This is a genomic window from Taklimakanibacter deserti (assembly GCA_003574785.1).
Genome location: QORU01000011.1, coordinates 224,760 through 282,279 on the forward strand (window position 1 = coordinate 224,760; position 57,520 = coordinate 282,279).

Consider the following 57,520-nt stretch of genomic DNA (forward strand, 5'->3'; position numbering starts at 1 on the left):
CGCCGCTCACCGGCACCATCCATGAGAAGGACCCGTTGCCGATCGCCATTCGCGGCGAGGACGACAGCTATGCGCAAGCGATGGTGGCAGCACTCGAGGCGATGAAGCGCGCGCACCGGATCGCCGTGATCAGCCGCAGCATCACCGGGCTGCGCGCCGCTGTGTCGGGCGGATTGGCGGTCTCGGCCATGGTGAGAAGCGCCGTCACCGCCGACATGCGCGAGCTGACGCCTCGCGAGGGCTTTCCACCGTTAGGCAAGTTCAACATCCGTCTCGAGCGCTCGCATCTGAAGAAGAGCCCGATCATCGACCGGCTGGAGGCGCATCTGATCGCGCGGCTCTCCGAAGAGCCTGCTTCTTAAATCACCCGATGCGCGAGAAGACCGGGAAAGTCTCGAGCAGCCAATAGGCGAAGCTCTGATGCAGTCCGGTCAGGAAAGCGAGGCCGGCAAGGACGAGCAGCACGCCCATGGTCTTCTCGACCGTGCCGAGATGCTTGGCGAAGCGCTTGAGGAAGCCGAGGAAGGTGCCGACGCCCAAGGCGGCGAGAAGGAAGGGCACGCCCAATCCCAATGAATAGATGGCGAGCAGGAAAGCGCCCTGCCCGACGCTGTCTTCGGCCGCCGCCACCGCCAGGATGGTGGCGAGGACCGGCCCGATGCAGGGGGTCCAGCCGAAGGCGAAGGCAAGCCCCACCGCATAGGCGCCGATGAGGCCGGCCGGGCGGGTCTCCTGCTGATAGCGCTTCTCGCGATTGAGGAAGGCGAAGCGGAAGAGGCCGAGGAAATGCAGGCCCATGAGGATGATGAAGATGCCGGCGAGCTTCGCCAGCAGCGGCAGGTGCTCGCGGATGAATTGTCCCGCCGCCGATGCCGTGGCGCCGAGGAGCACGAAGACGGTCGTAAAGCCGAGCACGAAAGCGAAGGCGGCGAGGACCGTGCGGTTGCGCGAAACCGTTGCCTTCTCCGTCAGGTCGTCGAGCGTGGCGCCGGTGATGAAGCACAGATAGGGCGGCACCAGCGGCAGGACGCAGGGGCTGAGAAAGCTCAAGAGCCCGCCGAAGAATGCCGTCAAAAGAGTAGCCACCAGGACCTCGCAACCTTGCACCACAAGGGCAGGACGATGCGATTGCTGCTCTCCCCGTATCCTCATGCTGAGGTGGCCGCGACCTTGCTCCGCCGAAGCGAAGCCTCGGCTTCGCGAAGGCGAGAGCGGCCCGGGAGCCTGCAACACACCCTTCGAGGCTCGCTTCGCTCGCACCTCAGGGTGAGGATGGCGGACGAGCCTTGAATCATGCCCGGGCGCAACTTGGCGGTTCAGGCGAGGCGGCACAACTCACGAAAGGCCGCAGGGTTCCTCACTTTAACTTGACAGCCGCTCGATCCTGTTATGTTATAATGTTACATAAAGGAGTGATCCATGCCCGCGACCGCCCGCTTCGTCCTTACCACCGCCTTCGCCGCCCTCTTGAGCACCACGAGCCTTGCCGCCCCGCGCGTGGTGGCCACCATCAAGCCCATTCATTCCATTGCGGCAAATGTGATGGCGGGGGTGGCCGAGCCGCATCTGCTGCTCGATGCCGCGGTGTCCGAGCATACCGCCCAGCTCACCCCGTCCCAGGTCGAGGCCATGCAGAATGCCGATCTCATCGTCGTGGTGGGCGAGAATCTCGAGGCCTTCCTGCATAAGGCCCTGGAAAACCCCGAGATCGCGCAGAAGAAGCTGTTCGAGGCCGGCGAATTGCCGGGCCTCAAGCTGCTGCCGGTGCGCAGCGGCGGCCTGTGGGAAGCACATCATCACGAAGGCGAAGAGGAGCATCATGAGGGCGAGGCGGAAGCAGGTCACGCCGATCACGACCACGAGCATGGCGGCAATGACCCGCATATCTGGATGGACCCCGAGAATGTCAAAGTGATCGCCTTGGCGCTGGCCAAGACGCTGGGCGATCTCGACCAGGAGAACGCCGCCAAATATCAGGCCAATGCCGAGAAATTCGCATCCGACCTCGACAAGCTCTCCGCCGACATGGCGGCTTCCGTGCAGCCGGTGCGCGACAAGCGCTATATCGTCTTCCACGATGCCTATCAGTATTTCGAGACCCGTTTCGGCCTGAGCCCGGCCGGCAGCATCACGGTCAACCCGGAAGTGACGCCCGGCGCCAAGCGCATCAAGGAGATCCATGACCGCATCGCCGAGACGAACGCGGTCTGCGTCTTCGCCGAGCCGCAGTTCGAATCGAAATATATCGAGACCGTCATCGAAGGCACCAAGGCCAAGGCCTCGGTGCTCGACGGCCTCGGCGCCAAGGAACCTGCCGGTACGCAAGCCTATGGCGGCATGATGCACAAATTTGTGACGGCCCTCGTTACCTGCCTCAAAGGGTGAAATAAGCGTAACTTCACTTTTCCGCCGTATTCTCCGATCATTTCTCAGGCTTCGCGCTCAACGGGGATGATCGAGGGATGCGGCGGATTTTCATGAACGCCACGGCACTTGCCGCGACCTTGCTGTTGCCGGCAGGCCCCGCCAATGCCCATCCCCATGTCTGGATCACCATGCGCTCCGACGTCGTGTTCAACGACAAGGCCGAGGTCGCCGGCATCGCGGTCGAATGGACCTTCGATGACGGCTATACGCAGATGGCGCTCGAGGGCCTCGATACCAATGGCGACGGCGTCTACAGCCAGTCCGAGCTCGAGCCCTTGACCCAGGAGAATCTGAAGTCGCTCAAGGACTATAATTATTTTGTCGTGCCGAGGGTCAACGGCAAGATCGTCGCCATCACCGATCCGACGGAATATGGCCAGATCTACAGCAACGGGAAGCTCGAGCTGCATTTCACCGTGCCGCTCGCCGCGCCCGCCGATCCGCGCAAGGCGGAATTCCTCTACAAGATCTATGATCCGGAATTCTTCATCGCCATGGATTATATCCAGGAGGATCCGGTCGGCGTCGTGGGCGACCTGCCGAAAGGCTGCCATCTCGAGGTCAAGCCGGTCGTTTCCGATCAGCAGCTCGACCAGACGCGCCAGATGCTGTCGAGCAAGGGCGCCGACTGGAAGCCGCCGGAGGATGAGGATTTCGGCGGCATGTTCGCGCAACCGGCTTTGGTCATGTGCTCCAAATGAAGCTGATCGCCCGGGCGCTGTGCCTCGTGCTGCTGCTGTGCGTCGCGGGGCTGAGCGTGCCCGGTTCCGTGCTGGCGCAGGAGCAGACCCAGCCCGAGCCCCCCAAGATCGATCAGCGCAAGCTCCTGGTCCAGCCGCGCAAGGCCGACGGCACGCTGAAGACGCCGTCCTTGTGGCAAGAGCCCGTCCTGTGGGTCATGGACAAGCAGCGGAGCTTCTATGGCGCGATGTCGCTGTCGATCAGGCAGATGCGATCGCAATCGCCCTTTGCCGCAGGTCTCACCTTGATGCTGCTGAGCTTCGGCTATGGCATCTTCCATGCCGCGGGGCCGGGGCACGGCAAGGCGGTGATCTCGGCCTGGCTGCTCGCCACCGAGAATGAATTGCGCCGCGGCATTCTCATCGCCTTCATGAGCGCCGTGGTCCAGGCTTTGACCGCCATTGTCATCGTGAGCGCATTGCTTCTCTTCGTGACGGCGGTCGGCACGACGGCGCGCGACGTGGCGGGCTTCCTCGAAAGCGCGAGCTACGCCCTCATCGCGTTGATGGGCGTCTATCTCATCTGGACGGCGCTCAGGCCGCATCGGCGTGCCGCCGCGGCCGCAGCGCCTGCCCGTGATCATTTTCATGGCCATGATCACCACCATCACGATCATGATCACGACCACCATCACGACCATGATCACCACCATCACGATCACCACGGGCACCATCACGCGCATGACGCCAATTGCGCCTGCGGCCACGCCCATGTCCCCGAGGCCCGCCAGGTGAAGGGCGAATGGTCGCTGACCAAGGCGCTGTCCCTGGCCTTCGCCGTCGGCATCAGGCCCTGCTCCGGCGCACTCCTCGTCCTCATCTTCGCCAATACGCTGGGCCTCTATTGGGCGGGCATCACCTCGACCTTCGTGATGGCGCTCGGCACCGCGATCACCGTTTCGGTCATCGCCGCCATCGCGGTCTATTCGAAGAAACTCGCCATCAGCCTGGCGAAGCGCGACGAGACCTGGCTCGGCCGCGCCGCTTTCGCGCTGCGCCTTGGCGGCGGCCTCGTCATCGTCGCCCTGGGCGGCATCCTGTTCTGGGGCTCGCTCTTCTCCACCAACACGATGATGTGAGCCTATGCCGAGCCGTCGGACGCTTCTCCTCGCGACACTCGCGCTTCCCTGGGCGGCCCGCGCTCGCGCGCATTCCTATCAGGCCGGCCAGATCGCCATTGGCCATGTCTGGGTCCTGCCGTCCGAAACCAACGAGACCCAGGCCTTCGCGCCCTTTTCCAATCGCGGCGCGGCAGCGGATGCGCTGGTCGCGGCGCGCTCACCCATTTGCTCGGTGATCGAATTGCGCCAGAACAACCGCTATGACGATCCCGAGCTCAAATCGATCGAGCTCCTGCCGGGAAAGCCGGTCGCGATGCGCAAAGGTGCCCGCCATCTCCGCTTGATCGGCCTCACCAAGGCGCTGAAAGCCGGCGACCGCTTCGAGCTGACGCTCGATTTCCTCAATGCCGGCGAAACGGTCGTCGAAGCGATCGTCGAGGACGGCTCAGGGCATTAAAGATCTCCGGCCAGTGCCATGCCTTCGAACACTGCGCGCCTGCGAGAACGCAGGCCAGATTGTCACTCGACGGTGATTACCCTAGAGTAATGCGCCTCGAAAAAGGGGCAGCAGCGAGCTATTGGAGTCCGCAGTGCCAGCCGAGGGTGTCTCACAGGACGTAATTGCGTCTTTCGGCCCGTTTCGCTTGAGCGCCGGCGAGCGATTGCTGATGAAGGGTGAGGAGCGTGTCGCCATCGGCGGGCGTGCGCTCGATATCCTCATCGCACTTGTGGAAAATGCCGGCGAGGTCCTGACCACGCGAGATCTGATCGAACGTGTTTGGCCGAACGTGTTCGTAGACGAAGCAAGTCTTCGAGTAAATCTCGGCACCCTCCGCAAGGTTTTGGGCGACGGACGAGGCGGGGCCCGGTATATCGCCAACGTTCCGGGGCGTGGCTACTGCTTCGTAGCGCAATTGCAGCGCTCCGCATTCGCAGCTACCGGACCGTCCGCCAGCGCGGCGAACAGATTTCAGAAGCTGCCAGCGCGACTGGAAAGGATGATCGGCCGCAACGAGACCGTCGCTGCTTTGCGATTGATGCTTATGGATCGCCGGTTCGTCAGCGTTGTCGGGCCAGGCGGCATGGGCAAGACGACCGTCGCCTTGGCATTGGCTCATGCTGTGCGCACCGATTTCTCCGACAGGGTCCATTTCCTCGATCTCCACACTTTGCGGGATTCATCGCTCGTCGCCGGCTCGGTGGCCTCGACCCTTGGGCTGATCGGTCAGGTTACGCAGGATCCAGTGGTTGGCTTGATCGCTTTCCTTGCCGATAAGCCGATACTTCTCGTTCTCGATAGTTGCGAACACGTAATTGAGGCGGTCGCCGCGCTCACCGAGCGGCTCTACGCCGAGGCGCCTCTGGTGCATCTCGTCGCGACGAGCCGTGAAGCCCTGCGCGTCGAGGGCGAGAACGTGCATCGGTTGGTGCCACTCGAAGGTCCGGTCGAAGACGCTGGATTGACGGCTGTCCAAGCGCTTGCCTCACCGGCGGTGCAGCTCTTCATGGAGCGTGCCGCCGCCGCGGGGTACAGCGCCGAGCTCAGTGATGCGGACGCGCCCATCCTGGCCGCGATGTGCCGGCGGCTTGACGGGATCGCGCTGGCAATCGAACTCGCCGCCGGGCGTGTAGGTGTGTATGGAATCAAGGGAACCGCCGACCAGCTCAACGATCGTTTCAAGCTTCTCTGGCACGGTCGGCGAAGTGCTCCACCGCGCCATCAAACACTTCAGGCGATGCTCGACTGGAGCTACAACCTGCTGTCACCCTATGAACAGATGATCTTGCGCAGGCTGTCTGTATTCGTGGGCGCCTTCACGCTTGCAGACGCCTTGGCGGTTGCGACGGACGACCAAGCCGACATGCCAAGGGCTGCTGATGCGATCGCGAGCCTGGTTGACAAGTCACTCATGCGGACGTCCGAGTTCGCCGGATCCACTTACCACCGCCTCCTCGACACGACGCGGGAGTATGCCGCGGTCAAGCTGGCGGAAACCGACGAGAAAGAAGTGATGTCGAGGCGCCACGCGCTGCGCTATGCCGAACGCTTCGCGCCCGACACGACAAGAGCGATCGCATTCCGGAGTCACGACGTGTCGGCCTACGAGCCGCATATGGGCAATATCCGGGCTGCGCTTGATTGGAGCTTCTCGGAATCGGGCGACATGCAGACCGGTGTTGGGCTCGCGGCGGGTGCGGCGCCTCTGTTCTTGGGCTTCTCGCTGCTGGGCGAGTGCGAATCGTGGTGCGAACGGGGCCTGTCGGCCTTGCACGAGGTTGATCGTGGAACGACACGCGAGCTGGCCCTTCAGGCGGCATTGGCGCTGTCCTCGATGTTCACGCGCGGCAACAGTGACGGTGTGAGAAGGGCGATCGAGCGGGGCATCGGGCTGGCCGAAGCCCTGCGTGACGGACAGTACAAATTGCACTTGCTGGCTGGATTGAACATCTTCCTAACCCGGGTCGGCGATTTTCGCGGTGCGCTCACTTGCGCCGAGCGGAGCATGCTTGTTGCCGGCGAGCTTGGCGAAGAACCCGGAGTGATCATGGCTGAGTGGATGCTCGGTGTCGCCCATCACCTCTCCGGGAATCAAGCTGCGGCGCTGCAGCACTGCGAGCGTGGGATGGAGCTGGAAGAAGCGTCCGGCGGTGTCCGGGTCGACTTCTTCGGCTATGATCATCGGGTGCGGGCGCTCGTGGCGCTGGCTCGGACAGCGTGGTTGCGCGGCATGCCGGAGAAAGGGCTCAGGATAGCTGACCAGGCCGTCGAGGAGGCAATGCAGCGCGATCATCCGGTCACGCTCTGTATCTCGCTGATCTACACGCTGCCGGTCTATCTCTGGAGCGGTGATTTCGAGCGCTCGGCACGGTGCATCGAGCAGGTCCTGTCCTGCGCGGCGAAATATTCCTTGGCTCCCTATTCCGCTCTCGGCCTTGCGCTGAAGGGCGAGCACATGATCTTGAGTGGAAAGCCGGCGGAGGGCGTTCATCTCCTGCGCAGCACGCTTGAGACACTCAATGCCGAGCGCCACCATATTCTGGCGACAGCTTTCTTCCGGGCGCTGGCCGAAGGCATGATGAAATGTGGCGAGCTCGATGAGGCTGCCGCGATGATCGACCGGGCGCTTGCGCTGGCGGAGCAGGCCGGGGAGACCTATGACCGTCCAGATCTGCTGCGCGTGTCGGCCGAAATTCGCCTGGCGGGTGCAGAGCCGGATGCGAGGGTGGCGGAGGACTCCTTGCTCCAGGCGCTCTTTTGGGCCAGCAAGCAGTCGGCGCTGGCGTGGGAATTGCGGGCGGCCGTTCCGCTGGCCAGGCTGTGGGCAAGGCAAGGACAGGCGGATCGTGCCAAGGATCTCCTTAGCCGGCTCCTTCAGCGGTTCGATGAGGGCTCTACGACGCCGGATACGAGATCGGCAAGCGCTCTCCTCGCCGAGTTGACTGGGACGATGTGAGATGGGTGCCGCACACAGATGCGTGCGGCACCCTCATCTCATATGGATCGGCGCAGCGACTTGAAGCTGGCGCGGATTTCTTCCGAAAGGAATTTCGGCTGCTCCCAGGCGGCAAAGTGGCCGCCCTTGGGAAGCCTGTTGAAGTGGATCAGGTTGGGATAGGCCTGCTCCGCCCAACTCCTCGGCGCCTGGAAGAGGTCATCCGGAAAGGCGCTCGCGGCCACCGGGATCTTCACACCTTTCGGCGTGAAGAAAGCGGCCTTGTTCTCCCAGTAGAGACGGGCCGCGGAAACCCCGGTATTCGTCAGCCAGAACAGCGTGATGTTGTCGAGGACGTCGTCGCGCGAAAGGCCTTCGGGGACGCCATTGAAGGAGCGCGAGATCAGCTCGAGGCTGCGCGCGTCGTGGTCGATCATGAAGGTGGCTAGGCCGACGGGTGAATCCGCCAGCCCGGTCAGGGTTTGCGGGCGCGTGCCCATGAACAGGGCGTAGTAGACGTCCTTGTAGAAGGCCGCCAGTTGCTCGTAGGCATGTTTCTCATCCGCGGAGAGCCCGTCCGGCGCCGGCGCGCCGGCAAAAGCCGCGGCGTTGATCGCCGGCGGCACCACGCAAGGCATGTTGGTGTGGATGGCGAGCAGTCCTTTGGGCGCCTGCACGCCCATTTGGTCGACGACGATGGCGCCCCAGTCGCCGCCTTGCGCAACATAGTTTGTGTAGCCAAGGCGGTTCATCAGCACATTCCACGCGCGCGCGATGCGTTCGGGGCCCCAACCGGTCTCGGTCGGCTTTCCCGAGAAGCCGTAACCTGGCATCGACGGAATCACCACATGGAAGGCGTCGGTGGCGCTGCCGCCATGCGCGGTCGGGTTGGTGAGAGGCTCGATAAGCTTGAGTTGTTCTATGATCGAGCCCGGCCAACCGTGCGTCACGATGAGCGGCAACGCGTTCTCGTGTTTCGAGCGCACGTGAATGAACTGGATGTCGAGGCCATCGATCTCGGTTATGAAATTGGGCCAGGAATTCAGCCGGGCCTCGACCTTGCGCCAGTCGTACTCCGTGGCCCAGTAGCGCGCGAGCTTCTGCACGGTCGCGAGCGGCACGCCCTGTGAAAAATCGGCAACGGTCTCTTTCTCGGGTAACCGGGCGGCAGCGATGCGCCGGCGCAGTTCGTCGAGTTCCTCCTGCGGGATGTTGACGGTGAAGGGACGGACAGAATCACCTCCGGTCGATGCTTCAAGCGCTCCGGGGAGCATGCTGATGGCGCCGGCGGCTGCCGCGACAGCAAGCAGTTCACGACGCGTGGGCGATTGCGATGATGTTGACATGACAACCTCCTGTGTCTCTCGGTTCGATAGCGGCGCAGAAATCACCTGCGCCTCTCAAGCGCCGACAGCTTGCGCGCAATGCCGGTGGAAGCGGAGTAAATGGTTGTAAATTTCTGTAAGGCGAATGACGCTATTGATTGCAGGGAGAGGGGATGCTTCCTGCCGGAAAAAGTCTCGGCTGCCGACAGCGTCAGAGCTCACCGTTGTGTATTCGGGCGGAAGAGACAGCGCCGCGCAAGCCTCTTGCAATCGTGGGCCAAGCCGTGAGATTTGGGAAATATCAGTATGGAACGTGTGTCTGAAGGCTCACCTCTGTGCCGGCGGTCGTGCGAGTAGCGGCAAAGGCATGAGATTTTAGACGCAAGCCGTAGGAAATTCTACAAAGCGGGCGGCAATGAGTGGTCAACGCTGGAAATTCCCTGTTCCGGGAGGTTTCAGCAAGCCAACTCATTGATATCGCTGAGGTGAGAATCTTTTTACGAGAATTCCCTGATATTCGCTGTAAATCCCTGTATCCGGGCCGTAGCCGGCGCCATGAGTCGTAGGGACCAATTCCTCTCCATCGACAATCTGGTCCCAAACATTCACCGCGACAGAACGGAGCAGCGATGCTTACAGATCGCCCGTCACGCATTTCTTCGCCAGCGCCTTGTACTGCTTCTCGCTGAACGGTATCGGATTGCCGCCGGCGGACGGGTCCTTGATCGCCATCTTCGCCACTTCGTCAAGCCGCTTCGCGTCGATGCCGATATCGGCGAGCTTGTGCGGGATGCCGACTTCTTTGCGAAGGCTGAGGATCCATTTGAGGAAGCCGTTGAATCCGCCCTTGATGCCGAGATAGGCGGCGGCGCGCTCGATGTCCTTCTCGATCTTCTTGCGGTTGGCTTTCAACACATAGGGCATGACGATGCCGTTGAGGAGCCCGTGATGGGCGTCATAGAGGCCGCCGAAGGGATGCGACAAGGCATGGATGGCACCCAAGCCCCGCTGGAAGGCGGTGGCGCCCATGGAGGAAGCCACGAGCATATTGCCGCGTGCGTCGAGGTCCTGGCCCTTCTTCACCGCCTTGGCGAGATTGTCCTTGATGAGCGCCATGCCTTCGAGCGCCACACCCTTTGCAAGGGGGTGATAGAAGGGCGCACAATAGGCTTCGAGGCAATGCGCCAGCGCATCCATGCCGGTCGCCGCGGTGAGCTTGGGCGGCAGGCCGGCCGAGAGCTCTGGATCGAGCAGCGCCACTTTCGGCATGATGGCCGGATGGAAGATGATCTTCTTCTCATGCGTCTCGGGATGGGTGACGACACCGGCGCGGCCCACTTCCGAGCCCGTGCCCGCCGTCGTCGGCACGGCGATGATGGGCGCGATCTTCGCCGCATCGGCCCTGGTCCACCAGTCGCCGATATCCTCGAGGTCGAAGACCGAGATCTTCTGGCCGTGCATCAGCGCAATGAGCTTGCCGACATCGAGGCCGGAGCCGCCGCCGAAGGCGATGACGCCGTCATGCTTGCCCGCCCTGAAGGCCTTGTTGCCGGCATGGATATTGCTCTCGACCGGATTGGGCCTGACGTCCGAGAACAGCGCCACGCCGAGGCCCGCCGCCTTGAGGTCGTCGAGGATCGCTTTCACCATCGGCATCCCTGCCAGGCCCGGATCGGTGACGAAGAGCGGCCGCTTGATGCCGTTGGCCGTGCACAATTCGGCGAGCTCCTTGATGCGGCCGTTGCCGAATTTGATCGCGGTCGGGAAATTGATGTTGCGGTTCGGTATGGTCATGGGTCAGCTCGTCTTCGTTCTCAAATGATAGCTCTTGGGGCGCGTCAGGGCTTCATAGCCCACGACGGAAAGGGTGGCGCCGCGGCCCGTATCCTTGACGCCGGTCCAGGTCAAGGCCGGATCGAGATAATCGCAGCGGTTCATGAACACCGTCCCGGTCGCAATCTCGTTGCCGATCTTCTGCGCCGCATCGGCGTCCTCGGTCCACACCGCGGCGGTCAGGCCATAGGGGGAATCGTTCATGAGCTCGATCGCTTCGGCATCGTCGCTCACCTTCATGATGCCGACGACCGGACCAAAGCTTTCCTCCGTCATCACCGACATCTGGTGGTTGACGCCCGTCAGCACTTGCGGCGCCATATAGGCCGAGCCCTTGCGATCGCGCGCGAAGCTCTTGGGGTCGATATGGGCCTTGGCCCCTGCCCTCTGCGCGGAGGCGATCTGCTTGCGCACGAAATCGGCCGCCTCGGGCTTCACCATGGGCCCCAAGGTGGTCGCCTCGTCGAGCGGCGAGCCCAGCACATACTTCTTCGTCAGGTCGACGACGCCGTCGATGAAATCGCCCCACACTTTCTTGTGCACATAGATGCGCTCGATACCGCAGCAGCTCTGGCCCGAATTGAAGAAGGCGCCATCGACGAGATTCTCGATCGCATGCGCCATATTGGCGTCGGGGCGCACATAGGCCGGGTCCTTGCCGCCGAGCTCGAGGCCGACATTGATGAAGCGCCCGGCGGCGGCCTTCTCCATAGCCTTGCCGCCCGAGACCGAGCCCGTGAAGCACACCATGCTCACATGGCCGCCCGAGATGATATCGGCCGTCTGCTCATGCGAGAGCACCAGGTTCTGGAAGACGTCCTTGGGCAATCCTGCCGCCTTGAAGGCCTTGGCGAAGCGCTCGCCGACCAGGATGGTCTGCGCCGCGTGCTTGAGGACCACCGCATTGCCGGCCATCAGCGCCGGGATGATGGAATTCACGGCGGTCAGATAGGGATAGTTCCAGGGGGCGATGGTGAAGACGACGCCCAGCGGCTCGCGCTTGATATAGCGCAGGAAGCCGTCCTTGGGCTCAGGCCGGATATCGGCAAGCGACCTTTCGGCGATCGCGATCATATAGCGGGCGCGCTCCTCGAAGCCTCTGAGCTCGCCCGCGCCATAGCGGATGGGACGTCCCATTTGCCAGGCGAGCTCCGGCACGATCTGGTCCTTCATGGCGAGCATGGCGTCGACCGCCGCCGAGCAGTATTTCGCCCGTTCCGCCAAGGGTGCGCGCTGCCATTTCTCTTGCGCCGCATGGGCGGCGGAGAAGGCTGCGGCAATGTCCTTCTTCTTCGCCACCGCGCGCTCGGCATAGGTCGAGCCGTCGACGGGCGAGATGCACTTGATCTTGTCGGCCAATTCCAGTCCCTCTCAATATTGCTCGAAGCCGCGCTTCACTTCCCAATCGGTGATGCGCCGGTCATATTCGAACTGCTCCCATTTCGCCGTATGCACATAATGGTCGATGACATTGTCGCCGAAGGCGGAGCGCAGGAGTTTCGACTTGTCGAGAAGCTCCGTCGCCTCGCGCAGCGTCTTGGGGATCTCGCGCAATTTCTTCGACGTGTCATAGGCATCGCCGGAGAAGGCGGGCTCGAGCGCCATCTTCTTCTCGATGCCGTCGAGGCCGGCGGCGATCAGCGCCGCAAAAGCGAGATAGGGATTGAGATCGGCGCCGCCGACCCGGCATTCGACCCGGACCGCCTTCGTGTCGGCGCCGCACAGCCGGTAGCCCGCGGTGCGGTTGTCAAAACTCCAGATCGCCCGCGTCGGCGCGAAAGTGCCGGCCATGAAGCGCTTGTAGGAGTTGACATAGGGCGCCAGGAAATAGGTGATCTCGCTCGCATGGGCGAGAAGGCCTGCGAGATAGTGCTTCATCAGGGCCGACATGCCGTGATCCCCCTTGGGGTCATGGAACATCGAGCTCTTGCCGTCCAATGACCACAGGCTCTGATGGATATGGGACGAATTGCCGGCGAGGCCGTAATTCCATTTGGCCATGAAAGTGATGGCCTTGCCGAGCGACCAGGCGATCTCCTTGCACCCGTTTTTGAGGATGACATGCCGGTCGGCCATTTCGAGCGCCTCGGCATATTTGACATTGATCTCTTCCTGGCCCGGGCCCCATTCGCCCTTGGAATTCTCGACCGGGATGCCGGCGCCGGCGATGCCGTTGCGGATCGCCCGCATGACATTCTCTTCCTTGGTCGTCTGCAGGACGTGATAGTCCTCGATGTAATAGCCGGCCGTCTTGAGATTGGCGTAGCTCTTGGCGTGAGCGCTCTCATAGCTCTCGTCGAACAGGAAGAATTCGAGCTCCGAGGCCATATAGGCCTTCATCTTCATCTTGGCGAGCCGCGCCAGCTGGCCTTTCAGGATGGTGCGCGGCGCATGCGGCAGGAGCGTATGGTCGTGATGGTCGAGCACGTCGCACAGCACCAGCGCCGTCTTGTCGAGCCAGGGCGTCGCCCGCATGGTGGCGAGGTCGGGCTTGATGACGAAATCGCCATAGCCCTTCTGCCAGCTCGCCGCCTTGTAACCCGGCACCGGCTCCATATCGATGTCGTCGGCGAGGAGATAGTTGCAGCCGTGCGTCTCCTCATAGGCGCCGTCGACGAAATATTGTGCATGGAAGCGCTTGCCCATGAGGCGTCCCTGCATGTCGGGAAACGCCGCGACGACCGTATCGATTGTGCCCGCGGCAACTTCTTTCTTGAGCTGGGCGAGCGTCAGCATGCCTTGAACCATTTTTGTCCTCTTGATTACGCAAATGAAAAGCGGCGCGAGGCCCTCCCCGCGCCGCCGTCGTCGTCCGTCATGCTTTGGCGCGATGCTCCATCGCGAATTCCTCCTCGGGCGAGAGGATGAGCTTGTGGCGCCCGACAGCGGCGAAATAGATGATCGCCACGATGAACCACACGCCGACCCAGAACACGCCTTTGTAGAAGAGCGGGTCCCAGATCTGGTAGTACAGAGTCACCAGGCCGATGATGATCGTGGCCACAGCGCCCGGGATACCGAGCGGGCTCACATAGGGCCTCTCGATATGGGGCTGGTTCTTCCGGAGCAGGATAAAGGAGATTGCCTGCAGGATGTAGGAGAACATGGCGCCGAATACCGCCATGTTGAGCAGCACCACACCGATGGCCGAGCCGGCATTTTCGCCGAGCGCGAACCAGATCACCAGCATGATCGCCAACCCGACAAGGGCGCCGACGATCATCGCGATATACGGCGTCTTGTAGCTGTCATGCGTGATCGACAGGCCCTTGGGGAAATAGCCCGCCCGCGACAGCGAGTAGACCTGCCGGCCCATCGCGAAGACGATCGTGTGGAAACTCGCAATGAGACCGACAAGCGCAATCAAACCGAGTGCCTTTGCGCCTACGCCGCCGAAGATCGCCCGGAACCCGTCGAGCAAGGGCTCGCCCGACGTGCCGAGCTTATGCGCGCCCACTCCGATGACTGCGGGATTGAGCAGCACGATCATGAAGGCAGAGACGACAAGCGTCAGCATGCCGAGCAATATGCCCTTCGGCATGTCGCGCTTGGGATCGACCGATTCTTCCGCCGCCAGCGGCAATTGCTCGATGGCAAGGAACAGCCACACCGCAAAGGGCAAGGTGGCCAGCACACCGGAGAAACCGAACGGGAAGTAGGGTCCGTTGCCATTGGCGAGTTCGTTCGAAGTCTTTGCTGCCGCCTGAAGTTCGGGCGAAAGCGTGCCGTATTGCGCCGCCGTGAGAGTGACCTCCGTCGCGTCCGCGGCTGCACCGGTCACCAGGGCCGCAATATCCGCCGGCAAGGTCGCAACGGCGCCTTTCAGCGCATCCAGCGGGACTGTGGCGCTCTGGATATCAGGCGCGATATTGAGGGCCCAGCGGCTGAAGTCCATGTTCGGGATGGCGCTGAACCAGAAGAAGACGAGCACCGCCAGCGACAGGAGCGTGACGATGAGGGTCACCCTGAAGGACAAGGCGACGCCGAAGATGTTGAGCGCCAGGAAGACGACATAGGTGATGATCCACCACACCGGCTGCATCGCAGCCGGCGTCTCGAAGATGCCGGTCAGATAGGAGCCGATGAAGAAGGCGATGACGGCGGGCGTCACCACATATTCGACATTCTCGCAGAGGCCGGTGATGAAGCCGCCCCACGGCCCCATGGCGGTGCGGCCGAAAGAATAGGCCGCCCCCGTATGCGGCAGCGCCGGCGACATCTCGGCGATGCAGAAGACGAGGCCGATATACATGATGGCGATGATGATGCCCGCCACCAGCATGCCGCCCCAGCCGCCGGTTGCGAAGCCGAAGTTCCAGCCGGAGAAATGGCCGGAGATGACGGCGCCGACACCCAGCGCCCACAATGACCAGATCCCCGCATAGCGCTGGAGATGCCGCTTCTCGAAATAACTGGCGTCGGCTTTCTTGTAGCTGACGCCACCGCTCTCAGTCTGAGCCATAGTTCCCTCCTGTATATGCGCCGGGCTCACGCCACGGCCCCCACTCCCAACTCGCTCGCAGTGTTCTTATTGGGCGGCGCCCCGAGCGAGGCGCCGCCTTGTTGGATGTTACGCTCCAGCCCGTTCTCCGACGGCCGCCTCGGCCGCGGCGATCTCGGCCCGGCGCCTGGCGATCTCATCACCGATCGGCGGTCCGGCGAAGCGCTTGCCGCGCAGCACGAAGAGCAGTGCCGCCATGACGATCGCCACCACGACCGCCGCCCACAAGCCGAACTGACTCTCGGGATCGCGCCAGAAATAATAGACCGCGAGAACGGTCAGCACCCCGAAGACGGCGCCGACCGGCATCTTGTTCTCCATGGCGAACCAGAAGGCGGTGAGCGCCAGGATCATGAGCACGATCAGATAGCCGACCTTCTCTTGCGGCGGCTGCACGCCGACGAAGATCAGGAGAGCGCAGCCGAGGATGGCGAGGACCGCCACCGGGATCGAGGCGCCCTTGAGGTTGAACGGTCCCTTGTTCGTCCATTCGCCGCCGAGCTCGCCTTTCAGCGCAGCACCGATCGGCATGAGATAGGACAGATAGAGGAACACCGCGCAGCCCGTCGACAGCACCAGGAAGGCGCCGCCATAGAGTGTGGCGATGATCGACAGCACGCCGCCGACCCAGATCGCCGCTCCCGGCGTGCGGTAGACCGGGCTCACCTTCTTCAGCGTTTCCGACATCGGCACGCCGCCGTCACGCGCGAAGGCATAGAGCATGCGCGAGCAGGAGGTGAGGCCGGCCAGCGCACACAGGAAGTTCGACACCACGATGCCGATGATGATCAGCGCCTTGAGCCAGAACCACATGGTCGACGTCTGGATCAGCCAGTTGAACGAGGCCCAGCCCTGTTTCGCCGCCGCGGTCACGCCGTCGGTGACGGTGCCGGTGGCCGTGTCGGTCTGGTCGGGCAGCGCCAGAACCATGGCGCAGACCATGAAATAGCCGAACAGGAACGACCAGAACACCGAGCGCACCATGCCTTTCGGCACTTCGCGCTGGGCGTTGCGCGTCTCTTCCGACGTATGGGCGGAGGCATCGAAGCCGGTGATCGTATAGACGGCGTGCAGAAGGCCGAGCGCTACCACATAGAGGAAGACATTGGCCTGCGGCCACACGCCGCCGCCGGCATCGCCGGTAAAATTGGTGAAGGTGAACAGCCGGCCGAAATCGAGCGACGGGGCGAAGGCAAGCAGCGCCAGCGTCAGCACGACCGCGGTCGCCAGGATGATATAGCCGCTCCAGTCGGTGAGGATGGTCGTCAGCCTCAGGAAATAGTGGTTGAGCGTGGCCTGGACGATCGTCACCACGGTGATGAAGATGGTCTGGATCCACCAGCCGGTCGAGAACTCGCCCGCCGGCACCCAGGATGAGACGTCCATGCCCAGCACCTGCGCCAGAAACAGATCGCGCGTCAGGTTGAACAGGCCGAAATTAACCGACGAGACAACGAACAGGAGGCCGAGCAGGTTGAACCACGCCGCCGCCCAGCCGAAGCCGCGGCCGCCCAGGATCGACGACCAGTGATAGATGCCGCCCGCCGTCGGATAGGACGAGGCGACCTGGCCCATGGCGAAGGCCACCAGAAGCGCGAAGAGCGAGCCCAAGGGCCAGATATAGCCGATCGATCCGCCGCCGCCGGCGCTGAGCGCCGCCGGGAAGGCGGTGATGCCGCCGGCGACGATGCAGATGATGGCAAAGGAGATGGCGAAATTCTGGAACGGGCCCATGCGCCGGGTCAGCTCCTGCGCATAGCCCATGCCATGCAGGACCTTCACGTCCTCTCGGTGATCCGAGTCAGAATAGTCTTTAGGGGTCATTGTTGTTTCCTCCACGATCCTTTGTAGTGTTCCTATGAACTCGATCGCATCCTCACTGTTGTCGGTGGAAAGATCCGCGCCACGGCCTCGGCGAGAATAGCCGCGAGCCGTGCCGTCCACTGCGCCTGCCCCGCTTCATGGCTGATGAGATCGTTGCGGATCTCCAGCATGACGTGATAAAGGCCGCGCGCCCCGCCATGCAGATTGAGCGTATGGCAGACGCCGTCCTCCGGCCCATAGGGCTCGTTGCGCTTCACCACGATGTCCTTCAGCCGACCGGCGAGGCCGAGCACCAGATCGGCAAGGCGGGCATCGCGGTCATGCAGGACGCCGAGGTCGAGATGCCGGCGCTTGCCCTTATAGGTCGGGGTGAAGCTGTGCATGGTGACGAGAAGCGAGGCCGCGCCCTCTGCGGCCCGCTGGTCGAGAAACCGCGACACCGCGTCATGGAAAGGACGATAGATGCCGCGGATGCGGGCGAGGCGCGCCTCGGGCGCCAGGTTCTCGTTGCCCGGGATGCGGGTAGTCTCGCTTACGACCGGCATGGCATCGGGTGATTCGGGCGGCCGGTTGCAGTCATAGGCGAGGCGCGAATAGCGCTGCAGTACGAGCGGCGCGTCGAGCGCTTGCGAAAGACCCCGCGCCACGGCTTCGGCGCCGATGTCCCAGGCGATATGGCGGGTGAGGTCCTCCGGCGGAAGGCCCAAGGATCCCAATGACTTGGGGATGACCTTGCCGGCATGCTCGCAAATCAGCACGACCGGCGACGGCCCGTTCTCATTGACGACGATAACCGGCTCGCCCTCATCGGGGCGAAGCAGCCCTCTCATGGAGATTGAACTCCCCTGTCCCTCTGGAACGATCATTTCAGATTGCCTATACGCTGTCAAATTCGTTACAAGACCTGTGCATGACGCCGAGGGCACAATCCAAATCGCAAACCGTCGCCGAGCGCATAAGGCTCGGATCCACCCGGCTGACGCCGGCCGAGCACAAGCTCGCCAATGCGCTTCTCGCCAACTATCCGGTGGCCGGGCTGTCGAGCATCACCGAATTCGCCAAGGCGGCGAAGGTCTCGACGCCCACCGCCTTGCGGCTCGCCAAGAAACTGGGCTTTGCCGGCTTTCCCTCCTTCCAGGCGGCTTTGCGCGGCGAGGTTTCGGCGCAATTGCAGGACCCGATCGCCCGTCATCAGCGCTGGTCCAAGGATGCGCCTGACGCCCATGTGCTCAACCGTTTCGCCGATGCGGTGATGGAGAATCTGCGCGGCTCCCTCAAGCTCGTCGACCACCGGAGCTTCGATGGCATCGCCGACCTGATCGCCGACCACCATCAGGCCGTGCACATCGTCGGCGGCCGCATCACCATGCCGCTCGCCGAATATTTCCACACCCATCTTCACATGATCAGGCCGCATGTCACGCTGATGCCGGCATCGCCCGCCGCCTGGCCGCAATATCTCCTCAACATGAAGCGCGGCGATGTGCTCATCGCCTTCGATGTCCGCCGCTATGACCAGCGTCTCGCCGAATTCGCAGACCTGGCGCATCGGCGCAAGGTCAGGATCGTGCTGTTCACCGACCAGTGGATGTCGCCCATCGCCGGGATTGCAACCCATGCCTTTCCGTTGCGCATCGATGCGCCGTCGGGCTGGGACTCCAATGTCGCGACCCTGTTCATGATCGAGGCGCTGATCGCCGACATCGTCGATCGCCGCTGGCCCGAAACGGAACAGCGCATCCGCGAGCTCGAGGGCCTGACCAGCGCGGCAGGACGTTTGCGCCGCAATTTATGACGCATTGCGCGCGGCCTTGCTCCGTGCCATCCACTACCCTTGCGCGTCACAAAAACATAACCGGGACACGCCGTCAGGGGAGTTCAAATGGAGTCGTTCGACTTCATCATCATCGGGTCGGGCTCGGCCGGTTCCGCCATGGCCTATCGCCTGTCGGAAGACGGCCGCCACAGCGTGCTCGTACTCGAATATGGCGGCACCGACATCGGTCCCCTGATCCAGATGCCCTCGGCACTCTCCTATCCCATGAACATGTCGACCTATGATTGGGGCTTCGTGGCCGAGCCCGAGCCGGCGCTCGGCGGCCGCCGCCTGGTGACGCCGCGCGGCAAGGTCATCGGCGGCTCGTCCTCGATCAACGGCATGGTCTATGTCAGGGGCCACGCGAAGGATTTCGACACCTGGGAAGAGATGGGCGCCAAGGGCTGGGGCTTTCGCCATGTGCTGCCCTACTACAAGCGGATGGAATCCTCGCATGGCGGCGAGGAAGGCTGGCGCGGCAGCGATGGTCCGCTGCATGTCACGCGCGGGAGCCAGAAGAATCCGCTCTACCGGGCTTTCGTCGAAGCCGGCCGCCAGGCGGGCTATCCCGTCACCGAGGACTACAATGGAAGCCGGCAGGAAGGTTTTGGCGCCATGGAGCGCACCATCTGGCGCGGCCGGCGCTGGTCGGCGGCCAATGCCTATTTGCGCCCTGCGCTCAAGCGCTCCCATGTCAAGCTCACGACCCGCGCTTTCGTGCGCCGCATCCTCCTCGACGGCAAGCGCGCCACCGGCGTCGAATATGAGAGGGGCGGCGAGATCTTGCGGGCCGAAGCGCGCCGCGAGGTCGTCCTGGCGGCGAGCGCCATCAATTCACCCAAGCTTCTGCAGCTTTCCGGCATCGGCGATCCCGACCATCTCAAATCGATCGGTGTGGCACCGCTGCACGACCTGCCGGGCGTGGGTCAGAATCTGCAGGATCATCTCGAAGTCTATTTCCAGATGGAATCGCTCAAACCCGTATCGCTGCTGCCGAGCCTCAATCTCTTCGCCAAGGGCCTCATCGGGCTCGAATGGCTGCTGTTCAAGACCGGTCTCGGCGCCACCAATCACTTCGAAAGCTGCGGCTTCATCCGCTCATCGGCCGGCGTCGAATATCCCGATATCGAATATCACTTCCTGCCCATTGCCATCCGCTATGACGGCAAGGCCGCGGCCTCGGGCCATTCCTTTCAGGTCCATGTCGGGCCGATGCGCTCGAAATCGCGCGGCTTCGTCAAGGCACGCTCGGGCGAGCCGCGCGAGGCCCCGGTCATCAGGTTCAATTACATGTCGCATCCCGACGACTGGATGGAGTTCCGCACCGCAATGCGCTTGACGCGCGAGATCTTCGAGCAGGAAGCGCTCAAGCCTTATAAGGGTCGCGAGATCCAGCCGGGGGCGCATCTCAAGAGCGATGCCGAGCTCGACGGCTTCATCCGCGATCATTGCGAGAGCGCTTTCCATCCTTGCGGCACCTGCCGCATGGGCGAGCCTTCCGACCGCCTGGCGGTGGTCGATCCTTTGTGCCGCGTCATCGGCATCGAGCGCTTGCGTGTCGCCGATTCATCGATCATGCCGCGGATCACCAACGGCAATCTCAACGGGCCGTCGATCCTGATCGGCGAGAAGGCGTCCGACTACATTCTGGGCCGCGATCCGCTGCCGCCTTCCAACCAGGAACCGTGGATCAATCCGGACTGGAGGACGAGCCAAAGGTAAGCTTACCAGCCGCAGCTCCCGCCTTTGTTCTGTTCCTTCAGCCAGGCTTGCAGCGGCGCAAAATAGGCGATGATCGCCTCGCCCGAAATCTCGCGTTGGCCGGTGAACGCCTCGAGCGCATCGGGCCACGGTTTCGAAGCGCCCATTTCCAGCATGGCGTTGAATTTCTTGCCGACGTCCTTGTTGCCGTAGAACGAGCAGCGGTGCAGCGGCCCCGTCCAGCCGCTCTGCTCACACGCGGCCTTGTAGAACTGGAACTGCAGGACGTTGGCCAGGAAATAGCGCAAATAAGGGGTCGTGGCCGGGATATGATATTTGGCGCCCGGGTCGAATGATGCCTCGCTGCGCTCCACCGGCGGCTTGATCCCCTGATATTTCAGGCGCAGTTCATTCCAAGCCGCATTGTAGCCCTCTGGCTTGACCGAGCCGTCGAAGACGCCCCAGCGCCATTTGTCGACCAGGAGGCCGAAGGGCATGAAGGCGATCTTGTCCATGGCCTGGCGCAGCAGCAGGCCGATGTCCTTGTCGGCGCTCGGCACCTTGTCCTTGGGCAAGAGGCCGATCTGGACGAGATATTCAGGCGTGATCGACAGCGCGATGGTGTCGCCGATGGCCTCGTGGAAGCCGTCATTCGCGCCATTCACATGCAGGTACTCCTGCGCCTTGTAGGCGCGTTGATAGAAATTGTGGCCGAGCTCGTGATGGATGGTCACGAAATCCTGCGCGTTGACCTTGATGCACATCTTGATGCGCAGGTCGTCCTGGTTGTCGATGTCCCAGGCCGAGGCATGGCATACGACGTCCCGGTCGTTGGGCTTCAGGAACATCGACCGTTTCCAGAAGCTATCCGGCAGCTTTTCGAAGCCGAGCGAGGTGAAGAATCCCTCCCCGGTTTCGACCATCTTCTTCTCGTCGTATCCAGCCGCTTTCAAAAGCTCGGTGGTGTCGAAGCCAATGTCGCCGGCGCCCACGGGTGCGACGATGTCATAAATGCCGCTCCACTCCTGCGCCCACATATTGCCGAGCAGGTCGGCGCGGATCGGCCCGGTCTTGCCTTGCACCGTGTCACCGTATTTTTCGTTCAGCTTGCCGCGCACATAGCAGTGCAGGTCGTCATAGAGCGGCTTGACGTCTCCCCAGATCTTATCCGTCAGCTTGGCGACATCTTCGGCCGGCATGTCGTATTGCGATCGCCACATCGCGCCGACATCCGGATAGCCGAGCTCCTTGGCGCCTTCATTGGCGATTTCGACCAGCCGCCGATAGCCGGCCCGCATCGGGGCGCCGACATTGTCGTGCCAGCTCGTCCACATCTCCTTCAGCTGTTCGGGATCGCGATTGACCGACATCTGCTCCTCGATGTCGGAGCCGTTGATCGGCTTGCCCTTGAGCGTGCCTTCTCCCTTGCCATAGTCGGACTGCAGTTTGGTCGAGATGGTGCTCAGCTCGTCGGCGGCGCCGGCCGTGGTCGGCGCCGGCAGCACGATGCCGCCGGTCAGAATGGTGAGCTTGCGCTTGATCGCGTCGGAAAGGCCCGGCACCGCGTCGAATTTCGCCGCCTCGATGGCGAGGCGAACCTGAAGCTCGGTCTGGCGAGCGGCGGCTTCGGCCGCCAGCGCATCGGTATCTTCCGTCAGATACGTGCTGTTCACCCACTGAACCCGGTTGACGCGAATCGATTCGGCGGCGAGCGCGGCTTCCGCCTGCTTGATGAACTTCTCCACGTCTTCGACGGCTGGGGACTGCGCAAAAGCCGGTGCGTGCAGCAGCAAGCTCATCACCATCGTGGTCGCGACAAGCGCGCGCTTCATGGACACCTCCTCATGCAGAGCTTTGAGTTGAGAGTAGACCATCATGTCCACCCTGGTTCAACCTCCATGATTGTGTTTGCAAAGTTCCAACGACCGACGGCGCTCGTGATGCGGAATTCCCGCCGATCACTACAGGGTCAGTCGAATTTGATATGCCCCGGCCAGCGGAACTCGGCGAGCGGGTCCGGGCCATCGCTGCCGGCAAGGGACAAGGTCCGGCGCCGCAGCTCCTCGATGACGCTATCACGACCGCGCTCATGGGGCAGGCTGGCGGCCTCCAGCGGTTTGCCGAGGGAAACCTTGATCGTCGATCCGATGAGACGGTAGGTTTCGCGAAAGATGAGCGCCACCCGCAGCGCATAGTGGATGTGGCTCACCACATGGAAGAGGCGCGAATTCTGGCCATGGAGATAGACCGGCACGATCACGAGGTCTTGAACCCGGGTCAGCTTGGCGAGAAAGGGGTGCCAGCTGGCATCGAGCGCCGGACCGGTGCAGGGATGTTGCGAGGTCGACACGCTTCCCGCCGGAAAGATCGCCACGGCATGTCCGCCAATGAGCCAGTCGAGCGTGCGCCGGCGGGTCAGGAGCGATGTCTGCATCGCCTCGGCTGTGCCGCCGAAGTCGACCGGGAGCATATAATCCCTGACCTCGGGCGGCTGGCACAGGAGGCTGTGCGTCATGATCTTGGTGTCGGGCCGGATGCGTGTCGCCAGATGGCCCATGACCAGGCCGTCGACGACGCCGAAAGGGTGGTTGGCGATGAACAGCACCGGTCGGCCGGTGGGGATCCGGGCCCAGGCCGCGTCGTCGGTGTCGAGGGTGATATCCATGAGACGAAGGGCGGCCGAGAAGATATTTTCTCCCGCAACAGGCCTTTGCGCCCAGTCGCGGTAGAGACGCTCGAGCCGCGGCTGGCCGCTCGACCGCTCGATCAGCCGGATCAGCGTGCGGTTGACCCGGCTTTGTTCGGGCCGGGAATAGGAGAAACGCACCGCACCGGCGGTGTGAGCCTTTGGCGCGAGACGCAATTCATCGAGGGCTTCTGCCATCTTGTTCCTTCATCAAACCTTGCTGTGACAGGTTTGTGCGAAAGAGTTGACAGAGCGATGACGGGAAATGATTTAGTCGCGGCGGCGAGGCGCCGCCTTCGGCCAAACGCTCAGGCTCCCCCTAGCCTCACCGAAGTACCGGACACGATCCGGTCTGCCTCCGCTGTATCGAAGCGCAGAAAGTCAGCTTTGCGCTTGCCTTTCGCGCTCCAGATCAGGCTGCCTTCGCGAAACTGATGATCGCACCAGGTGAGGCCCAGATTTGCCGCCTTGAGCTTCAAATGGTGAAATGAATAATAGTGCAGCAGATAATGCAGCGTGGTCTGATCGACATGGTAGGCTGGCTGCTTCATGAGCGAGAGCCGCAAGGCCTCGGCCAGCCGCGCGGCAAACAATCGTGCCGGCTCGGTCATGTTCAGGAAGACGGCACAGGCCAGGATCGTGCGCCAGGGTCTGTATTGGGACTGCCGCCACACGACGCCTACATCATGGTGCTTGAGCGCGTCGAATGCGTCCGTGAGATCGCGCCTGACGCGGCCATCGATGTCGATGACCATCACCGGAACGTGATTCCTCTCGAGCAGATATCTGGCGATCGCAAATCTGCCGGCGGCGAAGAAAACGGTGTGCGGTCTCCCATAGGGGTTCCGCTGGCCCGTCTCGTAGGAAATGCTGAGCTGCTTGCCGATGCGGGCCTCCAGCATCTGTGCGTCCGCGATGCAAAGAGCAGAGGGCTCGAACAGATGCAGGTGAAACCTTGTCGACGGGCTGTGCTCTTTCATGGTGAGCGCGAGCTGGCGCGCAAAACGATAGAAGTAGATCTCATCGCCGCATGCCAGCAGGATCGGGGATGCTTCGTTGCGGTCCGGCAGGGTCCCTTCCACCGCGAAATCGAGTCGGGGACACAACCCCGCCTCGCAGGACAGCCGCACATTTTCCTTGATCGAGCTCAACCGCCAAAGAAATATCGGGTTGTCCCGGCGCTCGCGCCACAAACTCTGCAAGATCATGCAATTCAGCCCTGTGCTTGTCCGCCTGCGTGCATCGCATGACAGGCTTCCAGAAGCTCGACATAGCAATCAAGCCAATGAGATGGCGGAACCCTGCTCATCTCGATCGCCGTGTCATCGAGTCCCGGCTCGAAGACGGTGACGATGCGCTCGCGCGGCAAGCCGGCAAGGCGTGCGACCTCTTCGGCAACGACATCCGTAGCCGCAACCGTCATTGTAGCCGAAGGATAGATGAGCCGCGACAGACCACGCCGGCAGCGCTCGACGATGGCGTTGAGCGGCGTCCACAGTTTGGGATCGCCGGAAGGCAGCTTGGTTGCACGCAACAAAAGCGGCATGCCATGCCCGGCAAGCTGCCAGGCGATCACGGCGGAGAGCAGGACCTGGCTCGAACCGGCAATGACCGCTCCCGGATTTTCGCTGAGCAAGTAGCGCGTAAAGGCAACGGCGCCGAGACAGGCTCTCATCCAGCGCAGCGGCAAGTGGCGATAGAGGAAAGCCTGCAGCCTTCCCCAGTGCGGCGCATTGAGGACGATGAATCTGAGGCCCGGGGACAGTTGATCATTGACCTTGGAGACGCCGTTGACGACGACGAAATCCACTTCATAGCCTCGCGACAGAAGCCCACTGGCAAGCACCACCGAGCGGCGCTGGACGTCGCCGCCCGAAAGCCCGTCCATGAAGATGGCGACATGCCGCTTCCCGCCTTCGGGACGGGGCGGCGTGAAAAGACTGGCAAAGGATGAAACATGGTCGGGGACATGACCAAGGCGCAATGCCTCCACGAAACCGAGCAGAAGGAAAGCCCGCCCCAGGAGATCGGAGGCGCTCTCGATCCATTCGAAATACACGGGCTGCGCGCCGGCGCCGTAATAGACCGTCGCCAGGATGCTTCTGGCCACTTCGGCAAGTTGAAGTCCGAAACAGACAAGGAAAGAGAGCCGTGCCGCGTCGGAGTGACCGGAAACCAGCCGCGAGAGGGCAAGCAGCAATACGGGCATCAGCCAGAGGAAGGAGAGCGGGATGTCGATGGGCCCCGGATCGGCAAAATATTCGATGATGGTCAGGACGAGAAAGAGGCTCGCCATCCCGGTGAGCATCCGGCTTGCGCGTGAGCTCGGCGTGGCGCGAAAGCTGATGAGGAGGCAGGCGAAAGCCAGCGTCAATCCCAGTATGAGGCCCAATATGTCGGCCGGCGATCCGAGTTTTCTCAGCGGCAGGTGCCACCAATATTGGATAGTGGCGACGGTTATGATGGAAAAAAGCAGCACGCCAGCGGTCCAGGCGGTTTGACGGCTTGCGGCCTTTTCCTTTGCCCGATCCATTGTCTGTTGCCTTTCGCGCTTTGATCGCACGCCGTTTCTTGCTGGCCAGGTTAGTCCAGATAAAAGTTAGATAGTGCCCTAGTTCGACGCCATGAAGGCGGTCCAACTTAATTCGCGGTAAGGTGGCTCGAAGGTAAAGCATTCGCTTGGCGCGGCGCGAGAAACCATCGGCGATGCAGCGCGTTCTCTAAGACATGAGAAATTTGGGAGGTTGCCGCGCTGTGCCGGACACATCCCGCTTACCGAGGTTTACGCCGCAGCTCGCAGGCAAGATTGGCAGTTGCTGGCTAGCTGGCGCCTCATCGAAAAGTCGTCCCGCGCTTGACGCCTCGCTTCATGCCGAGACGGTAGTGATCGGTGCCGGCATCGTAGGTCTCACTACGGCACTTCATCTCTGCGAGGCGGGTCGCGATGTCATCGTGCTCGAAGGCTTGCGCATCGGTGGGCAGGTGACGGGCCGATCGACCGCCAAGATCACGACCCAGCATGCGCTGATCTACCGCCATCTCATCGAGCGTTTCGGCCTGGACCGCGCCCAAGGCTATGCCGATGCCAATCAGGCCGGTTTCCGGCGGATAGGGCAGTGGATCGACGATTATAAGATCACTTGCGATCTCGCGACGAAGCCGGCCTATGCCTATGCGATCGACGGCAGAAAGCGCCAGGCTATCGTCGCCGAAGCCGAAGCCGCACATAGGCTGGGGCTTGCGGCCGACGTTCTCGACCACGCACCGCTGCCCTTCAATACGGTGGGTGCTTTGCGCTTTCCCGATCAGGCGCAATTCAATCCGGCGCGCTACCTCGCGGGCCTTGCGCGCGGGGTCGAGCGCCGCGGCGGACGCATCTTCGAACATAGCCGCGTGCGCCTCGTCGATGCGGCGAGCCGGTGGCGCGCCGTCACCGATGGCGGCACGGTCCATGCCGAGCACGTCGTCGTGGCCACCAACATGACGATCAAGAGTCCGCTCGGCATGGCGAACCGTACCCAGGCGAGAAGCCACACCGCCGTGGCCTTCCGCGTCGATGACGCATCGCTCATCGACGGCATGTTCATCGGCATCGACGATCCCACTCATTCCTTGCGCATGGGCCGCGATCCGGACGGACCTTTGCTGGTCGCGCTCGGCCCCAAATTCGATACCGGCCAGGACGGCGACGTGGCGCGCCGCTTCCACGAGCTGGAGGACTGGATCAGATCACGCTTCTCGGTGGCTGAAACGACGTGGCGCTGGTGCAACGAGGACTATGACACACCGGATCGTGTGCCCTATGCCGGCACGCCGGACCCGGCCGGGGCGCAGGGCTTCCACATCGCCACCGGCTTCAATGGCTGGGGCATCACCAACGGCACGGCGACCGGCCTCATGATCGCCGAGTCCATATTGGACCGGCCCAATGCCTGGACGGAGCTTTACGACCCGGCGCGACCCTATCGGCAAGATTTCCACCGCAATGGTGACAGCCAGTCGGTTGTCGCGAGCGTCGATGACATTCTACCCGGACAAGGCGGCATCATCGTGAAAGGCGAGGACAAGCTCGCCGTTCACAAGGACGCAGCGGGCAAGCTTCATGTCCTCTCTGCAAGCTGCACCCATAAGGGCTGCACGCTCACCTGGAATAATGCCGACCACACCTGGGATTGCCCCTGCCACGGCTCGATCTTCGCCGCGGACGGGTCCGTGCTTCACGGACCGGCGCGCAAGCCTTTGCCGCCGGCCAGTCTTTGAACGCCTGTCCTAGTAGCACAGCGCTTGACGTGGTGTATATTTTAATATACATTCCGACATGTTCACCATCAGGCGCACAACCATCTTTATCGACTGGCTGAAGAGCCTGAAAGATCGGCGCGCAGTCGCCCGCATCGCCGTCAGGATTGACAGGTTCGAGGCAGGCAATCCCGGTCAGGTCCGGGATGTTGGCGAAGGCGTGAGCGAGATGAAGATCGACTATGGTCCAGGCTACCGCGTGTACTACATCCGTCGCGACAAGGTCGTCTATCTGCTGCTGTGCGGTGGCGACAAGAGCACGCAGTCGAGGGACATAGCCGAGGCGAAACGCATCGCAAAGGAGTGGAGAGATGAAAACGCGGAAGATTGAGACGGCTGCGTGGGACAGCGCGGAAGTCCTCGACACGCCGGAAGCGATTGAGGAATACCTCGCCGCCGCCTTCGAGACCGATGATCCGGTCTTCATCGCCAAGGCGCTTGGTGTCGTTGCCAGAGCGCGCAATATGAGCGAACTCGCGCGCGATGTCGGTATGACGCGGGCCGCGCTCTATCGAGCTTTCAATGGCGAGACGAGTCCCGAATTCGCAACGATCATGAAGATCATGCATGCTCTCGGCGTCGGCATCGCTCCTGTCATGAGGAGAACAGGAAAAGCAGCCTGAGCGCTACACTCCCGATGGGCTATGTCGCCTACCGCGTCGCTTCTTCGAGATAGATTTCTCTGAGCTTGCGCACCACCGGCCCCGGCTGGCCGCCGCCGATGCGCTTGCCGTCGATCTGGACGATCGGCAGGACGAAGTTGGAGGCACTGGTGAGGAAAGCCTCATCCGCTTGATAGGCCTCGTCCGGCGTGAACAGCCGCTCTTCGATCGCAACCCCATGCTCCTTCGCCATGCGGAATAGCGAACGGCGGGTGCAGCCGGCGAGGATGGCGTTCGACAGAGGCCGCGTAATTACCTTGTTGTCCTTGACGATATAGGCGTTGGACGAGGTGCCTTCGGTGATCTTGCCGTCCTCGATCATCCAGCCCTCGAAGGCGCCCTGCTCATAGGCCCGCTGCTTGCCGAGCACAGGGGCCAGCAGCATGACCGATTTGATATCCCGCCTTGCCCAGCGGATATCGGGAATGGTGACGACCTTGACACCCGTCACGGCATGCGGGTTGTCGAGCAGCCGCTGCACCTGGGTGAAGGCGATGAGGGTCGATTTTGCTTCCTTGGGAAACTTGAAGTCGCGGTCGGCGGCACCCCGCGTCACTTGCATATAGATGATGCCCTCATCGAGCTTGTTGCGCTTGATGAGCTCTTCATGCATCTGCCGGAGTTCGGCCTTGCTGCACGGCCAGGCCATTTCGATTTCCTTGAGCGAGCGCTCGAGCCGTTCCATATGCGGATCATAGTCGATGAGCTTGCCGCCGATCACCGCCGTCACCTCATAGACCCCGTCGGCGAAGAGGAAGCCGCGGTCGAAGATCGAGACCTTGCCCTCATTTTCCGGCACATAGCTTCCATTCACATAGACGACGCGGCTCATCAGCTCTTTCCCTTATGATGTGGAGGCTGTCTCAAACCAGATTTTCACGGGAAAATCCATGGGGGTTGTGTCTTCCCCCCTGGCCCGGCTAGGTAATTGCCCCTGGATCAACAATCCGCAGGATATCATGCCCTCAAGGATCACGGACGCCTCGGTCGAGGCGATGCTGACGCGTGAAAAAGCCCTTTTTCTCCAGCGCAATCCGAAATCCCGGGCCTTGAGCGAAGAAACAGCCCAAAACTGGCTGCGTGGCGTGCCGATGCACTGGATGGTCGATTGGGGCACGCCCTTCCCCCTGTTCATCGCCAAGGCCAAGGGCGTCGACCTCACCGACGCCGACGGCAATCCTTACGTCGATTTCTGCCTCGGCGACACCGGCGCCATGTTCGGCCACAGCCCCAAAGCGCTCGCCGCGACCTTGCGGGAGGCCTCCGAGGACGGCTTCACCACCATGCTGCCCTCGCCCGATGCCGCGGTCGTGGGCCGTCTCCTGGCCGAGCGCTTCGGCCTGCCCTATTGGCAAGTGACCGCAACCGCCTCCGACGCCAACCGCTCGGTCTTGCGCTGGTGCCGCGCCATTACCGGGCGCAAGAAGATCCTTGTCTTCAACGGCTGCTATCATGGTGCCGTGGACGAGACCTTTGTCGGCCTCGACAACGGCAAGCAGCGGCCCGACCCCGCCCTCATCGGCGAGCCGCGCGATCTCAACGAGCTCACCAAGGTGGTCGAGTTCAACGATATCCCGGCCCTCGAAGCGGCACTGGCGCCGGGCGATGTCGCTTGCGTGCTGGCCGAGCCCGTGATGACGAATATCGGCATGGTCCTGCCGGATGAGGGGTATCACGACGCCTTGCGCCGGATCACGCGCGCTACCCAAACGCTCCTCGTCATCGACGAGACGCATTGCATGTCTTCGGGTCCCGGCGGCTATTCGCGCGCCAATGGCCTCGATCCCGACGCCATCGTCCTTGGCAAGCCGATCGCCGGCGGCGTTCCCGCCGCCGTCTATGGCTTCTCGGACAAGGCGGCGGCGCGCATCCGCGACTATCTGTCGGGCCGCGCGCCCGGCCATTCCGGCATCGGCACGACGCTTGCCGGCTCGAAGCTGCAGCTCGCGCTGATGCGCACCATGCTCGAAACCTATTTCACCGAGGAGGCTTTCGCTCCTTTGATCGGGCTCGCCAGAAGGCTCGAGAAAGGCATAGCGGATGTCATCATCAAATATGGGGCGCCCTGGCATGTCGTGCGCGTCGGCGCCCGGGTGGAGTTCATGTGCAGCCCGGACCGTCCGCGCAATGGCGGCGAGGCAGGCCGCGTCATCCACCGCCCGATCGACATGGCCGTCCACCACTACCTTCTGAACCGTGGCGTGGTCATCACGCCTTTCCATAATATGATGCTGATATGTCCCGCGACGACCGAGGCCCATGTCGAAGCCCTCATTCAGGGCCTCGATCACTGCCTGGCCGAGCTCGTCTGACGGGATGGAGTTCCAATCATGACCGTCATCACCCCTGGCCGTCAGTCGGAAGCGCAGAGCTTCCTCGACGCCAATCCCAATATCGAAAGCTTCCATCTTATCTGGACCGATCTCGTCGGCATTCAGCGCGGCAAGATCCTGCGCCGCGACGAGATCGTCCCCGCCTGGCGCGACGGGCGCTTCCTGCCGATCTCGGCTTTGGTGCTCGACGCCACCGGCCAGGATGTTCCCGAGACCGGCCTCGTCTTCGATGAAGGCGACCGCGATCTCCTGCTGTGGCCGGCGCCCGGCAGCATGGTGACCATTCCCTGGGCGCAAGTGCCGTCGGCGCAATATATCGCTTCCGTCCACGACCTCGACGGCAAGCCGCATTATGCCGATCCGCGCAATGCGCTGGCCGCCATCGTCGAGCGCTTCAAGGAATTCAACATGACCCCGGTCGGCGCGGTCGAGGTCGAGTTCTTCCTCATGGACCGGGAGGCTGCCTTTGCTGGGACGCCCCGGGCGCCGAAAGCGCTCACCAATGGCGCCAGGCCCCAGCATTTTCAGGCCTATCACCTCCAGGACCTCGACGATTTCGCGCCCTTCTTTCACGACCTCTATGCCTTTGCCGATATCCAGGGCCTGCCCGCCAAGACGCTGATCTCGGAATATGCGCCGGGCCAGATGGAGATCGTGCTCAGACACCGCAATGACGTGATGAAAGCCTGCGACGAGGCGATCATGCTGAAGCGCCTGATCAAGGCGGTGGCCGACAAGCACGGGCTCGTCGCCACCTTTATGGCGAAGCCCTATTCCGAATGGTCGGGCTCGGGCATGCATATCCATATCAGCTTGGGCGATGAGGCCGGCAAGAACCTCTTTGCCGCCGCGGATCCGACCGAGAACGAGCTCCTGCTCCAAGCGCTGGGCGGCCTCAAGGCGGCGATGGCCGAATCCATGCTGATCTTCGCGCCCAACGCCAATTCCTATCGCCGCTTCCGCCGCAACTCCTATGCGCCGGTCTCGGCGAGCTGGGGCATCAACAACCGCACCGTCTCTTTGCGCATCCCGGCGGGGGCGCCCGAGACCTGCCATATCGAGCACCGTCCGGCGGGTGCCGATGCCAATCCCTATCTGGTGATGGCCGCGATCCTCGCCGGTATTCATTACGGCATCGCCGAGAAGCTCGATCCGGGCTCGCCCGTCAGCGGCAATGGCTATGAGAAGCGCGCCAAATACATTCCCGGCAACTGGTTCGACGCCATCGATGCCTTCTGGCGCGCCTCCATCCTCAAGGAATATTTCGGCAAGGACTTCGTCGATACCTTCTGCACCTTGAAGGAGGTCGAGGCCGACCGCTTCTTCGCCGAGCCGACGGCGCGCGATTTCGAGTGGTATCTGCGGACTATATGATTATGTTATGGGTCAGCTGATCAAGAGCGTTTCCCGCCAAAGTTGCTCGACTTTGGCGATAAGGAAACGCTCTAAAGAAGATAGGAGCTGACCCATGACCGCCATCATCGGCTGGGCGCATTCGAAATTCGGCAAGCTCGAGGCGGAGACGCTGGAGAGCCTGATTGCCGGCATCGCGACTGAGGCGATCGCCGATGCCGGTATCCAGCCCAAGGACATCGACACGATCTATGTCGGCAATTTCGGCGGCTTCGAGAAGCAGTCCTTCCCGGCGGCCTTTGCGCTCGCCGCGTCCCCGGATCTCCGCTTCAAGCCGGCGACCCGGGTCGAGAATGCCTGCGCCACGGGAACCGCCGCCATTCACGCCGCCGACACGTCAATCAAGGCGCGCAACAGCCGCTTCGTGCTGGTGGTGGGGGCCGAGAAGATGACGGTGGCGCCGGGCGACCAGATCGGCGACATCCTCCTCAATGCCTCCTATCGCAAGGAGGAAGGCGATACGCCGGGCGGCTTCGCCGGCATATTCGGGCGCATCGCCGAGCTTTATTTCCAGCGCCATGGCGATCAGTCGGAAGCGCTCGCCATGATCGCCGCCAAGAACCACAAGAACGGCGTCGCCAATCCTTTTGCGCAATTGCGCAAGGAACTCTCGGTCGAGTTCTGCAACACCGTGTCCGACAAGAATCCGCTCGTCGCCGGCCCATTGCGGCGCACCGACTGCTCGCTTGTCTCGGACGGAGCCGCTGCCATCGTGATGTGCGACACAGAAACGGCCTTGCGCTTTCCCAAGGCGATCCATGTGCGCGGGCTCGCCCATGCGCAGGACCTGATGCCGATGTCGGCGCGCGACATCGTGAATTTCGACGGCTGCGAGGTCGCCTGGAAGAAGGCCCATGCCGCGGCGGGCACCACGCTCTCCGATCTTTCCTTCGTCGAGACGCATGACTGCTTCACCATCGCCGAGCTTCTCGAATATGAGGCGATGGGGCTCGCGCCCAGGGGTGAAGGCCGTCGCGCCATTGCCGAAGGCTGGACGCAGAAGGATGGCAAATTGCCGGTCAATCCCTCGGGCGGGCTCAAATCCAAGGGTCATCCGATCGGCGCCACCGGCGTCTCCATGCATGTCATGTCGGCACTCCAGCTCACCGGGAAGGCAGGCGACATGCAGATCAAGGATGCGAAGCTCGCGGGGATATTCAATATGGGGGGTGCGGCCGTGGCCAACTACGTTTCAATCCTGGAGCGGCTGCGCTAGCACGCCCTCGCCCCGCGCGGCGGGGACCCATTGCGATGCAATGGGGAGGGTGAGGGGCTTTCAATATCAGGTTTGGTTCGGGGCAAGCTATCAATGCACAAACACGACGGGACTTGCTTCAGGGTTCTCGCCAAGCGCATCTTGCTGCCGACTTTCTCGCTTGCTGCATTCCTCTTCCCCGGCACCGCGCAGGCGGCGGAGCTGAACGGCGCCGAGCTCACCTTTCCCTGGGCCCTGCCCTTTCTCGGCATTCTTCTGTCGATCGCGATCTTTCCGCTGCTGGCGCATGAGATCTGGGAACACCATCAGGGCAAGATCGCCGCTTTCTGGGCGGCGCTCATCGTCATCCCGCTCTTCGCGCTCTTCGATGCGGGGACCGCCATCGCCGCCCTCGGCCATGCGATCCTGCTCGAATACATCCCCTTCATCCTGCTTCTCCTGGCGCTGTTCACGGTGGCAGGCGGCATCGTCTTGCGCGGCAATCTGCACGGCTCGCCCGCGGTAAATACCGGCCTTCTCGCCATCGGCACGGCGCTCGCAAGCTTCACCGGCACGACAGGCGCCGCCATGGTGATGATAAGGCCGCTGCTGCGCGCCAATGACGACCGCAAGCGCAATGCTCATGTCGTCATCTTCTTCATTTTCCTCGTCGCCAATATCGGCGGTTCGCTGACTCCGCTCGGCGATCCGCCGCTGTTCCTGGGCTTCCTGCGCGGCGTCGATTTCTTCTGGACCACCGAACATCTGCTGCCCGAGACATTGTTTCTATCGATCGTCCTCCTCGCCTTGTTCTTCGTCATCGACACCGTCATCTATCGCAAGGACGGGCATTCGAAGCCCGATCCGACACCCGATGACGACCAGCTCAGGCTGTCGGGGACGCTCAACATCATTCTCCTCGGCGTCATCATCGGCGCGATTTTGCTCAGCGCTTCGACGGAGCTCGGCACCGTCCACCTTCTCGGCGTCGACGTCGAGATCGAGAACATCCTGCGCGACCTGGTCATGGTCGCCGTGACTTTCGTGTCGCTGGCGGTGACGCCCAAGGGGGACCGTCAGGCCAATACCTTCTCTTGGGATCCGATCAAGGAAGTGGCCAAGCTCTTCGCTGCGATCTTCATCACCATCATCCCGGTGCTGGCGATGCTCAAGGCCGGCGAGGACGGTCTGTTCGCAGCCATCGTGGCGCTGGTGACGGACGAGGCCGGCAACCCCAGCAATCCCGCCTATTTCTGGCTGACCGGCATGCTCTCGGCCTTCCTCGACAATGCGCCGACCTATCTCGTCTTTTTCGAGTTGGCGGGCGGCGATCCGCAGGAGCTGATGAATGCGCAGGCGCTGACTTTGACCGCGATCTCGGCGGGTGCCGTCTTCATGGGCGCCCTCACCTATATCGGCAATGCGCCCAATTTCATGGTCTATTCGATGGCGAGAAGGGCCAAGGTCGAGATGCCGGGCTTCTTCGGCTATATGCTGTGGTCGGGCGGCATTCTCCTGCCGCTCTTCGTCGTCCTGACCTTCATCTTCTATACGTGATCGCCGTCCTTGTCCTTCTTCGTCTCCGACATCACCTTGTCGATAAAGGCAAGGAAAATCGCCGAGACCACGAAGGCCATGTGCATGATGGTGAGCCACATGATCTGGCTCGACGTATATTGCGCCGAGTTGAGGAAGACCTGCAGGAGATGGATGGAGGAAATGGCGACGATGGTCGAGGCCACCTTCACCTTGAGCGAGCCGGCATCGATCTTGCCCAGCCAATGCACCTCGCCCTGATCGAAGCGGCTCACGAAATTCTCATAGCCCGAGATGATCACCATGACGACGAGGCTCGCCACCAGCGCCGCATCGATCAGGCCCAGCATCTTGAGGATCGTGTCGGTATCCTCGAGCACCATGACCATCGAGACGAATTCGACGAGCTTCTTGCCGAAGGAAATGGCATAGATCCCGAGCGCCAGCGCGAGGCCCAGATAGAAGACGACGAGCAGCCAGCGCGAGGCGAGAATGATCGATTCGATCAGGCGTTCGATGGATTTCATGGGGTCCTTCCGTTGTCCGGCCCATTCTCTTAGCCTATCAAATCAGGCAAACAAGAGGCGAAAATCATGCGTTCCGTCAAGGCGATTGGGATCATCGGCTGCCATGCCGAGGGCGAGGTCGGCGATGTCATCGTGAGCGGTGTTGCGCCGCCGCCCGGCGAAACCATCTGGGACCAGTCGCGCTTCATCGCCTCCGACGGCACCTTGCGCAATTTCGTGCTGAACGAGCCCAGGGGCGGCGTCTTCCGTCATGTCAACTTGCTGGTGCCGCCCAAGAATCCTGAGGCGCAAATGGGCTTCATCATCATGGAGCCCGAGGATACGCCGCCGATGTCGGGCTCGAACTGCATCTGCGTCGCGACCGTGCTGCTCGATGCCGGCATCCTGCCGATGCGCGAGCCCGAGACCGAGCTTGTGCTCGAGGCGCCGGCGGGCCTCATCCATGTCAAAGCCCAATGCCGGAACGGCAAGGCCCAGCGCATCACCTTGCGCAATGTGCCGTCTTTCGCCGACCGGCTCGATGCCAGGCTCGAAGTGGCAGGACTAGGCACCGTCACTGTCGACATCGCCTTCGGCGGCGACAGTTTCGTCCTGGCGCGGGCGAAGGATTTCGGCTTCGCCATGACGCCGGACGAGGCGCGCGATATTGCGGTCCTCGGCCGCAAGCTCGCCGATGCGGCAAATGAGCAGCTGGGCTTCAAGCATCCCGTGCTCTCGGGCTGGAATCATATTTCCTTCTGCTTCATGCTGGGCGAGCTCGAACACATGGAGGGCGCGCTGTCGAGCCGCAATGCCTGCGTCGTCAAGCCGGGCAAGCTCGACCGCTCGCCGACCGGAACTGGCTGCTCGGCCTTGATGGCGGTGCTCCACGCCAAGGGACGGCTCAAGCCGGGCGACAGCTTCATCGGCCGCTCGATCATCGAATCGCGCTTCTATGGCCGGATCGAGGAAGAGACGGCGATCGCCGGCCGCAAGGCGATCATCCCCTCGATCTCGGGCCGCGCCTGGATTACCGGCAATTCGACCTTGTTGCTCGATCCCGACGATCCCTGGCCCCAAGGCTACAGGATTGCCGACACTTGGCCTGCCCCGCAAAAATAAACCCCGGCCGCAGGGACCGGGATTTGATCATGTGCAGACGTTGCGATCGGCTCAGGCGCGTTTGACCAGTTTGAGGATGACCAGCAGGATGATCGCGCCGATGGTGGCCGCGATGATCGAACCGATCCACCCCCCGCCCAAGGACACGCCGAGCGCCGGAAACAAGTAGCCGGCGATGATCGCACCGATAATGCCGACGATGATGTCGCCGATGAGACCGAAGCCGCCGCCACTGACGATCTGGCCCGCAAGCCAGCCGGCTATGGCACCGATGATGATCGCAACAATGATGGTTTCCATTCTCCCCTCCAGCTATTGCCTCGGGGGAGCCTATCAGAAACTGTGCGTTCCGCCAGTCCTGCGAGGTCGGATTCGGCCTCGAGCTTTGCCCGGTTTTTGATCAGGCATTGGCGCCGCCATCGACCAGGATCGCGGCACCGGTGATCTGCCGGGCACCTTCGCCGGCAAGATGGACGACGGTCGCGGCGATGTCGTCGGCCGAGCCGTAATGTCCGAGCGCCGTCAGGGCCCTCTGCGCATCGGCGCTTTCGCCCTCGGCCGGATTCATGTCGGTCGCGGTTGATCCTGGTTGAACGAGGTTGACCGTGATCCCGCGCTCGCCCAGATCGCGCGCCAGCCCACGGGTGAAGCCGATGAGCGCCGACTTGCTCATCGCATAGAGGCTGACGCCCGGATGCGGAACGCGCTCACCCAGATTGCTGCCGATCGAGATGATGCGCCCGCCCTTGCCCATATGCTGCGAAGCCGCCTGAGCCGCAACGAAGGCGGCGCGCGCGTGGATCGCCATGGTCCGGTCGAACTCCTCGAGGCTCACCTCCTCGAAGGGGCCATAGGGAAAGACGCCGGCATTGTTGACCAGGATGTCGAGGCGGCCGAAGGCCTTGACCGCCTCGGCGACCGCCTTCCTCACCGCATCGGCATCGGCGCTGTCGGCGGCGATGACGAGGCCGCGCCGGCCCAAGGCTTTGATTTCGGCAAGGACGTCCTCGGCCTGGGCCTTGCCCTTGGCATAGGTGATGGCGACATCGGCGCCTTCCCTGGCCAGCCTTTTGGCGATGGCCGCCCCGATGCCGCGGCCGCCGCCGGTCACCAAGGCTGCTTTTCCGGATAGGTGGGTCATGATCTTCTCCATTTCTGTACTGATCGGTAAAATATATATGGAGGCTTGCAAGCAGCGGTCAAGGTAATTATTTACTGACTGGTATGAAAATGACGAAATCGAGTCTGGAGCATCGGCCCGAAAAGTGTGCGCGGTTTTCGGATAAGCCGATGCGCAAAAACAATGAAATGGAGCGTGGGCGGCCGCGCGGCTTCGACCGTGACCAGGCCTTGCACAAGGCCATGGAGGTGTTCTGGGAGCGTGGCTACGAAGGCACGTCCTTGAGCGACCTGACCGACGCCATGGGCATCGAGCGGCCGAGCCTCTATTCGGCTTTTGGCTGCAAGGAAGCGCTGTTCCGCGAGGCGATCGATCTCTACAACAGGACCGAAAGCCCGGCGGCGCAGAAGATGCTCGAGAGTGCGGTGACGACGCGCCAGGCGATCTCGGCGATGCTGCACAACTATGCCGAGAACTACACGCGGCCCGGCAAGCCGCCCGGCTGCATGATCGTGCTCGCGGCCCTCCTCGGGACGCCGCAGAACCGGAAAGTGCGCGATCATCTGGCGAACCACCGGCGCCAGGGGCATGAGGCGCTGAGGCGGCGCATCGAGACCGGCAAGAAGGCGGGCGATGTGCCGGCGAGCGCCGATGCCGCTGCGATCGCCGGCTTTTATTCGACCATCCTCGAAGGCCTTTCGATCAAGGCGCGCGATGGCGCCTCGCGTAAAGTCCTCACCGCCATCATCGACGGCGCCATGGCCTCCTGGGACGTGCTCGTCCATGGCCGCCCGGATGGCCGGGTTTAACCCGGCCATGGAGGCGGCCATCCAGCGATCCAAGCACGAAACATGGCCTTGTGTTGAGTAACCATATGGTTACTCTGCCTGCCACCGATTCGTGGGTGTTGCATGACGAAGGCGCGCGCCAGGAGGAGCCGGGACGCCGAGGCGACGAAGCAGGACATTCTTGCCGCGGCGACGGTGGAATTTTCCCGCAAAGGTCTGGGCGGCGCCAGGGTCGATGCGATCGCTCTGCGCGCCAAGGCCAACAAGCGCATGATCTATCATTATTTCGGCAGCAAGGAGAAACTGTTCACCGCGGTGCTGGAAGAGGCCTATGGCAGCATCCGTTCGGCCGAGCTCAAATTGCCGCTGGCCGAGCTCGAGCCGGAGGATGCGCTCGAACGGCTCATGCGCTTCACCTGGGACTACTATCTGGCCCATCCCGAATTCATCAGCTTGGTGAACAGCGCCAATCTGCACAAGGCGCGGCACGTGAAGCAATCCGAACGCTTCAGGACCTCGGGCCCGCCCTTTGTCGGGCTGGTGAGATCCATCCTCGACCGCGGCGTGGCCAAGGGCGTGTTCCGGACGGGGATAGATCCGGTCCAGCTCAACATCACCATTGCCGCCATCGGCTATTATTATCTGACCAACCGCTTCACCGGCGAGATCCTGTTCGAGCACGACTTCATGTCTGAAGCGAGCCTCGCCGAGCGTTTCGCCTTCAATCTCGACACAATCCTGCGGCTGGTGTCCCGCCATCACACTGGTGAACAAATGACGGGAAAGTGAAACTTTCGGGATTGCACTTTGCTGCGGTCATGATAACCGAAAGTGTCACCGGCCTTGCCGCGGGAGGGCGTTGCCGGTGTCGGGTCAATGAATGAAACAAGGGGAAATCATGGATTTCACATTTCTGTCGCGCTGGTCGCCGCAGCTCTTGAGCGTGCTGCGCATTATTACTGCTCTGCTGTTCTTCGCCCACGGTTCGGCCAAGCTCTTCGGCTTTCCGTTTGTCGAGGCGCTTCAGGGCGTGCCGATCGGCTCGATCTACGGCATCGGCGGCATCATCGAGATCATCGCCGGCATCCTGCTCGTGATCGGACTGTTCTCGCGCCTCGTCGCCTTCATCGTGTCGGGCGAGATGGCGATCGCCTATTTCCATACCCACGCGCCGCAGGGCTTCCATCCCATCCTGAACGGCGGCGAGTCGGCCATTCTGTTCTGCTTCATCTTCCTCTATATCGCGGCCGCTGGACCGGGTCCCTGGAGCGTCGACGCCACGCGTGGCAAGGCCTGAGTTTTGACGAATGCGTGAGGCCCTGCCTCTCCGAGACGTAGGGCCTTCATTTTACTGGATAATTTTCGAATCTAAAATTTGCACCTCGGGGCTGAATGGGGCTGGTGCGGCCGCCGCTTCCCACCTAAGATTCACCTACGTAAGGGGAATCCCGGAGGAAGGCTCATGCCCTTGGCCCGCCTGATCGCCTATTTGCCGCTGTTCATCCTGCTCTGCCTGGCGACCCCGTCCTTCGCCGCGGAGAACGATCAGGTCGCCGCCGAGTTGCGCAAGATCATCGACGCGGGCGAACCGGTGATGGGCGACCAGCAGACCGACGACCGCATCGTCGAGGTCTATGTCTTCTATGCCGCCGACCGCGACTACAAGCCGCTCTGGGTGCGCGACAACGGCCCCAAGGCGAAGGCTAAGGACGTTCTCGAGGTCTTCCGCAATGCCGGCAAGGTGGGGCTCAATCCCAACAACTACCGCATCGCCCAGATCGAGCGGATGATGACGGCGAAGACGCCGCGCGAGCTTGCCGAGCTCGAGCTCCTGCTGTCGCGCGCCTTCATCGATTTCGGCCGCGACATCAATCGCGGCGTCGTGCTGCCCAACGAGGCAAGCCGGGCGAACGCCATTATTTCAAAGGAGCTCGGCGCCCTGACCTTGATCGACGGTGCGGAGAATGCCGACTATATCGCCGACTATGTGAGGACCCTCGAACCGCAGACGCCCGAATATCAGCGCCTCAAGGGGGCGCTCGCGACCTATCGCGACATCGCCAAGAAGGGCGGCTTTCCCGTCATCCCGAAGGGCCCCGCGCTCAAGCCCGGCATGAGCGACAAGCGTGTCCCGCTCATCCGTCAATATCTGTTGCTGGTCGGCGATCTCCCGGCCGGCGCCAACCGGGACGGCGATCTCTATGATGCCGATCTCGTCGCGGCGGTGAAATGGTTCCAGTTCCGTCACGGCCTGACCGATGACGGCATCCTCGCGACAACGACTTTCGAAGCGATGGCTGTGCCGGTGGCGAGCCGCATTCGCCAGATCGAGCTCAATCTCGAGCGCCGCCGCTGGATGGACGACGATCTCGGCACCTATTACATCCTGGTCAATGTCGCCGACCAGGAGCTGAAGGTGGTGAAGGACGGCAAGACCGTGCACACGGCCAAGGTCGTCGTCGGCAAGCCCTATACCAGCACACCCGTCTTCTCCGAGAAGATGAAATATGTAGTCCTCAATCCCTATTGGAACGTGCCGCCCAATATCGCCAACGGCGAATATCTGCCCAAGCTCAAGCGCAATCCAGGCGCCTTGAGCCGCGAGCGTATCCGCGTCTTCAACGCCAGCGGCAACCAGGTCGATCCCTATAGCGTGAACTGGTCGGCCATGAGCCGCATGCCCTATTCGCTGCGCCAGGATTCGGGCGCCAAGAACGCGCTCGGCAAAGTGAAGTTCATGTTCCCCAACAAGTTCAATGTCTATTTGCACGACACGCCGTCGAAGAGCCTGTTCGACAAGGACCTGCGCATCTTCAGCCATGGCTGCATGCGGGTGCAGAACCCGCTCGACCTCGCCGCCCTCATCCTGGCCGACGAAGGTTGGACCCGCGAGCGCATCGACAACACGGTCGCCCAAGGCGGCCAGCGCATCATCAGTCTCAAGAAGCAGATACCGGTGCATGTGACTTATCTCACCGCCTGGGTGAACAAGGACGGTGCCGTCAATTTCCGCCGCGATCCGTATAACCGCGACGAGCAGCTCGCCGAGGCTCTGACCGGCGCACTTTCCGACGAGGTGCCGCTCTCGGTGTCCTCGCGCTAGGCGCAACGCGATCACACTCTTCTTCGCGGGTGCATGAGCGTCACAGGACCGTCATGACAATCCCGTAACAGCTGTGCGTTTGTCGGGCGACGGCAATGCGTTTCATCTGTTTCTGGTTTAGGGCGCTAGCGGCTGCATTCAGCGCGAGGTCGTCATCGTGACCGAGCTCCGCCAACCGGAACCGAACGGAGAGCTGCGCCCAGGCACGCGTGCCGTCGCCGGCGTCGCCATCCTCATCGTCCTGGTGGTTGGCGCTGCATCTTATTTCGGTCTTTCCAATCTGCTCGCGGTGGATGCCGCCCCTTATCAATCGCTCCAGATCGCGGGGTCCGAAAGCATGCGACCGGTCATCACCGCCTGTGCGGAGGATTTCATGGCGAAATCGCCCCGATCCGATGTGATCGTGAGAGGCGGCGGATCGGGTGAGGGAGTCTCCACTTTGCTCCACGGCCTGGTCGACTTGGGCATGTCCTCGCGCGATCTGACGGAAAAGGAGCAGCGCTATGCGGCCATCAACAATATTTCACTCTCTGCATCGCCCTACGCCATAGACGGCATCGCCGTCGTCGTTCACCCGTCGAATACGCTCTCCGAGCTCGACCTCCTCCAACTCGCGGCCATCTATTACGGCAAGATCCGGACCTGGCGCGATCTCGGCGCCGAGCGCGACGGTGAAATCTTCGCCTTGGCTCGCGCCCCGGGCTCGGGAACGGCAACTCTCTTCGCCGAGCGTGTGCTTGCCGGGGCGGACGCCGCTGCTGGCCTCAAGCTTCCCACCAACGAAGCCATCGTCGAGGAGATCGCGAAGCGCCCCGATTCCATAGGCTATTCGGGCCTTGGCGCCGTCCACGCGGCCGATGACCGTGTGAAGATCCTCGCCATTCGCGCCGATCCGCAAGGCGCTGCCGTGCTCCCGACCGCCGACGCCCTGCGGTCCAGGGATTATCCCCTGGCCCGGACGCTCTACCTCTACGGCACCAGCCCACCCTCGAAAATCGCCGAAGCGTTCCTGTCCCATTGCCTGGGGCCGAGTGGCCTGGCGCTGCTGGAGAGGGCGGGCTATGTCGCAACCGGCAGGGCCGCGCCATGAGCCATCGGCGACTTGCATCGCTAGTTGCCGCGGTCGCCGGCCTGATGCTTGCCTTTCACGTCTCGGTCGCGCAATGCCATGCGCAAGCGACGACAGGATCCCGAGACGCGAAAGTCATCGTCGGCACCATGCGGGTCGCGCCCTTCGCGTCACGCAGCGACGATGGCCACTGGTCCGGCCTCTCGATCGAGCTTTGGCGGGAAGTTGCCGCGGAACTTGATCTCGATTTCGAGTTTCGCGAATTCGACTACGACATCCAGGGCTTGCTCGATGCGATTGAGAACCGGGAAGTGAGCCTGGCGGTCGCCAACCTTCCCGTTACGCCCGAAGGCGAGGCGCGCTTTGATTTTTCACATCCTTATTTTGCCGCGGGCCTTGGCATCGCGGTACGCGCCGGCGCGCAAGGCGGCCTCGTGGGCTTCCTCAGCGCTCTGCCCTGGCCCCAGATCTTCGGCACGATCGCGCTCCTCTTCTCGGCCCTGCTCTTGGCCGGAAGCCTGATATGGTTCCTGGAGCGCCGGCGAAATCCGGCCCATTTCGATCCGGATCCGGTGAGAGGGCTGGGCGATGGTGTCTGGTGGGCGGCGGTCACCATGACCACGACCGGCTATGGCGACAAGACACCGGTTACCTGGCGGGGCCGGCTTGTCGGTCTCGTCTGGATGTTCATCAGCATTTTTTGCATCGCCGCATTCTCGGCGACGCTTGCCTCCTCATTCGTGGTCGGCCGGCTCAAGACCGGCATCAGCGGTCCCGAAGATCTACCCAAAGTGCGCCTCGGCGTCGTTGCCGGCTCCGCCGGCGAGCAATGGGCCGAGCTTCAGGGACTGAAGCCCAAGAGCTTTCCCTTTGTCATACAGGCGAGCCGGGCGCTGCAACGCGGCGAGATCGAGGCGCTCGTCTTCGAGCGCGCTATCCTCGGCCATATGATCAAGGAATATGCCTGGACGGATCTTCATATCCTGCCGCAGACCTTGGCCGTCCGCGACTACGCCCTGGCTTTCCCCGTCGGCAGTGTGCTCAAGGAGGATGTCAACCGCGCCTTGTTGAAGGTGACGCAGGACAGCTCATGGGCCTCGCTTGTGCAACGCTATGTCGGCGCAAGCGGAGACTGAACTGGTGCATGGCCAGTCTTGCAAAGCCGCTCACTGCGCCGGGCTGGTCTCGTAGCTGATGAATTCCAGCAGCGTGCCGTCCGGATCGCGGAAATAGATGCTGGTCCCCATGCCGCGGGCGCCGAAGCGCGCCACCGGGCCGAGTTCGATTGCGACATCTCGCTCGCTCAGATGACGGCCGGCCTCGGCGATGGGACCTGCCCATTCGAAGCAGAGGTCTGTGCCGCCAGGCGGCACCGGGATCTTCGCGACCGGCGCCGGCGTCATCCCTGGTCCATGCAGATTGAGCTGCGCATTGCCGATGCGGTAGACATAACCGGTCTTGTTGGGAAGCACCTCGGCGAAGAGCACGTCGCGATAGAACGCGTTCGAGCGCCCCCAGTCCGAGACATGCACCACGCAATGATCGAACTTAACCTTGCTCATGAACGCCTCCGCCAGAGAGCACTATCCTTCAAGACATCCTGCCTTGGACTGCTATCATATCATATTGCCAAACATATCCGGGAGTTGACGTTATGGCCGGTTCGATCGAGAGCTTCACCATTACAACAGAAGCAGAAGCGCTGGCCGATCTGACCGAACGCCTGAAGCGCACGCGCTGGCCCGATGCGCTCGACGACGCCGGCTGGGACTTTGGCACCGATCTCGACTATATGCGCGAACTGCAGCGCTACTGGCTCGAAGATTACGATTGGGAAAAACAGCGCCAGCGCCTCAATCGCTTCCCGCACTATCGCTACGATCACGATGGCCTGCCCATCCATTTCATCCATGCGCCGGGCAAGGGCCCCGATCCCTTGCCCTTGCTGATGACTCACGGCTGGCCGGGCAGCTTCCTCGAAATGACCCGGATCCTGCCGCTTCTGACCGATCCCGGCGCGCATGGCGGCGACGCGCGCGATGCCTTCACCCTCATCGTGCCGTCGATCCCGGGCTACGGCTTCTCCGGCCGGCCGTGGCGCCGCGGCATGAATGTCGAGGCCGTCGCCGACATCTGGGCCGAGCTCATGACGAGGCTCGGCTACCGGCGCTTCGGCGCGCAGGGCGGCGATTGGGGATCGTGGATCAGCATCGCTTTGGGCCTGCACCATCCCGAGCGCCTCTCCGGCCTTCATCTCAATTATGTATCGACCCGATTCCGTCCCGATCTCGGGCCGGGCATGCCGCCGCTCACGGAGGAGGAGGAGAACTATCTCAAGACCGTGGCTCGCTGGGCCGACGCCGAGGGCGCCTATATGGCGATCCAGGGCACCAAGCCGCAAACGCTCAGCTTTGGCCTAGCCGACTCCCCCATCGGTCTCGCCGCCTGGATTCTCGAGAAATTCCGCGGCTGGAGCGACAATGACGGGGTGCCGGAAGATATCATCGCGCGCGACGACCTCATCACCAATGTGATGATCTACTGGCTGACCAACACGATCCACTCTTCCATGCGCTTCTACAGCGAGGCGCGCGCGAAGCTCTTGCATCTGAAGCCCGGCGAGCGCGTCACCGTGCCGACCGGCGTGGTGCGCCTGCCGCGCGAGATCCCGATGCCGCCGCGGCACTGGGTCGAGCGTGCCTTCAATCTCCAGCACTGGACGAGCCTCGCACGCGGCGGCCATTTCGCGGCGCTCGAAGTGCCGGAGCTCCTCGCCGCGGATATCCGGGCCTTCTTCCGCCCGCTCAGGTCCTGACCCGCCGGACTCGCGGCCCGGCGCAGACGTCGCGAACGATCCCGCGCAGCCAGCGATGTGCCGGATCGGCATCGAGCCTGGGATGCCAGAGCATGGAGATCGTGACCTCCGGAATGGCGACCGGAAGAGGAAAGCTGTGCATGCCGGCGCGCAGCTTTCCCGTATGCCGTTCGGGGACGCTGGCGATCAGGTCGGACGCCCGCGCCAGCGCCAGCGCGGTGGAGAAGCCGCCGACGGTGGTGACGATCTCGCGTTCAAGTCCGAGCTGCCGCAGGGCGTCATCGATCGGCCCCTTATAGAGGCCACGCCTGGAGACGAGGATGTGCCGGCCCGAAGCATAGAGCGCGGACGTGACCTTGCCCCGGCTGAGCGCATGTCCCTTGCGCACTGCGCCGATATAGCGGTCGCGGAACAAAGCCTGCGTGATGAGCTCCGGGGGCGTCGTCGCCCCCACGACGCCGGTTTCCAGATCGACCGCCCCATCGAGCATGAGCCCGCTGTCCTTGTCCGGCTTCTGCACGAAGCGCAGCTTGACGCCTGGCGCTTCCTTGCCGACGCGTGCAATGAGATCCGGTCCGAAATTCTCGGCAAAGCCTTCGCTGGTCCTGAGCGTAAAGGTCCGGACGAGCTGCTTGAGGTCGAGCGTCGCCGGCCGCAGGACCCTTTCGGCCGCTTGCACGAGGTGGCTGACCTCGGCGCTGAGAGCCAGCGCCCGGGGCGTGGGCACGAGGCCGCGGCCGGCTCTGACGAGCAGCGGGTCGCCCAGCGTTTCGCGCAATCGCGCCAAGGCCCGGCTCATGGCCGATGGGCTGAGCCGCAGTCTCTTGGCGGCACGCGCCACGCTGCCCTCGGCGAGCAATATGTCGAGAGTGACGAGCAGGTTGAGATCGGGTCGCGCCATCGGCCAAGTCTAGCACAGCTCGATCGGGATGTGGCGTCAAACGCACGAATGAAGTGCAAATGCTGCATCTTCCGCCATGTCCGGCAAAGGACTATGTGCGTCAGATCATGACTTCGGAACGCTATGAAACCATCGCCGAACGGGCGACACGCACGCCATCGGCCTCGGGCGCCCTCGCCTGCCTGTCCCTCTTCATGCTGGTCTCCACGCTCGGCATCAGCATCGCCAATGTCGGCTTGCCGACTTTGGCCGAGGCCTTCGATGCTTCTTTCCAGCAGGTCCAATGGGTCGTCCTGGCTTATTTGCTCGCCATCACCACCCTGGTCGTGGGCGCCGGACGGCTCGGCGATGCTATCGGCCGTCGCCGGCTGCTCATCGCCGGACTCGTCTTGTTCACGACGGCGTCGATCCTTTGCGGCCTGGCGCCGAACCTCTCGGTGCTGGTCATCTTCAGAGCGGTGCAAGGCATCGGTGCTGCGGTTCTGATGGCGCTGACCTTGGCCTTTGTCGGTGAGACGATCCCCAAGGAAAAGACCGGCAGCGCCATGGGACTGCTCGGCACGATGTCGGCGATCGGCACCGCGCTCGGCCCGGCGCTTGGCGGCTTCCTGATCGCCGGTCTCGGCTGGCGGGCCATCTTCCTTGTCATTGCGCCGTTTGGCATCCTCGCTGTTCTTCTCGGCCTTCGCTATCTGCCGGTCGACCGCAGGAAGGCCGAACGAGGCGGCTTCGACATCCTAGGGATGCTCATGCTGGCCTTGACGCTCGCGGCCTATGCCCTCGCGGTGACGGTCGGGCGCGGCGATTTCGGTCCCCTCAACATCACATTGCTGCTCGCGGCCCTCTTGGGCACCGGCCTCTTCCTCATGATCGAAAGGAGAGCACCGTCACCGGTGATCCGGCTGGCCCTGTTCCGCGATCCCGTGCTGAGCGGCGGCCTCGCTACAAGCGCGCTCGTCGCCGCGGTGGCGATCGCGACCCTGGTGGTCGGTCCGTTCTATCTCGCTCGCACGCTCGGGCTCGATCCGGCGCGGGTGGGGCTGGTCTTGTCCATCGGTCCGCTTGTCGCCGCTTTGACCGGCATGCCGGCCGGCCGCCTTGTCGACCGTTACGGCGCACATGTCATGACCGTCCTCGGACTCTTCGCGATGGCGTCGGGCGCCCTCATCCTGTCCACACTGCCGGCGACATTCGGCATTGCGGGCTACGTCGCTCCTCTCGTCCTTCTCACCGCCGGCTATGCGCTGTTCCAGGCCGCCAATAACACCGCGGTCATGAAGGATATAGATCCAGGCCAGCGGGGCGTCATTTCCGGCATGCTCAATCTGGCGCGCAATCTCGGGCTCATCACCGGCGCCGCCGTCCTCGGCGCCGTCTTCGCCTTCGCATCGGCGGCGGCCGACATCACGAAAGCGGAACCTGCGGCCGTTGCCGCCGGCATGCGGGTCACCTTTGCGGTCGCGGCCGGCATGATGATCCTCGGCCTCGTCATCGCGCTTGCGGGCCGCGCTCTCTGGGCCCGCTCGTCGCGGCGAGTGTGATCAGCGTTTCGCCTTCTTTGTGGCCGCCTTCTTCGCCTTGGCCTTCTTCGCAAGCTCGGCGGCAACTTCCTCGGCCCGCTTCCTGGCGATGGCCGCGATCAGCGTCTTGGGCACCGGCCGATCGAGCGGGAAGCGCATCGTGGCCTTCTCGACCTCGTAAGCGGCAAGCTCCTTCTTGAGCGCCGCGACCAGGCCCTTGGTCGCCGGATAGAGCGAATAATGCTCTTTCCAGCCGGAGAAATAGACGACGGCCGCGCCATCCACCTTGTAGGCGGGAATCTGATAGGAGATCACTTCCTGAGCCTTGGGCAATGCCTTGCGGATGACGCCGCGCACCTCTTGCAGGATGCCCTGCACGGCTTTGGGCTGTGCCGCGATATAGTCATTGACGGATTTGTAATCGGTCTTGGCCATGACGGAAAAGGCTAGCGCGCCTGGCGCGCGGGGTACAGAGGGCCATTCTCTTGACGGCTATTTGTGGATCAAGCGTGACAAGTTTCACGAGAGCTTCTGCCAGGATCTGCCGGCCGATGAGGCGCTGGTCATGGCGGCGACGCAAAAGGCGCCGCTTGCCGGCACCTTCCAGGATGCGATCACGCGGCCGGCCTGGAAGAAGAAACCGTCATGGTACCAGATTTCGGGCGAGGACCGGATGATCGCGCCCGCCAACCAGAGCTGGATGTCCGGCCGCTTGAACGCCAAGAAGATCGTGACGCTCAAGGCGAGCCACGCTTCGCTCGCCTCGCAGCCCGATGCGGTGATCGCCCTCATCGAGGACGCGGTCGCCGCCGTCTAGGGCAATGCCCAGCGGAAGGCCCGGCGCAATTCGGCCTCGGCATTCGTTTCATACCAGCGGCCATGGGCGAGGATGATGCGCTCCGGCCGCCAGGCGATCATCGTCTCGACGGCCGGTCGCAGATCGCCGTAAGTCAGCCGCATGTCGCGCGTCGTCTGCCCGTCGGGATCGAGCGCGCCGCCGAGTCGGGCCAGCAGGCGGGTCCAGAAGCCGACCTTGTGCGCTTCAAAATTTTCGATCAGATCGGTGAGGATGAGCGTGCGGCTCGCTTTATGGAAGAAGACGATCTCGGTCATGTAGGATCCGCGCACCGGAAGTGTGGCGACCTCGCCGTCCCACGGATAGCCCTGGGTCGCGTCGACCTCTTGCGCCGGGAAATCGATGCGCCCTTTCGCCTGTTCCCGAATCCGCGGCGCCAGATAGACGCCCGCTTGCGGATAGAAGCGGCGCCATTCGGGAATCCACCAATAATGGATACGGTTCGGGCCGATGATCCAGCTGGGCCGGCCCAGTTCTTCGATCGCCGCCTCGAGATCAGCCGTGAGCGGCGTCGGCGAATGGATGAACAGCCGATCGCCGGCGAGACGCAGCACGGTCATGCGCGTCGGAAAAGGCATTTTCAGGAAGGCCAGGCCGAAGCGAATCTCCGGTCCGTCGACGACCCAGACGTCGCCGGCGACGGGCTTCGGCACATTGAGCGGTGGATAGGTGACCTGCACGGGCATGCCGGCGACTATCCGGCGATAGGCCAAGGCAGGCAACGGTTACCGGGTTCGGGATTTGAAAAACCCCAGCAACCTTTTGAGATTGCTGGGGTTTTTGCGTCAAGAATGGTTGCGGGAACAGGATTTGAACCTGTGACCTTCAGGTTATGAGCCTGACGAGCTACCGGGCTGCTCCATCCCGCGTCAAAACATGCAACCGACGACCCTGGGGATGCGCCAACGCGGCGCTTATGTAGCAATCGGAATGCCGCTTGTGAACCCCCATTCCCAAGAAATTTCAGCGGAAAATATTGATTGTGACAATGAAGCCCGACAGGGTGCCGCAGGGCTTCCAAAGAAGAGCCCTGGGGCAGTTGAGGGGAGAGGCGTGCCGAAGATCTCCACGGATCATCCGGCGGGTGAGGCGTTGCGTAGGCTTATGCGGCGGACCATGCGGGCCCTGTCTCAGGATCTGGATCTCGCCCGCTCCGGCAAGACCGTCCACCCCGCCAGGCGCCGTCTCAAGCTCGCCCGGAGCCTGTTGCGCCTCATGAAACCCGCCCTCGGCGCGCAAAGCTTCCAGCAGGAAAACGAGACGCTGCGCGATGCCGCCCAGGCACTCGCGGGCCTCCGGCGCACCGAGGCGATGAGCGAGGCGATCGCCAAGCTCAAAACCCATGCCAAAAAGGACGGGGCGTCCGACGATGCCGTCTTCGCCGAGCTCGAGACCGCGGCGCATGATCTGCGACAGGATGTCGTGAGCCCGGAGGAAGTCGCCCGACGTATCGAGGAAACGTCGGTCCGGGTGGCGGAGCTGCGCGGCCGCATCTCGGCCTGGACTCTCCCCAAGCGCGACATCGCCCTCTTCGTCGACGGCTTGCGCGCCTGCTTCGCCAAGGCCCGCCATTTGCTGCGCGATGGGCTCGACAAGAAGGAAATGCCTCTCCTCCACGAGGCGCGCAAGTCGGTCATCCATCATTTGCATCATGTCGAGCTTCTGACCCCGCTCTGGCCGAAGCTGTTCAAGGTCTGGGCGGCGGAGCTGCAGAAATTGCGCGAGGACCTGGGCGATCTCAACGATCTCGACGATCTCTCCGCCGAATTCGACCGGCCGGAAAGCCCCTTCGCCGGGATCGAGCACAAGGAGAAGGCCCTCGCCCTTATCGACCTCAGGCGCAAGGCCATCCTCACCCGCATCGACAACGAGACCGGCCATCTTTTCGCCGAGGAACCGAAGAATTTCGCCGCCCGAATCGATGCCTTGTGGCGGCATCTGGCGGCCTAAGCCATCCATGCATCGCCGCGAGCCGAGCCCTGCGTCGGCCACGCTTGTGGGATCAGCTGCCGGGCACTAGGGTCCGGCGCGCGATGCTCCCCCAAGCCCGGCCCTTGCCCTCTCCGCGCGCCGCCGTGACGGCCGCCTTCATCGCCTATGGCACATCGGCGGGGCTGTGGGCGGGCGCCATACCCGCCATCACCCGCAATGCCGGGATCGACAATCTCGCTCTGGGCCTCGGCATCACCTTCTACGGCATCGCCTATGTCATCATCATGTCCTGGGGCGGCAAGCTCGCCCTTATCGCCACCAACCGCGCCATCATCCTCGCGAGCCTGCCGCTCCTTGCCTTGAGCCAGACGTTTCTGTTCCTGTCCTCGGGCCCGGCCTGGTTCCTTGTGGCGCTCATCGTCTTCGGCGCATGCCAGGGCGCGCTCGATCTCTTCATGAATGCCGAGGGCAGCTATGTAGAGAGCGATCTGGGGCGCCCGATCTTCACCCGCTTTCACGCCTCGGCCTCGGCCGCCATGGCGCTCTTCGCCATCATCGGCAGCCTGGTCATAGCCGATGCCGGTCGCTTCTGGGCGGCGGCGATCCTTTGGCTCATGCTCCTCGCGGCATTCCTCTTCATCGCGCAAAGGCTTCCCGGCCGGTTTTCGGCCATGGCGCGCGCCACGCCCGGCATGCCTGCCCCGAGGCTTTCGCCGCTCATCATACTGGGGCTTGCCGCCGGCCTCGTCATTGCGGGCGAGACCGCGGCGATCATGTGGTCGGCGAAGCTCCTCGACGAACAGGCGCCCGCCCTTCTCGCGATCGCCGGTCTCGGCACCGCCTTCTACGGCCTGTGCAATGCCTGCCTGCGCTTCCTGGGCGATGATATCCGCGCCCGCTTCGGCGATATTTCGCTGATCATCGGGTCGCTGCTGCTGGCGACCGTCGGCTTCGCCTTCATCGGCATATCGCAAAGCTTCCTCTTCAGCACCGTGGCTTTCGCGCTGACCGGCTTCGGCACCGCTTGCGTCATTCCGGCGATCTTCGCTCTGACGGCGAAGCACATGAGCGAGAATCGCGCCCGCGCCCTCGGTATCGTGGCGCTGGTGGCGGGCCTGCCGCGGGTGATGGCCCCATGGTTCTTCGGCTGGATCGCGACGCTCCATTCGACGAGCTTCGCCTTCGGCCTGTGCGCCGTGGCCATGGCGGTGGCTCTGGGCTTCATCCTGCTTTTGCAGGTCCTGCTCAGGAGAACTGCCGCACCGGTGCGGACGCCGGCGCTCTGAAGCGCTGAGCTTAAGCCAGCCCGGCGGCAGCTTGCGGGAAGATCAGCCCCACCGGCATCGGCCGGCCGAGGAAGTAGCCTTGCGCTTCATCGCAGCCTTCCTTGCGCAGGAAGTCGAGATGCGCCTTGGTCTCGATGCCTTCCGCCAGCACCGGGATCTCGAGGCTGCGCCCCAGCGCCAGCACCGCGCGGATGATCGAGGCGGACTTGCGCTGCTTGTCGAGCTTGTCGACGAAGGAGCGATCGATCTTGATCTTGTCGAAGGGAAAGGACTGCAGCGTCGAGAGCGACGAATAGCCGGTGCCGAAATCATCCATGGCGATCGAGACGCCGAGCGTCTTGAGGCGCCTCAGCATATGCAGCGCCATGTCGGGATCGGACATGAGGAGTGATTCCGTGACTTCGAGCTCGAGCCGCTTGGGCGCGAGGCCGGTCTCGATCAGGATGCCGTGCACCGTCTCGGGCAGGCTGCCATGGCTGAACTGCACGGGCGACAGGTTGACGGCGATGCGATAGGGCTCGGCCCAGGAGGCGGCCGTCAGGCAGGCCTTGCGCAGGACCCATTCGCCGATCGGCACGATGAGGCCGGTCTCCTCGGCGATTGGGATGAAGTCGGCGGGCGGGACCAGGCCCTTGCCCGGATGGTTCCAGCGGATGAGGGCTTCATAGCCGATGGTCTGGTTGTCGGTGAGCCGCGACTGCGGCTGGTAATGAAGCTCGAATTCCTCGTTGGCGAGCGCCTGGCGCAGGTCGCGCGCCAGGTTGCGGCGCTCGCGCACCCGCAGATCCATGCCCGATTCGAAGAAGCACGCCTTGCTGCCGGGCGTTTCCTTGGCCCGGTACATGGCGAGATCGGCATTGGCCATGAGCTCGGCAGCGCCCATGGCATCATCGGGGAACAAGGCGATGCCGACGCTGGCACCGACGGCGAGCTCATTGCCTTCCAGGCTGAGCGGCCGGCGCACCGTGGCGAGGATGCGGTCGGCGAATTCCATGATGCGCTCAGGGTGATCGGCCGGCGAGACGATGGCGAAGAACTCATCGCCACCGAAGCGCGCCGCATATTCCGAAACCCCCAGGCTCGCCGCGAGCCGCTGCGCGATCTGGGCCAGCACCGCATCGCCGGTGGCATGGCCGAATATGTCGTTGATTTCCTTGAACCGGTCGAGGTCGAAGGAGAGCAGCGCGAAGCGCGTCTTGCGCTCGCCCGCCTCACGGATCTCGGCATCGAGCCGATCGAGGAACGAGTTGCGGTTGGGCAGACCCGTCAATGAATCGAAATGCGCCAGATAGTGGATGCGCCCCTCGGCCGACCGCTTCTCGGTGAGATCGCGCACCGAATAGACCCGGCTGCCGGCCAAGACGTCGGCCGGCTTCGACAGGAGCTCGACCGGGATCATCTTGCCGTCCTCGCCGCGCAGCACGCCCTGGGCCCTGAGCGTGTCGGCTTGCGGCGCGCCGCCCTCGATGGTGAGGATGTTGTCGAACAGGTTGCGGCTCATGATCTTGTCGCGCCGGTATCCGGTGAGCTCCTCGAAGCTCGTATTGACGTCCATGATCCGGTTGTCCTTGACGATGATCAGGCCCTCGATCGCCGCGTTGGCTAATCCCCTGAGCCTGGTCTGCGCCTCGCTATGGGCGCGCTTGTCGGCGAAATAGGCGGCAAAGCCGATGGCCATGACCAGCGCCGCCGCGGCGGCGATGAAGAACACCATGACGTGGTTGGGGACGGCGCCCAGCGGCACGTCGATCAGAGAATCGGGCAGGATGACGACGGCGCCCATGGCGGTGAAATGCAGGCTGCAGATAGCGAGCACCAGGGCGCCGGCGGCGCCGTAGCGGCCTTGCCAGCTTTCCGGCGACCGCGTGAGGCGGATGGCGAGCATGCCGAAGCCGATGCTGAACATCACCGACATGAGGACGAGACCCTGGTCCCATTGGACGATGCCGGCGGTCCGGAAGCCCGCCATGCCGGTATAGTGCATGGCGCTGATGCCGAGGCCGACCAGGGCGCCGCCCAGCGTGGGATGGATCGCATGAGACGACCCGCCGGCGATGCTGAAGGCAAGCGTCATCGCCGTGACAGCGACGATGAACGAAACCATGGTGAGGAAGGGGTCGTAGCCGGTGGGAAGGCCTGGCGCGAAGGCCAGCATGGCGAGGAAATGCGTGGCCCAGGTAGCGGTGCCCGCCGCGGTGCCGGCCATGAGGAGCCACTGCCGGCGCATTGTGCCTTGGGATATGCGCGCCCGCATGAAGAGCCGCATTGCCACGAGGCTTCCGAGCGCACAGATCAAGGCTGCGACCACGACCAATCTCAGATCGTGGTCAACGGTCAGGCACGTCAGCACTTTCAGCATGGGGCCGCCCCTTCAACACTGCAGAAAAATGCCGACAAACTTCTAAGAATTCGTGGATGGGGGCAGTTAAGGATGCTCTAAGGATACTGAAGACGATTAGCTTTTTATTCTTAGCAATCGCAGCGCATTGGCCGTCACCAGCACGGTAGCGCCCGTATCGGCGAGGATGGCGATCCACAATCCGGTCATGCCGGCAATGGTCGTGACCAGGAACACCGCCTTCAAGCCGAGCGCGATCGTCACGTTTTCACCGATCACCCGCATGGCCCGGCGCGACAGGCGGACCAGGGCCGCGACATCGCCGACCTTGTTGTTGAGCACGGCCGCATCCGCCGCCTCGAGCGCCACATCGGTGCCGGAGCCCATGGCGATGCCGACGGTGGCGGCGGCGAGCGCCGGGGCATCGTTGATGCCGTCGCCCACCTTGGCGACGCCGCCTCGGCCTTGCGCCAGCTTGCGGATGAAAGCGAGCTTGTCCTCGGGCAGCAATTCGGCATGGACCTCCATGCCGAGCATTTGTCCTACCGCTTCGGCATTGGCGCGGTTGTCGCCGGTCAGCATGACGGTCCTGACGCCCAGGGCATCGAGATCCTTCAAACCCTCCGGCGCATCGGCGCGCGGCTCGTCGCGCAGCGCAATGAGCCCCAGCACCTTGCCGCCGGTCTGAAGGACCGAGACGCTCTTGCCCTCGGCCTCGAGCCGGCGCGCCTGGTCGAGAACGTCGATGCTGCCGACGCCGAGGCGTTGGGCGGCGCCGATGGTGACGATCCGGCCATCGACTCGGGCACTGACCCCCTTCCCCGGAAGCACTTCCGAATGGCTTGCCGGGGTGAAGGCAATTCCTCGCGCCTTCGCCTGCGCCACGATCGCGACGGCGAGCGGATGCGATGAGGCCGATTCCGCGGCGGCGGCGATGCGCAGCACCTCCGCCTCACCGCGATCGCCGAGCGGCACGACATCGGTCACCTTGGGCTTGCCCTCGGTGAGGGTGCCGGTCTTGTCGAAGGCGATGGCGGAAACCTTGCCGATCGCCTCGAGCACGCCGCCGCCTTTCACCAGGAGGCCGCGGCGCGCGCCCGCCGCAAGCGCCGAGGCGATCGCCGCCGGCGTCGAGATGACGAGCGCGCAAGGGCAGCCGATGAGGAGCAGCGCCAAGGCACGATAGATCCAGGTCCACCAGTCGGCGCCCAGGGCGAGCGGCGGGACGAGTGCCACCGCCAGGGCCAATGCACAGATCGCCGGCATGTAATAGCGCGAGAACGCATCGATGAAGCGCTCGGTCGGCGCCTCGGCATCGGCGGCTTCCTCGACCAGCTTCACGACGCGCGCGATGAGCGTGTCCTTGGCCTCCGCCTCCACCCGGCAGTGCAGCATGGCTTCGCTGTTGATCGAGCCCGCCAAAACCCGGTCGCCCGGCTCCTTCACCTTAGGGATCGATTCACCCGTGAGCGCCGATTCATCGAGCGCCGATACGCCGGAGATCACGGTCGCATCGGCGGGCACCCGGTCGCCCGGGCGCACGACGATGATGGCGCCGACCGCGATCGCTTCGATCGGCGTTTCGACAAGGCCCTCCTGCGTTTCGACCATCGCCGTCTTGGGGGCGATATCGGCAAGGGCCTTGATGCCGGAGCGCGCCCGCCCCGCGGCGATCCCTTCGAGCAGCTCACCGACCGCGAAGAGGAAGACGACGAGCGCTGCCTCCTCGGTAGCGCCGATGATGACGGCGCCCACGACCGCGACGGTCATCAGCATCTCGATGGTGAAAAAGGCACCCGATCGCGCCGCCGCGACGGCGCGCCTGACGACCGGGATGGCGCCTGCGATACAGGCGGCGAGGAACACATAGAGGGAGAATTGCGGCACGATCAGCGTCGCGAGATAGGCGGCAGCGATCAGCCCGCCCGACAGGAGAACGAGCCGGCCCTTGGGTGATTGCCACCAGCTGCCTTCGATCGGACGGGTGTGGCCGTCGTGATCGCCCTGCGCTTGGCCAGAGTGATCGCTCGCCGGAGCCTCCCCGCTGATCCCGTAGCCGAGGCTCTTGACGGTCCGGGCGATCTCGCTTTCGCGCTCGGGTTCGGCCAGCGTCACGCTGAGGGTCTCGCTGGTCACGCCGACCGTGACGCCGCTTGCCCCCGGAATGCGGCCGACGGCGGTCTCGATCTTGCGGGCGCAGGCGGCACAGTCCATGCCGGTGACCTTGAACTTCAGGGAAAGGGGGGCTGTTGACATCATGCCCCTGACCTACAATCTCTAGCCACTAGAAGTTCAAGAGGAAAATTCCGAGGAAAAATTCCATGTCCGGTTTCACCATTGGCAGGCTGGCGGAGGCGACCGCAACCAAGGTCCAGACCATCCGTTATTATGAAAGCATCGGCCTGTTGCCGCCCTTTACGCGTACCGAGGGTGGACACCGGCTTTACGACAGGGAAGATCAGAAGCGTCTGACCTTCATCCGCCATGCGCGCGATCTCGGTTTCTCGATCGAGGCCATCCGCGAGCTCTTGAGCCTTTCCGGTAATCCCGAGACGAGCTGTGAGCGTGCCGACGACATAGCGAGCCGCAGGCTTCAGGAAGTGGAGCAGCGCCTGAAGCGGCTCCAGGCGCTCAAGAAGGAGCTGAAGCGCATGGTCGCGGAATGCGGTCACGGCCGCGTCTGCGAGTGCCGGGTGATCGAGGTCCTGAGCGACCATCGCCTCTGCCAGACGGCGCACTAGCATCAATCCTGGAAAGCCAGCGCGGCACTCGGCCGATGAACGGCCCAGATGGTCGGCTATCTCGTTGCGGTGAACCTTGATATACTGGGGAGATACGACGCACCTTGCCGTGGGGCAGATCCGACGATTCATGGAGCCGTCACCCTGGCTCCATTTCGCGTTCTGAGGAGGGAAAATGGCCGACGTCACTGCAGGCCCAGGGGGTCGGCCGGGACAGCATTCACGCCCCAATCTCGACCAGGGTTCCCATTTCATCACCGTCGTGCTCTTCGGAGCTATTCTCGCGGCAGGCCTGTTGTTCACGGCCTACAGCCTTTATGTCGATATTTCCGACACCGACACGCCGATACACACCTACTTACCCTTCCTGCTGCTGGGCGTGGCGCTGCTGATCGCGCTCGGTTTCGAGTTCGTCAACGGCTTCCATGACACGGCAAATGCCGTTGCGACGGTCATCTACACGCATGCTCTTCCCGCCAATGTCGCGGTCATCTGGTCCGGTTTCTGCAACTTTCTCGGCGTTCTGCTGTCGAGCGGCGCTGTCGCTTTCGGCATCATCTCGCTGCTCCCGGTCGAGCTCATCCTGCAGGTTGGCAGCAATGCCGGCTTCGCCATGGTCTTCGCCCTCCTCATCGCC

The 57,520-nt window shown here is 63.1% G+C and carries 50 protein-coding genes, 1 tRNA gene and 1 pseudogene (2 of these 52 only partly in view); 29 read left to right on the forward strand and 23 right to left on the reverse strand.

Going from position 1 to position 57,520, the window contains the following annotated elements:
- Window positions 1-362, forward strand: the end of a protein-coding gene (locus DS839_RS23420; protein ID WP_119272903.1) for a LysR family transcriptional regulator. 496 nt of this gene lie to the left of the window's left edge; only the last 362 of its 858 coding nucleotides appear in the window; its start codon lies off the left edge, out of view; its stop codon occupies window positions 360-362.
- Window position 363: 1 nt separating this feature from the next.
- Here the strand turns inward: DS839_RS23420 and DS839_RS23425 are convergent, their stop codons facing one another.
- Window positions 364-1,086, reverse strand: a complete 723-nt coding sequence (locus tag DS839_RS23425) for a cytochrome c biogenesis CcdA family protein (protein ID WP_368911859.1) — start codon at window positions 1,084-1,086, stop codon at window positions 364-366.
- Between the two features lie 333 nt (window positions 1,087-1,419).
- On the opposite strand from DS839_RS23425, the gene DS839_RS23430 reads away from it, so the two are divergent.
- The 5 genes from DS839_RS23430 (at window position 1,420) to DS839_RS23450 (ending at window position 7,683) form a co-directional block, all read left to right on the forward strand.
- A complete protein-coding gene (locus DS839_RS23430) occupies window positions 1,420-2,385 on the forward strand; it encodes a zinc ABC transporter substrate-binding protein (RefSeq protein WP_119272905.1) in 966 nt (321 codons plus the stop codon).
- Window positions 2,386-2,462: 77 nt separating this feature from the next.
- On the forward strand, window positions 2,463-3,128 hold the full coding sequence (locus tag DS839_RS23435; RefSeq protein ID WP_119272906.1) for a DUF1007 family protein: 666 nt from the start codon (window positions 2,463-2,465) through the stop codon (window positions 3,126-3,128).
- A complete protein-coding gene (locus DS839_RS23440) occupies window positions 3,125-4,246 on the forward strand; it encodes a nickel/cobalt transporter (RefSeq protein WP_368911860.1) in 1,122 nt (373 codons plus the stop codon). The genes DS839_RS23435 and DS839_RS23440 overlap by 4 nt, the downstream gene beginning before the upstream one ends.
- A gap of 4 nt (window positions 4,247-4,250) precedes the next feature.
- Window positions 4,251-4,685: a copper chaperone PCu(A)C gene (locus DS839_RS23445; protein ID WP_119272907.1), complete on the forward strand. Its 435-nt coding sequence runs from the start codon at window positions 4,251-4,253 to the stop codon at window positions 4,683-4,685.
- Window positions 4,686-4,872: 187 nt separating this feature from the next.
- Window positions 4,873-7,683: an ATP-binding protein gene (locus DS839_RS23450; protein WP_162918752.1), complete on the forward strand. Its 2,811-nt coding sequence runs from the start codon at window positions 4,873-4,875 to the stop codon at window positions 7,681-7,683.
- Between the two features lie 38 nt (window positions 7,684-7,721).
- On the opposite strand, the gene DS839_RS23455 is transcribed toward DS839_RS23450, so the two are convergent.
- From DS839_RS23455 to DS839_RS23485, 7 genes are all read right to left on the reverse strand, one after another.
- Entirely contained in the window at window positions 7,722-9,008 is a 1,287-nt protein-coding gene (locus tag DS839_RS23455) for an epoxide hydrolase family protein (protein ID WP_119272909.1), read from the reverse strand.
- A 612-nt stretch (window positions 9,009-9,620) separates the two neighbouring features.
- Window positions 9,621-10,781, reverse strand: a complete 1,161-nt coding sequence (locus DS839_RS23460) for an iron-containing alcohol dehydrogenase (protein ID WP_119272910.1) — start codon at window positions 10,779-10,781, stop codon at window positions 9,621-9,623.
- A 3-nt stretch (window positions 10,782-10,784) separates the two neighbouring features.
- Window positions 10,785-12,179 carry an aldehyde dehydrogenase family protein gene (locus DS839_RS23465; RefSeq protein ID WP_119272911.1) on the reverse strand — a complete coding sequence of 465 codons (1,395 nt, stop codon included), beginning with the start codon at window positions 12,177-12,179 and terminating at the stop codon, window positions 10,785-10,787.
- Between the two features lie 12 nt (window positions 12,180-12,191).
- On the reverse strand, window positions 12,192-13,568 hold the full coding sequence (locus DS839_RS23470; protein ID WP_368911862.1) for a glutamine synthetase family protein: 1,377 nt from the start codon (window positions 13,566-13,568) through the stop codon (window positions 12,192-12,194).
- A gap of 67 nt (window positions 13,569-13,635) precedes the next feature.
- A complete protein-coding gene (locus tag DS839_RS23475) occupies window positions 13,636-15,282 on the reverse strand; it encodes an amino acid permease (RefSeq protein WP_119272912.1) in 1,647 nt (548 codons plus the stop codon).
- Between the two features lie 108 nt (window positions 15,283-15,390).
- A complete protein-coding gene (locus DS839_RS23480) occupies window positions 15,391-17,145 on the reverse strand; it encodes an amino acid permease (RefSeq protein ID WP_368911863.1) in 1,755 nt (584 codons plus the stop codon).
- A 32-nt stretch (window positions 17,146-17,177) separates the two neighbouring features.
- A complete protein-coding gene (locus tag DS839_RS23485) occupies window positions 17,178-17,975 on the reverse strand; it encodes an N-formylglutamate amidohydrolase (RefSeq protein ID WP_119272913.1) in 798 nt (265 codons plus the stop codon).
- An 80-nt stretch (window positions 17,976-18,055) separates the two neighbouring features.
- On the opposite strand from DS839_RS23485, the gene DS839_RS23490 reads away from it, so the two are divergent.
- Together DS839_RS23490 and betA are read left to right on the forward strand one after the other, a co-directional pair.
- Window positions 18,056-18,940 carry a MurR/RpiR family transcriptional regulator gene (locus DS839_RS23490; protein WP_119272914.1) on the forward strand — a complete coding sequence of 295 codons (885 nt, stop codon included), beginning with the start codon at window positions 18,056-18,058 and terminating at the stop codon, window positions 18,938-18,940.
- An 87-nt stretch (window positions 18,941-19,027) separates the two neighbouring features.
- Window positions 19,028-20,683 carry a choline dehydrogenase gene (betA, locus tag DS839_RS23495; protein ID WP_162918753.1) on the forward strand — a complete coding sequence of 552 codons (1,656 nt, stop codon included), beginning with the start codon at window positions 19,028-19,030 and terminating at the stop codon, window positions 20,681-20,683.
- 2 nt (window positions 20,684-20,685) lie between these two features.
- On the opposite strand, the gene DS839_RS23500 is transcribed toward betA, so the two are convergent.
- The 4 genes from DS839_RS23500 to DS839_RS23515 all read right to left on the reverse strand — a co-directional run bounded on the left by DS839_RS23500 (window position 20,686) and on the right by DS839_RS23515 (window position 25,881).
- Complete coding sequence (locus DS839_RS23500) at window positions 20,686-22,494, reverse strand: M2 family metallopeptidase (RefSeq protein ID WP_119272915.1); 1,809 nt, start codon at window positions 22,492-22,494, stop codon at window positions 20,686-20,688.
- 137 nt (window positions 22,495-22,631) lie between these two features.
- Window positions 22,632-23,546, reverse strand: coding sequence for a lysophospholipid acyltransferase family protein (locus DS839_RS23505; RefSeq protein ID WP_119272916.1), 915 nt, complete (start codon window positions 23,544-23,546; stop codon window positions 22,632-22,634).
- A gap of 110 nt (window positions 23,547-23,656) precedes the next feature.
- A complete protein-coding gene (locus tag DS839_RS23510) occupies window positions 23,657-24,556 on the reverse strand; it encodes a hypothetical protein (protein ID WP_119272917.1) in 900 nt (299 codons plus the stop codon).
- 5 nt (window positions 24,557-24,561) lie between these two features.
- Complete coding sequence (locus DS839_RS23515) at window positions 24,562-25,881, reverse strand: glycosyltransferase (protein WP_119272918.1); 1,320 nt, start codon at window positions 25,879-25,881, stop codon at window positions 24,562-24,564.
- A 221-nt stretch (window positions 25,882-26,102) separates the two neighbouring features.
- Here DS839_RS23515 and DS839_RS23520 point away from each other — a divergent pair, with 221 nt between their 5' ends.
- The 3 genes from DS839_RS23520 to DS839_RS23530 are packed head-to-tail and all read left to right on the forward strand — an operon-like array spanning window position 26,103 to window position 28,270.
- Window positions 26,103-27,608: an FAD-dependent oxidoreductase gene (locus DS839_RS23520; RefSeq protein ID WP_438816543.1), complete on the forward strand. Its 1,506-nt coding sequence runs from the start codon at window positions 26,103-26,105 to the stop codon at window positions 27,606-27,608.
- Window positions 27,609-27,666: 58 nt separating this feature from the next.
- Window positions 27,667-27,978 (forward strand): type II toxin-antitoxin system RelE/ParE family toxin, encoded by a 312-nt coding sequence (locus DS839_RS23525; RefSeq protein ID WP_119272920.1) that lies wholly within the window; start codon window positions 27,667-27,669, stop codon window positions 27,976-27,978.
- Window positions 27,959-28,270 carry an addiction module antidote protein gene (locus tag DS839_RS23530; RefSeq protein ID WP_119272921.1) on the forward strand — a complete coding sequence of 104 codons (312 nt, stop codon included), beginning with the start codon at window positions 27,959-27,961 and terminating at the stop codon, window positions 28,268-28,270. Before DS839_RS23525 ends, DS839_RS23530 begins: the two co-directional genes overlap by 20 nt.
- Window positions 28,271-28,298: 28 nt before the next feature.
- Here DS839_RS23530 and DS839_RS23535 read toward each other — a convergent pair whose 3' ends face one another.
- Window positions 28,299-29,141, reverse strand: a complete 843-nt coding sequence (locus tag DS839_RS23535; RefSeq protein ID WP_119272922.1) for a D-amino-acid transaminase — start codon at window positions 29,139-29,141, stop codon at window positions 28,299-28,301.
- 127 nt (window positions 29,142-29,268) lie between these two features.
- On the opposite strand from DS839_RS23535, the gene DS839_RS23540 reads away from it, so the two are divergent.
- The 4 genes from DS839_RS23540 (at window position 29,269) to DS839_RS23555 (ending at window position 34,807) form a co-directional block, all read left to right on the forward strand.
- The gene (locus DS839_RS23540) at window positions 29,269-30,621 is read left to right on the forward strand and encodes an aspartate aminotransferase family protein (RefSeq protein WP_119272923.1); all 1,353 of its coding nucleotides are present in this window, start codon (window positions 29,269-29,271) and stop codon (window positions 30,619-30,621) included.
- Between the two features lie 18 nt (window positions 30,622-30,639).
- Window positions 30,640-32,016, forward strand: coding sequence for a glutamine synthetase family protein (locus DS839_RS23545; protein WP_119272924.1), 1,377 nt, complete (start codon window positions 30,640-30,642; stop codon window positions 32,014-32,016).
- A 94-nt stretch (window positions 32,017-32,110) separates the two neighbouring features.
- Entirely contained in the window at window positions 32,111-33,271 is a 1,161-nt protein-coding gene (locus DS839_RS23550; RefSeq protein ID WP_119272925.1) for an acetyl-CoA acetyltransferase, read from the forward strand.
- 93 nt (window positions 33,272-33,364) lie between these two features.
- Entirely contained in the window at window positions 33,365-34,807 is a 1,443-nt protein-coding gene (locus tag DS839_RS23555) for a sodium:proton antiporter (protein WP_119272926.1), read from the forward strand.
- Here DS839_RS23555 and DS839_RS23560 read toward each other — a convergent pair.
- The gene (locus tag DS839_RS23560) at window positions 34,798-35,313 is read right to left on the reverse strand and encodes a TIGR00645 family protein (protein WP_119272927.1); all 516 of its coding nucleotides are present in this window, start codon (window positions 35,311-35,313) and stop codon (window positions 34,798-34,800) included. The two genes, DS839_RS23555 and DS839_RS23560, sit on opposite strands and share 10 nt — an antisense overlap.
- A gap of 66 nt (window positions 35,314-35,379) precedes the next feature.
- On the opposite strand from DS839_RS23560, the gene DS839_RS23565 reads away from it, so the two are divergent.
- Window positions 35,380-36,414: a trans-3-hydroxy-L-proline dehydratase gene (locus tag DS839_RS23565; protein WP_119272928.1), complete on the forward strand. Its 1,035-nt coding sequence runs from the start codon at window positions 35,380-35,382 to the stop codon at window positions 36,412-36,414.
- A 51-nt stretch (window positions 36,415-36,465) separates the two neighbouring features.
- Here the strand turns inward: DS839_RS23565 and DS839_RS23570 are convergent, their stop codons facing one another.
- Window positions 36,466-36,714, reverse strand: a complete 249-nt coding sequence (locus tag DS839_RS23570) for a GlsB/YeaQ/YmgE family stress response membrane protein (protein ID WP_119272929.1) — start codon at window positions 36,712-36,714, stop codon at window positions 36,466-36,468.
- Between the two features lie 100 nt (window positions 36,715-36,814).
- Entirely contained in the window at window positions 36,815-37,555 is a 741-nt protein-coding gene (locus DS839_RS23575; RefSeq protein ID WP_119272983.1) for an SDR family oxidoreductase, read from the reverse strand.
- Between the two features lie 149 nt (window positions 37,556-37,704).
- On the opposite strand from DS839_RS23575, the gene DS839_RS23580 reads away from it, so the two are divergent.
- The 6 genes from DS839_RS23580 to DS839_RS23605 all read left to right on the forward strand — a co-directional run bounded on the left by DS839_RS23580 (window position 37,705) and on the right by DS839_RS23605 (window position 43,630).
- Window positions 37,705-38,343 (forward strand): TetR/AcrR family transcriptional regulator, encoded by a 639-nt coding sequence (locus DS839_RS23580; RefSeq protein WP_368911864.1) that lies wholly within the window; start codon window positions 37,705-37,707, stop codon window positions 38,341-38,343.
- 102 nt (window positions 38,344-38,445) lie between these two features.
- A complete protein-coding gene (locus DS839_RS23585; RefSeq protein WP_119272930.1) occupies window positions 38,446-39,111 on the forward strand; it encodes a TetR/AcrR family transcriptional regulator in 666 nt (221 codons plus the stop codon).
- A 109-nt stretch (window positions 39,112-39,220) separates the two neighbouring features.
- Window positions 39,221-39,619 (forward strand): DoxX family protein, encoded by a 399-nt coding sequence (locus DS839_RS23590; RefSeq protein ID WP_119272931.1) that lies wholly within the window; start codon window positions 39,221-39,223, stop codon window positions 39,617-39,619.
- A 165-nt stretch (window positions 39,620-39,784) separates the two neighbouring features.
- On the forward strand, window positions 39,785-41,425 hold the full coding sequence (locus DS839_RS23595; protein ID WP_119272932.1) for a L,D-transpeptidase family protein: 1,641 nt from the start codon (window positions 39,785-39,787) through the stop codon (window positions 41,423-41,425).
- A gap of 157 nt (window positions 41,426-41,582) precedes the next feature.
- Window positions 41,583-42,515, forward strand: a complete 933-nt coding sequence (locus DS839_RS23600) for a phosphate ABC transporter substrate-binding protein (protein WP_119272933.1) — start codon at window positions 41,583-41,585, stop codon at window positions 42,513-42,515.
- Complete coding sequence (locus DS839_RS23605) at window positions 42,512-43,630, forward strand: transporter substrate-binding domain-containing protein (RefSeq protein ID WP_119272934.1); 1,119 nt, start codon at window positions 42,512-42,514, stop codon at window positions 43,628-43,630. Before DS839_RS23600 ends, DS839_RS23605 begins: the two co-directional genes overlap by 4 nt.
- A gap of 30 nt (window positions 43,631-43,660) precedes the next feature.
- Here the strand turns inward: DS839_RS23605 and DS839_RS23610 are convergent, their stop codons facing one another.
- Window positions 43,661-44,056: a VOC family protein gene (locus tag DS839_RS23610; RefSeq protein ID WP_119272935.1), complete on the reverse strand. Its 396-nt coding sequence runs from the start codon at window positions 44,054-44,056 to the stop codon at window positions 43,661-43,663.
- Between the two features lie 92 nt (window positions 44,057-44,148).
- On the opposite strand from DS839_RS23610, the gene DS839_RS23615 reads away from it, so the two are divergent.
- The gene (locus tag DS839_RS23615; RefSeq protein WP_119272936.1) at window positions 44,149-45,309 is read left to right on the forward strand and encodes an epoxide hydrolase family protein; all 1,161 of its coding nucleotides are present in this window, start codon (window positions 44,149-44,151) and stop codon (window positions 45,307-45,309) included.
- Here the strand turns inward: DS839_RS23615 and DS839_RS23620 are convergent.
- Complete coding sequence (locus DS839_RS23620; protein ID WP_119272937.1) at window positions 45,299-46,210, reverse strand: LysR family transcriptional regulator; 912 nt, start codon at window positions 46,208-46,210, stop codon at window positions 45,299-45,301. The two genes, DS839_RS23615 and DS839_RS23620, sit on opposite strands and share 11 nt — an antisense overlap.
- A 107-nt stretch (window positions 46,211-46,317) precedes the next feature.
- Between DS839_RS23620 and DS839_RS23625 the strand changes: the two genes are divergently transcribed.
- On the forward strand, window positions 46,318-47,751 hold the full coding sequence (locus DS839_RS23625) for an MFS transporter (protein WP_119272985.1): 1,434 nt from the start codon (window positions 46,318-46,320) through the stop codon (window positions 47,749-47,751).
- Here DS839_RS23625 and DS839_RS23630 read toward each other — a convergent pair whose 3' ends face one another.
- Complete coding sequence (locus DS839_RS23630) at window positions 47,752-48,165, reverse strand: iron chaperone (protein WP_119272938.1); 414 nt, start codon at window positions 48,163-48,165, stop codon at window positions 47,752-47,754.
- Window positions 48,166-48,217: 52 nt separating this feature from the next.
- Between DS839_RS23630 and DS839_RS23635 the strand changes: the two are divergent.
- Window positions 48,218-48,547 (forward strand): annotated as a pseudogene (locus tag DS839_RS23635) (alpha/beta hydrolase); the annotation flags it as partial.
- Here the strand turns inward: DS839_RS23635 and DS839_RS23640 are convergent.
- Window positions 48,544-49,272, reverse strand: coding sequence for a DUF4336 domain-containing protein (locus DS839_RS23640; protein ID WP_119272939.1), 729 nt, complete (start codon window positions 49,270-49,272; stop codon window positions 48,544-48,546). The pseudogene DS839_RS23635 and the gene DS839_RS23640 overlap by 4 nt on opposite strands.
- A gap of 106 nt (window positions 49,273-49,378) precedes the next feature.
- A tRNA-Met gene (locus DS839_RS23645) sits at window positions 49,379-49,455 on the reverse strand.
- A 247-nt stretch (window positions 49,456-49,702) separates the two neighbouring features.
- Between DS839_RS23645 and DS839_RS23650 the strand changes: the two genes are divergently transcribed.
- Both DS839_RS23650 and DS839_RS23655 read left to right on the forward strand, forming a co-directional pair.
- Window positions 49,703-50,536: a CHAD domain-containing protein gene (locus tag DS839_RS23650; RefSeq protein WP_162918754.1), complete on the forward strand. Its 834-nt coding sequence runs from the start codon at window positions 49,703-49,705 to the stop codon at window positions 50,534-50,536.
- Between the two features lie 83 nt (window positions 50,537-50,619).
- Entirely contained in the window at window positions 50,620-51,804 is a 1,185-nt protein-coding gene (locus tag DS839_RS23655) for an MFS transporter (protein WP_119272941.1), read from the forward strand.
- Between the two features lie 10 nt (window positions 51,805-51,814).
- On the opposite strand, the gene DS839_RS23660 is transcribed toward DS839_RS23655, so the two are convergent.
- Together DS839_RS23660 and DS839_RS23665 are read right to left on the reverse strand one after the other, a co-directional pair.
- A complete protein-coding gene (locus DS839_RS23660) occupies window positions 51,815-54,163 on the reverse strand; it encodes a bifunctional diguanylate cyclase/phosphodiesterase (protein ID WP_119272942.1) in 2,349 nt (782 codons plus the stop codon).
- A 96-nt stretch (window positions 54,164-54,259) separates the two neighbouring features.
- Complete coding sequence (locus tag DS839_RS23665; protein WP_368911866.1) at window positions 54,260-56,401, reverse strand: heavy metal translocating P-type ATPase; 2,142 nt, start codon at window positions 56,399-56,401, stop codon at window positions 54,260-54,262.
- A 62-nt stretch (window positions 56,402-56,463) separates the two neighbouring features.
- Between DS839_RS23665 and DS839_RS23670 the strand changes: the two genes are divergently transcribed.
- Entirely contained in the window at window positions 56,464-56,883 is a 420-nt protein-coding gene (locus DS839_RS23670; protein ID WP_119272943.1) for a MerR family transcriptional regulator, read from the forward strand.
- 175 nt (window positions 56,884-57,058) lie between these two features.
- Window positions 57,059-57,520: the 5' end (the start) of an inorganic phosphate transporter gene (locus tag DS839_RS23675; protein WP_119272944.1), read on the forward strand. Its footprint extends 1,158 nt past the window's final position; 462 of the gene's 1,620 nt are visible here — the first part of the coding sequence; the start codon lies at window positions 57,059-57,061; its stop codon lies off the right edge, out of view.

Bases quoted from the DNA above. Each gene is read 5' to 3' on its own strand.
- DS839_RS23650 (WP_162918754.1), top strand. From the start codon at position 49,703: ATGCGGGCCCTGTCTCAGGATCTGGATCTCGCCCGCTCCGGCAAGACC.
- DS839_RS23605 (WP_119272934.1), top strand. From the start codon at position 42,512: ATGAGCCATCGGCGACTTGCATCGCTAGTTGCCGCGGTCGCCGGCCTG.
- DS839_RS23540 (WP_119272923.1), top strand. From the start codon at position 29,269: ATGCCCTCAAGGATCACGGACGCCTCGGTCGAGGCGATGCTGACGCGT.
- DS839_RS23580 (WP_368911864.1), top strand. From the start codon at position 37,705: ATGCGCAAAAACAATGAAATGGAGCGTGGGCGGCCGCGCGGCTTCGAC.
- DS839_RS23430 (WP_119272905.1), top strand. From the start codon at position 1,420: ATGCCCGCGACCGCCCGCTTCGTCCTTACCACCGCCTTCGCCGCCCTC.
- betA (WP_162918753.1), top strand. From the start codon at position 19,028: ATGGAGTCGTTCGACTTCATCATCATCGGGTCGGGCTCGGCCGGTTCC.
- DS839_RS23480 (WP_368911863.1), bottom strand. From the start codon at position 17,145: ATGACCCCTAAAGACTATTCTGACTCGGATCACCGAGAGGACGTGAAG.
- DS839_RS23575 (WP_119272983.1), bottom strand. From the start codon at position 37,555: ATGACCCACCTATCCGGAAAAGCAGCCTTGGTGACCGGCGGCGGCCGC.
- DS839_RS23630 (WP_119272938.1), bottom strand. From the start codon at position 48,165: ATGGCCAAGACCGATTACAAATCCGTCAATGACTATATCGCGGCACAG.
- DS839_RS23435 (WP_119272906.1), top strand. From the start codon at position 2,463: ATGCGGCGGATTTTCATGAACGCCACGGCACTTGCCGCGACCTTGCTG.
- DS839_RS23460 (WP_119272910.1), bottom strand. From the start codon at position 10,781: ATGACCATACCGAACCGCAACATCAATTTCCCGACCGCGATCAAATTC.
- DS839_RS23570 (WP_119272929.1), bottom strand. From the start codon at position 36,714: ATGGAAACCATCATTGTTGCGATCATCATCGGTGCCATAGCCGGCTGG.
- DS839_RS23585 (WP_119272930.1), top strand. From the start codon at position 38,446: ATGACGAAGGCGCGCGCCAGGAGGAGCCGGGACGCCGAGGCGACGAAG.
- DS839_RS23445 (WP_119272907.1), top strand. From the start codon at position 4,251: ATGCCGAGCCGTCGGACGCTTCTCCTCGCGACACTCGCGCTTCCCTGG.
- DS839_RS23475 (WP_119272912.1), bottom strand. From the start codon at position 15,282: ATGGCTCAGACTGAGAGCGGTGGCGTCAGCTACAAGAAAGCCGACGCC.
- DS839_RS23500 (WP_119272915.1), bottom strand. From the start codon at position 22,494: ATGAAGCGCGCGCTTGTCGCGACCACGATGGTGATGAGCTTGCTGCTG.
- DS839_RS23515 (WP_119272918.1), bottom strand. From the start codon at position 25,881: ATGGATCGGGCAAAGGAAAAGGCCGCAAGCCGTCAAACCGCCTGGACC.
- DS839_RS23535 (WP_119272922.1), bottom strand. From the start codon at position 29,141: ATGAGCCGCGTCGTCTATGTGAATGGAAGCTATGTGCCGGAAAATGAG.
- DS839_RS23595 (WP_119272932.1), top strand. From the start codon at position 39,785: ATGCCCTTGGCCCGCCTGATCGCCTATTTGCCGCTGTTCATCCTGCTC.
- DS839_RS23490 (WP_119272914.1), top strand. From the start codon at position 18,056: ATGACGCCGAGGGCACAATCCAAATCGCAAACCGTCGCCGAGCGCATA.
- DS839_RS23590 (WP_119272931.1), top strand. From the start codon at position 39,221: ATGGATTTCACATTTCTGTCGCGCTGGTCGCCGCAGCTCTTGAGCGTG.
- DS839_RS23565 (WP_119272928.1), top strand. From the start codon at position 35,380: ATGCGTTCCGTCAAGGCGATTGGGATCATCGGCTGCCATGCCGAGGGC.
- DS839_RS23510 (WP_119272917.1), bottom strand. From the start codon at position 24,556: ATGATCTTGCAGAGTTTGTGGCGCGAGCGCCGGGACAACCCGATATTT.
- DS839_RS23660 (WP_119272942.1), bottom strand. From the start codon at position 54,163: ATGCTGAAAGTGCTGACGTGCCTGACCGTTGACCACGATCTGAGATTG.
- DS839_RS23440 (WP_368911860.1), top strand. From the start codon at position 3,125: ATGAAGCTGATCGCCCGGGCGCTGTGCCTCGTGCTGCTGCTGTGCGTC.
- DS839_RS23485 (WP_119272913.1), bottom strand. From the start codon at position 17,975: ATGAGAGGGCTGCTTCGCCCCGATGAGGGCGAGCCGGTTATCGTCGTC.
- DS839_RS23665 (WP_368911866.1), bottom strand. From the start codon at position 56,401: ATGATGTCAACAGCCCCCCTTTCCCTGAAGTTCAAGGTCACCGGCATG.
- DS839_RS23610 (WP_119272935.1), bottom strand. From the start codon at position 44,056: ATGAGCAAGGTTAAGTTCGATCATTGCGTGGTGCATGTCTCGGACTGG.
- DS839_RS23525 (WP_119272920.1), top strand. From the start codon at position 27,667: ATGTTCACCATCAGGCGCACAACCATCTTTATCGACTGGCTGAAGAGC.
- DS839_RS23655 (WP_119272941.1), top strand. From the start codon at position 50,620: ATGCTCCCCCAAGCCCGGCCCTTGCCCTCTCCGCGCGCCGCCGTGACG.
- DS839_RS23615 (WP_119272936.1), top strand. From the start codon at position 44,149: ATGGCCGGTTCGATCGAGAGCTTCACCATTACAACAGAAGCAGAAGCG.
- DS839_RS23560 (WP_119272927.1), bottom strand. From the start codon at position 35,313: ATGAAATCCATCGAACGCCTGATCGAATCGATCATTCTCGCCTCGCGC.
- DS839_RS23620 (WP_119272937.1), bottom strand. From the start codon at position 46,210: ATGGCGCGACCCGATCTCAACCTGCTCGTCACTCTCGACATATTGCTC.
- DS839_RS23530 (WP_119272921.1), top strand. From the start codon at position 27,959: ATGAAAACGCGGAAGATTGAGACGGCTGCGTGGGACAGCGCGGAAGTC.
- DS839_RS23640 (WP_119272939.1), bottom strand. From the start codon at position 49,272: ATGCCCGTGCAGGTCACCTATCCACCGCTCAATGTGCCGAAGCCCGTC.
- DS839_RS23545 (WP_119272924.1), top strand. From the start codon at position 30,640: ATGACCGTCATCACCCCTGGCCGTCAGTCGGAAGCGCAGAGCTTCCTC.
- DS839_RS23670 (WP_119272943.1), top strand. From the start codon at position 56,464: ATGTCCGGTTTCACCATTGGCAGGCTGGCGGAGGCGACCGCAACCAAG.
- DS839_RS23625 (WP_119272985.1), top strand. From the start codon at position 46,318: ATGACTTCGGAACGCTATGAAACCATCGCCGAACGGGCGACACGCACG.
- DS839_RS23470 (WP_368911862.1), bottom strand. From the start codon at position 13,568: ATGGTTCAAGGCATGCTGACGCTCGCCCAGCTCAAGAAAGAAGTTGCC.
- DS839_RS23505 (WP_119272916.1), bottom strand. From the start codon at position 23,546: ATGGCAGAAGCCCTCGATGAATTGCGTCTCGCGCCAAAGGCTCACACC.
- DS839_RS23455 (WP_119272909.1), bottom strand. From the start codon at position 9,008: ATGTCAACATCATCGCAATCGCCCACGCGTCGTGAACTGCTTGCTGTC.
- DS839_RS23550 (WP_119272925.1), top strand. From the start codon at position 32,111: ATGACCGCCATCATCGGCTGGGCGCATTCGAAATTCGGCAAGCTCGAG.
- DS839_RS23555 (WP_119272926.1), top strand. From the start codon at position 33,365: ATGCACAAACACGACGGGACTTGCTTCAGGGTTCTCGCCAAGCGCATC.